The following is a 57671-nucleotide window of genomic DNA, read 5'->3' on the forward strand; positions in this document are numbered from 1 at the left end:
AACGACCACGGAGGTGACGGCATGACAAGCCAGGCAAACGGCACCGTGACCACCGACGCACGGCCGAGCGACAACACCCCGGTGCCCGCGAAAACGACCACGGAGGTGACGGCATGACAAGCCAGGCAAACGGCACCGTGACCACCGACGCACGGCCGAGCGACAACACCCCGGTGCCCGCGAAGACGACCACGGAGGTGACGGCATGACAAGCCAGGCAAACGGCACCGTGACCACCGACGCACGGCCGAGCGACAACACCCCGGTGCCCGCGAAGACGACCACGGAGGTGACGGCATGACGAACCGTGCAGACGGCACCGTGGCCACCGACGTGCGGCTCGCCTGGCAGCTGACGCGTGGTTCCGGCCGGCGGGAGTGGTGGCGGGCCGGGCTGACCGCGGCCGGGGCCGCGCTGGCGACGGGTTTCGCCTTCGCAGCCGTCGCCCTGGCCTCGCTGCGGGGGTATCACCAGGTGCGCTACGGCAGCGGTCTGCTGGACAGCCCCGGCGAGCGCTCGGGGGTGATCGTCAGCCTGCTGCTCCTGCTGGTGCCGGTGCTGGGGTTCCTCGGGCAGTGCGCCCGGATCGGCGCCGTGCACCGCGACCGGCGGCTGGCCGGACTGCGGCTGGCCGGCGCCGGACCGGCCCAGGTGCGCCGGATCGCCGCGCTGGAGACGGGGCCGGCCTGTCTGCTGGGCTCGGGCCTCGCCACCGCCGTCGCGGTGCCGGTCCTGCTGGGCCTGTGGGACAGCCCGTCGGCCGCGGCCTGGGCCGGCCTCGTGCTGGTCGCCCTCGGGGTGCCGGTGCTGGGCGCGACGGCGGGCGCCCTGGCGCTGCGCCGGGTGGTGGCCTCGCCGCTCGGGTGGGTCCGCCGGGTGCGGCCCAGCAGCGGTCGGGGGCCGGGGCTGCTGTTCGTGGGCGGGGTGCTGCTCGTCCTGCTGCTGGCGCTCGGGGCCGTGGTGAACACCTCCAGCACGGACCGGGGGCAGTTGCCGTTGATCGTGTTCGGGCTGGTCGTCGCCGTCGGAGCGGGAACGGTGTGGCTGGCCGGAGGCACGGCCGGGCTGATCGGGCGGGTGCTTGCCCGCCGCGCTCGTTCGGTGGCGACGCTGATCGCGGCGGAACGGCTGCGCGACGACCCGTGGGCCGCTGCCCGCACGCACGCGGCCGTCCTTCTGGTCACGGTCGTCGGCACGGGCTTCGTCGGCGTCCGCCAGGTGCTGCTCGCCGGGCTGCACGACATGAACCGCGAGGGCCGGCTCGGTATGCCCCTGTCCTTCTACACGACCGGCATCGACCTGACCGGCGCCGCGATCCTCGTCGCCTTCGTGATCACCCTCTGCGGCCTCGCGGTCGGCACCGCCGAGTCCCTGGCGAACCGCCGCCGCGGCCTGGCCACGCAGGTCGCCGCCGGGGTGCCACGCGCGGTGCTCGGCCGGGCGCTGCTGCTGGAGACCGCCCTGCCGCTGGCCCCCGCGGTGGTCCTGGCGGGCGCGGGCGGCATGGCGATCGGCATGGGCTACGGCTCGCTGATCCAGGGTCACGCCGCCCGGGCCGTGCCGTACGCGGGGCTGCTGGTCCCGGTGGCCGTGTACGCATGCTGTCTGCTGGCGACGGCCGGCTCGCTGCCCCTGCTGCGCCGCTCGGTGCGCCCGGCGGAGCTGCGCTACACGTGAGGGCGGGGGAAGCGCACCGCGGGTGAGCGCGGCGGAGCGGCGCCGCAATGTGGCCGGGGCGGACCTGCGCCGCGCGCGATCGGGGCGGACCTGCGCCGCACCTGACCGCCTCGGAAACGCGCCGCGCCGAGCGTGACCCCCACAGGAACATCCGGCCCCGGGGCACGGGGGACCCCGGGGCCGGATCGCGCGCGTGTCCCGGGTGCTGCCCCGGGTACGCGAAGGCCCGGATCGTCAGGCTGAGATGCCGTCGATCCGGGCCATGGCGTCGTCCGCGCCGTACGGCTGCAGGTAGGGCAGCCAGCGCGGGTCCCTATGGCCGGTCCCGATGATGCGCCAGGCCAGACCGGTGGGCGGGGCGGGTTTGTGGCGCAGCCGCCAGCCGATCTCCACGAGGTGACGGTCGGCCTTCACGTGGTTGCAGCGGCGGCACGAGGCCACCACGTTGTCCCAGACGTGCTTGCCTCCGCGGCTGCGCGGGATGACGTGGTCGACGCTGGTTGCGACGCCACCGCAGTACATGCACCGGCCCCCGTCCCGGGCGAACAACGCCCTGCGGGTGAGCGGTACGGGCCCACGATAGGGAACCCGGACGAATCGCTTGAGCCGGACCACGCTGGGTGCGGGGACTGTGACGGTTGCGCTGTGCATAAAGGCGCCGGATTCCTCGAGGGAGACTGCCTTGTTCTCCAGGACGAGGACGAGCGCGCGGCGGAGCGGTACGACGCCGAGCGGCTCGTACGACGCGTTGAGGACCAGGACATGCGGCACGGGGGCCTCCTTGGGCGTCGGCGGCGCGTGGCTCGCGCCGGGACGATCTGCAGCCAGTCTCCCCTCATGCCTGGTGGAAGCGCCACCATGTCCCGGTAACGGGCTGGGAGTGTTTTCAACCACACCGGATTCATCCCCCGGATCACGGCCTGTTCAAGCCCGGGTGAGTCCCGTCTCTCCTGTGCCTCTCCTTTGCGGATCGGCGTGGCGCACACACAATGCCCCGTTAGTGTGGTGGTTCTGTCCGCCCGGTGACCTTTTCGTGACCTTGACCGCCCCGCCGGAGCGGACCGCGCAGCACCATGGAGGTACCTGCCGTGTCCTTGCCCGACGTCCTCCTGGCCGCCGGTGCGACGCCGTCGCCGTCCCCCTCGGGGTCGACGGCACCGGCCGTGCCGACGCTCCAGGACGCCCAGGAGAGCGCGACGAACGCGGCGAGCTGGGTGGAGCAGAACTGGTCGACCTGGCTCGCGATGGGTCTGCAGATCCTGCTGATCCTGGTCGTGGCGTTCGTGCTCAGAGCCGCGGTGCGGCGGGCGATCACCAAACTGATAGACCGGATGAACCGGACCGTGGAGTCGGTGGACGGCACCGCGCTGGGCGGACTGCTGGTCAACGCCGAGCGGCGCCGGCAGCGCTCGCAGGCGATCGGCTCGGTGCTGCGTTCGGTGGCGAGCTTCCTGATCCTCGGCACGGCCGCGCTGATGGTGCTCTCCACCTTCAAGATCAACCTGGCGCCGCTGCTGGCCTCGGCCGGTGTGGCCGGTGTGGCGATCGGTTTCGGCGCGCGGAACCTGGTCACGGACTTCCTCTCGGGCGTGTTCATGATCCTGGAGGACCAGTACGGCGTCGGCGACACGATCGACGCGGGGGTCGCCTCCGGCGAGGTGATCGAGGTCGGGCTGCGGGTGACCAAGCTGCGCGGTGACAGCGGTGAGATCTGGTACGTCCGCAACGGCGAGGTCAAGCGGATCGGCAACCTCTCCCAGGGCTGGGCCACCGCCGGGGTCGACGTGACCGTGCGGGCGAGCGAGGACCTGGACCGGGTGAAGTCCACGCTGGACGAGATCGCCGAGAAGATGACCAAGGAAGAGCCCTGGAACGAACTGCTGTGGGGCCCGATCGAGGTCCTCGGCCTGGACTCCGTCCTGATCGACTCCATGGTGGTCCGCGTCTCGGCGAAGACGATGCCCGGCAAGTCGGTGACGGTCGAGCGCGAGCTGCGCTGGCGCATCAAGCGGGCGTTCGACGCGGCGAGCATCCGGATCGTGGGCGGTGCGACGGCACTGGAGGACCTGGAGGACGCCCCGGACCCGACGACCGCGGTCGCGGCGCCCTCGGTGTACTCCAACGCGGACTCGCCGCAGTCGGCGGCGACGACACCGATCGCTCCGCAGCGGCCGGCACCGAAGTAGGGCACGCGGGCGCCGAACGGTTCGGCGCGCTCGCTCAAGTGAACGGATGGGGCATCCCGGCGCCGGGCGCGCACGAGGTGCCCCATCGCTCTGCCGGGTGCCCCATCGCTCCGCCAGGGCGCCCCATCGCTCCGCCAAGGCGCGCCCCACCGCTCCGCCGGAGCGGCCCCGGTGCGGGCTCGGCCCGGCCCCGGACACGGCATCGATCGTCAGCGGCTGAAGGCCGTTCGCCGGCGACCGAAGCCCCGCTCTCCCCGCCCCCGAGGTAACGACTCCGTTGCCCCGGGGGCACTGTCTATTGACGCCCCCTTCGTCCTGGGCTTACGTTCCTCCCACCCCAATAGGAAAGTTTCCTAACAGTGATCTTCCGGCGACCGGTGATCAAGGCTGGACGTCCTGGCCAGGTCGCTGGAAAGCTGGGCAGCTGGAAAGGCAGGTGTCGACCCCCATGGCAGGAACCGCCGGTACGCCGGGCACCCCGCGCGTCCTGCGCGCCATGAACGACCGCGCCGCCCTGGACCTCCTGCTGGAGCACGGGCCGCTGTCCCGCACCCGGATCGGCAAGCTCACCGGCCTGTCCAAGCCGACCGCCTCCCAGCTGCTGGCCCGTCTGGAGGCGGCCGGACTGGTCCGGGTCACCGGCATCAGCGAGGGCCGGCCGGGCCCCAACGCCCAGCTGTACGCGGTCGATCCCACGGCCGCCCACGCCGCCGGGCTCGACGTCACCCCGACCCGCATCCGCGCCGCCGTCGCCGACATCACCGGCCGCACGGTCGGCGAGTACGAACTGCCCACCCCGGGCCGCCGCCCGGCCCGGCCGGTCGTCGAGCAGGTCACCGAGGCCCTCGACGGCGCGGTGAAGGCTGCGGGACTGGCCCGGGACGACATCCACCGGCTGGTCATCGGCACCCCCGGCGCCTTCGATCCGGGCACCGGGCGGCTGCGCTACGCCTCCCACCTGCCCGGCTGGCACTCCCCCAGCCTGCTCGACGAACTCGCCGCCGCGCTGCCGATGCCGGTCGAGTACGAGAACGACGTCAACCTCGTCGCCATCGCCGAACAGCGGCTCGGCGCGGCCCGCGGCCACGCGGACTTCGTACTGCTGTGGAACCAGGAGGGCCTGGGCGCCGCCCTGGTCCTCGGCGGCCGGCTGCACCGCGGCTGGACCGGCGGCGCCGGCGAGGTCGGCTTCCTGCCCGTGCCGGGCGCACCGCTGGTGCGGCAGGTGACCAAGGCCAACAGCGGCGGCTACCAGGAGCTGGCCGGCTCCCAGGCCGTACCGAAGCTCGCCCGGGAACTCGGCATCGAGAACGTGCCGTCGGGGCCGTACACCGAGGCCGCCGCGGAGCTCGTGGCACGTGCCGCCGACCATGCGGGCGGGCCGCAACGGCAGCTGCTGCAGACCTATGCGACCCGGCTGGCCACCGGTCTCGCCTCGCTCGTCTCCGTCCTCGACCCCGAACTCGTCGTCCTCAGCGGCTCCGCCCTGACGGCCGGCGGCGAGGTGCTGCGCGCTCTCGTCCAGGCCGAGCTGGAGGAGCTGGCGGCCGCCCGCCCCCGGCTCGTCGTCGGTGACGTCCGCGAACACCCCGTACTGCGCGGCGCATTGGAGTCCGCGCTCGCCACCACCCGCGACGAGGTCTTCGACACCTCGCGCTGAGCCCCGCAGTCCCCCTCCTCCCTCTCCTCCTCCTTCTCCTCCTCCTTCTCCTCCTTCTCACACCCACCCCGCCCCCGGGAGACCTCGCCATGCCCGAAGTCGCACCCTCTCTTGCCCGAAAAGCGGCCTTTGCCGTGACCGCGTCGCTGGCCCTGCTCGCCACCGCCTGTACCGGCCAGTCCAACTCCGGCGCCACCGACGACGCGTCCAAGGACACGACGATCAACTTCTGGCATGCCTGGAGCGCGCCGAACGAGGTGAAGGCGGTCAAGTCCCTGGTCGCCGGATTCGAGAAGGCGCACCCCAACATCCACGTGAACATCGTCGGCAACATGACCGACGACAAGATCAACCAGGCGCTGCGCTCCGGCGGCGACAAGGCACCGGACGTGATCTCCTCCTTCACCACCAACAACGTGGGCAAGTTCTGCTCCTCGGGCGCGCTGGTCGACCTCAACCCCTTCTTCAAGAAGTCGGGGATCGACCCGGAGACGACCTTCCCGAAGACGATGAACGAGTACACCCAGTTCGAGGGCAACCGCTGCACGGTGCCGCTGCTGGGCGACGCGTACGGCCTCTACTACAACAAGACGGCGTTCGAGAAGGCGGGCATCACCGCCCCGCCGAAGACTTGGTCGGAGTTCGAGGCCGACGCCAAGAAGCTGACGATCCCGCAGGGCGACGGCTTCAAGCAGCTCGGCTTCATGCCGGACTACCACGGCTGGGAGTCGACCACCGAGCACTACTTCGGGCAGTTCTCGCCGACGTACTTCGACAAGGACGGAAAGTCCGCCCTGGCCAAGGACCCGGCGTTCGAAAAGGGCTTCACGCTGCAGAAGCGGCTCGTCGACGAACTCGGCGGATTCCAGAAGCTGGAGCGGTTCCGGGCCACTCTGGGCGACGAATGGGGCCCGAAGCACCCCTTCCACACCGGCCAGGTGGCCATGCAGCTCGACGGCGAGTGGCGGCTCGGAATGGCCGAGCAGGCCAAGGTGAAGTTCGACATCGGGGTCGCCCCGCTGCCCGTCCCGGACGACCGGGCGAGCCAGTACGGCAAGGGCTACATCACCGGCACCATCGCGGGCATCGCCGCCTCCAGCCACAAGCAGAACGCGGCCTGGGAACTGGTGAAGTACATGACCACGAACACGGACGCGGTGGTCGGCTTCGCCAACGCCATCCACAACGTGCCCTCCACACTGGCCGCGCTGAAGTCACCGAAGCTGAAGTACGACCCGCGGTTCAAGACCTTCCTGGACATCGCCGCCGACCCGGACTCCACCACCACGCCCGCCTCGATCAACGGCGGTGTGTACCTGGTGACGATCCAGCAGTTCGGCTACGACTACGAAAGCGGCAAGGTCACCGATCTGCAGGCCGGCCTGAAGAAGACGGCCGCGCAGATCGACACGGACATCGCGCAGGCGAAGTAGTCATGAGCACCATCACATTGGCGTCGAAGCGCCGCCGGGCGGCGCTTCGCACGGCCGCCTTCATGTCGCCCTGGCTGATCGGCTTCGCGGTCTTCTTCGCGTACCCGCTGATCTCGACGGTCTACTTCTCGTTCATGCACTACGACGGCTTCAAGCCGCCGACGTGGAGCGGCACGAAGAACTGGACGTACGTCTTCGAGCACTACCCGCTCTTCTGGCCCGCCCTGCGCAACACCCTGTGGCTGGTCGTCGTCATGGTGACCCTCCGGGTCGTCTTCGGCCTCGGCGTGGGCCTGCTCATCACGAAGATCAAGACCGGTGCGGGCGTCTTCCGCACCCTCTTCTACCTGCCCTACCTGGCCCCGCCGGTCGCGGCGACCATGGCCTTCGCCTTCCTCCTCAACCCCGGTACGGGCCCGGTCAACTCGATCCTGGAGAAGGCGGGCATCCCGGCGCCGGGCTGGTTCAACGACCCCTCGTGGTCCAAGCCGGCCCTGACCCTGCTGGCGCTCTGGGGCATCGGCGACCTGATGGTCATCTTCATGGCCGCGCTGCTGGACGTGCCCACGGAGCAGTACGAGGCGGCGGAGCTGGACGGGGCGTCGGCCTGGCAGCGGTTCCGCTACGTCACCCTGCCGAACATCTCGCCGATCGTGATGTTCGCCGTGGTCACCGGCGTGATCCAGACGATGCAGTACTACACGCAGCCGCTGATCGCGGGGAAGGTCGCCTCCGGTGTGATCCAGGGCGCGGGCACCCAGTTCGAGCCCGGCTACCCGGACAAGTCCACGCTCACCCTCCCCCAGCTCGTCTACAACCTCGGCTTCCAGCGCTTCGACTACGGCTCCGCGTGTGTCGTCGCCCTCGTCCTCTTCGCCCTGTCGATGGTGTTCACCGCGTTCCTGATGCGGCGCCGGGGCGGTCTCATCCAGGCAGGTGACTGACCATGACCCACGTACTGGACCGGCCGGTGAAGCCGGCGCCGCAGGTGTCCGGGGCGGAGCGGACCGCCCGGCGCAGGGCACTGCTCGAATGGATAGCGGTGCACTCCCTCGGTGTCGCCGCCGCGCTCTTCTTCACGCTCCCCTTCGTGTTCGTGCTGCTGACCTCCCTGATGAGCGACAGCCAGGCCCTGAGCCGGGACCTGATCCCGCACACCTGGGAGTGGGGCAACTACCGGAAGGTCTTCGACACGCCCGGCTTTCTGACCTGGTGGAAGAACACGCTGATCTACGCCGGCCTGGGCACCGTGCTGACCGTGGCGTCGTCGATCCCCGTGGCGTACGCGCTGGCGAAGTTCCGCTTCCGGGGCCGCAATCTGTCACTCATGCTGGTGATCTCGATGATGATGCTGCCACCGCAGGTGATCATCATCCCGATGTACCTGTTCTGGGCGAAGCAGCTGGACCTCTCGGGCACGCTGTGGCCGCTGATCATCCCGATGGCGTTCGGCGACGCGTTCTCCATCTTCCTGCTGCGCCAGTTCCTGATGACCATCCCGAACGAGTACGTGGACGCGGCGAAGGTGGACGGCTGCGGCGACCTGCGGACCCTGCTGCGGGTCGTGCTGCCGATGGCGAAGCCGGGCATCGCCGCCGTGGCGCTCTTCCAGTTCTTCTACGCCTGGAACGACTACTTCGGCCCGCAGATCTACGCGTCCGAGAACCCGGGCGCCTGGACGCTGTCGTACGGCCTGGAGTCCTTCAAGGGCGCCCACCACACCGACTGGAACCTCACCATGGCCGCGACCGTGCTGGTCATGGCCCCCGTGATCCTCGTGTTCTTCTTCGCCCAGAAGGCGTTCGTCGAGGGCGTCACGCTCACCGGAGTGAAGGGGTGAACCCCGTATGCCGTGCATGCCCGGGGAACACCCCCCGGACCCCCGGCCGATGACCGCTGTCTCCGATCCCCGGAAGCGAGGGAACCTCCAGTGAAACTCACCGTGGTCGGCGGAGGCTCGACCTACACCCCCGAACTCATCGACGGCTTCGCACGCCTCAGGGACACCCTGCCCGTCGAGGAACTGGTCCTCGTGGACCCGGCCGCCGAACGCCTGGAACTGGTGGGCGGCCTGGCCCGCCGGATCTTCGCCAAGCAGGCGCATCCCGGCAGGATCGTCACGACCGCCGACCTGGACGCGGGAGTCGACGGCGCCGACGCCGTCCTGCTCCAGCTCCGCGTGGGCGGGCAGGCGGCCCGCGAGAAGGACGAGACCTGGCCGCTGGAGTGCGGCTGCATCGGCCAGGAGACGACGGGCGCGGGGGGCCTGGCCAAGGCGCTGCGCACGGTCCCCGTCGTCCTCGACATCGCCGAACGGGTCCGCCGCACGAACCCCCGTGCCTGGATCATCGACTTCACCAACCCGGTCGGCATCGTCACCCGCGCCCTGCTCCAGGCGGGCCACCGGGCGGTGGGCCTGTGCAATGTGGCGATCGGCTTCCAGCGCAAGTTCGCGGCGCTGCTGGGCACCGACCCGAAGGACGTCCACCTCGAGCATGTGGGCCTGAACCACCTCACCTGGGAGACCGGGGTGCGCCTCGGCGGCCCCGAAGGCGCGAACGTCCTGCCCGGGCTGCTGGCCGAGCACGGCGACGCCATCGCCGACGACCTGCGCCTTCCGCGCCCCCTCCTGGACCGCCTGGGCGTGGTCCCCTCCTACTACCTGCGCTACTTCTACGCCCACGACGAGGTCGTACGGGACCTGCGCACCAAGCCCTCCCGGGCGGCGGAGGTCGCGGCCATGGAACGCGAACTGCTGGCCCTGTACGGCGATCCGGCGCTGGACGAGAAGCCGTCGCTGCTCGCCAAACGCGGCGGCGCCTTCTACTCCGAGGCGGCGGTGGACCTGGCGGCCGCCCTGCTGCGCGGCTCCGGCAGCCCGTACCAGGTGGTGAACACGCTCAACAAGGGCACCCTGCCCTTCCTGCCGGACGACGCGGTGATCGAGGTGCAGGCGGCGGTGGGCCCGGCGGGACCCGTCGCGCTGCCGGTGCCCGAGCCGGACCCGCTGTACGCGGGCCTGATGGCGAACGTGACCGGCTACGAGGACCTGGCGCTGGAGGCGGCCCTGCGCGGCGGCCGGGACCGGGTCTTCCGCGCCCTCCTAGCCCATCCCCTGATCGGCCAGTACGCGTACGCCGACACCCTCACCGACCGACTGATCGCGCACAACCGGGAGCACCTCGCGTGGGCCTGACCGCACCTGACACCGCGTGTGTGCTCGCCATCGACGCGGGCAACAGCAAGACCGACGTGGCCGTGGTCACCGCCGCCGGGCAGGTCCTGGCCACGGCCCGCGGCGGCGGCTTCCGCCCGCCCGCGGTGGGCGTGGCGGCGGCCGTGGACGCCCTCGCCGCCCCGGTGGCCCGGGCCTTCGCGGAGGCGGGCGTCGGCTCCGTCTCGCATGTCTCGGCCTGTCTGGCCAACGCCGATCTGCCGGTGGAAGAGGAGCAGTTGGCGGCCGCGCTGCACGCGCGCGCGTGGGGCGCGTCGGTGGAGGTCCGCAACGACACCTTCGCGATCCTGCGCGCGGGCGTGGCCGAGCCCCGGGGCGTGGCCGTGGTCTGCGGCGCCGGCATCAACTGCGTCGGCATGCGCCCGGACGGCCGCACCGCCCGCTTTCCCGCGATCGGCCGTATCTCCGGCGACTGGGGCGGCGGCTGGGCCCTGGCCGAGGAGGCCCTGTGGCACGCGGCCCGCGCGGAGGACGGCCGCGGGGAGCCGACCGCGCTGGCCCGCACCCTGCCGGGCCACTTCGGCCTGCCGACCATGTACGCGCTGATCGAGGCGCTGCACCTGGAGCACGTGGAGAACGGCCGCCGGCACGAGCTGACCCCGGTCCTTTTCGAGACAGCCGCGCGGGGGGACGCCGTGGCGCGCTCGGTCGTGGACCGGCTGGCCGAGGAGGTGACGACCATGGCCACGGTGGCCCTGACCCGTCTGGACCTGCTCGCCGAGCAGACCCCGGTCCTGCTGGGCGGCAGCGTCCTGACCGCCGGGCACCCGCAGCTGGACGACGGCATCCGCACCCTGCTGGCGTCCCGTGCCCCGAAGGCGGACGTCCGGGTGGTGTCGGCGGGCCCGGTGCTGGGCGCGGCGCTGCTGGGCCTCGACCGGCTGGGGGCCGGTACGGGAGCGCAGGAAAGGGCGCGCGGCCACTGGGAGAAGAGACCGTGACCACGCAACTGTCTTGAAATAACACGTTTATTCGAAAGATCGACTGGAGTCCGTGGAGGTCCGGCAGCAGGGCCGTTAGCTTCACGCAGGTCTGCACCAATCGCCTCCACGGAAGGACAGCCCATGTTCCGACGCACAGCCGCTGCCGCCCTGGCCGCGGCCGCGGTCCTCACGGGCATCGCGGCCGGACCCGCGAGCGCCGCGACGAGGGCGACCGCCGACCCCTCCGGTCTGAAGGGCCTGACCATCACGTCGTTGAGCAACAACCGCAGTCTCGACGTGCAGAACGGCAACACCGGCGACGGTGTCTTCCTCGTCACCAACAGCGCCCCCGGCCACCACCAGCAGTGGAGCGCGAACCTCAGCGGCAGCGACGGGTCCTTCACCCTCGTCAACGACGCCACCGGGAAATGCGCGGACGCCGGCCTGCCGCTCAGACAGCAGTCCTGTGACGGCCGGGGCACCGAGCGGTGGTACTTCCAGCCCGTCACCGGCAGCACCGGCGCCTTCATGATCCGCAACACGCGGGACAACAAGTGCCTGGACCTCTGGTACAACGCCCAGTACGACGACGCGTGGACGGACACCTACGACTGCAACGGCACCAAGGCGCAGCAGTGGCGGCTGCCCGACACCGCACGGGACGCCGCGGTGGCCGCGGCCGTCGACTATGCCGGGGCCCGCTGCGTCAAGGACAGCTCCTCCTGCTCGTGGCGCACCCGGTCCCAGGCCCCGGCGGCACCGCTGCCGAAGAAGTGCGTCTCGCCGGTCTGGTTCAACGGGACCGCGGCGGCGGTGCCGTGGACGTTCACGATGAACAAGCAGAGCGGCTGGACCTCCACGCTCGGCTTCACGTTCGGCACCACGATCGGCGCGGGCGCCGCGTCGCCGGTGACCGCCCAGGTCAGCCAGCAGGTCACCGGCAACGTCACGCAGAACCTGGTCGAGGATCTCGGCAACAGCCTCACCATCACGGTGCCTCCGCAGCAGTACGGCTGGGTGGCCCTGTCGGAGCTGGCGACCAGGGTGACCGGGACCTGGACCTTCGACGCGAACGGCTTCGCCTGGACCGCGGACGACACCCTGACCGTGCCGCTCAGGACCGACGGCCAGGGCGGCGCCAGCATCTATCTCGCCCAGACCAGCGCCACCTTCACCAACTGTGAGACCGGCCGGTGAGACTCCGGTAGGGGCCGAGTAGTCTGCGGGGGCCGGGGCACCGTACGCGCCCCGGCCCCCGCGGTGTGCCGTTCCAGGGAACCGATCACGGTGAACCGGCGTATTCATCACCAGGGGGTGGTGCGTCACGCCGCCCGCGCCGTGGGTTGCGCTGCGATCCGATCAAGATCGAGTGAAGGCCGGTGCGGATGTCAGTCCGGGCGGCGATACTTGGCGGCGAACGGATGACCATGGGGGAGGTCAAGTGACACACCCGCCGAAGAGCAGCGCGGCACCACCGGTCGGCCCCGCCATGCCCGCGGTCCCCGCGCAGCCCGGCCGCCCGCCGGCCACCCCGCCTTCGTCACCCGCCACACCCGCCTCACCCGCGCCGCCCGCCCGCCGTACCGCCTTCGCCGAAGGGGTCGACCGGCTGCGGGCCGCGGCGACCACCGAACCGGGGCGGCTGCGGATCATCGGGGCCGTGCTCGCGCTGCTCGTCGTCACGTTCGGGGCGGTCACCTCCTGGCAGGCCTCCGAGCGGGCGGCCGCCGCCGACGACGTGCTGCACAGCAGCCAGCCGCTCAGCTCCGGCGCCGCCGACATCTACCGCTCCCTGGCGGACGCCAACACGGCCGCCTCCAGCGGCTTCCTGGCCGGCGGCCAGGAGAGCGCGGCCACCCGCGCCCGGTACGAGAAGGACATCGGGACGGCCGCCACGGGGCTCGTCACGGCCGCCGCCAACGCAGCCCCCGGCTCGCCCTCCGAGGCGACGATCGCCAAGCTGAACCGGCTGCTGCCCGAGTACAAGGGCCTCATCGAGCGCGCCCGGACCTACAACCGGCAGGGGTATCCGGTCGGCGGCGCCTATCTGCGGTACGCCAACGACAAGATGCAGAAGCAGATGCTCCCGGCCGCGGAGGATCTGTACACGAAGGAGAACCAGCGCCTGGACGCCGACTACGGGGACGCGACGCCGTACCCGTGGGTGGCGATCGCGCTCGGCGTGCTCGCCCTGGCCGCGCTCGGCTGGGCCCAGCACCGCAGCTACCGGCACACCAACCGCGTCCTCAACCACGGCCTGGTGGCAGCCACCGCCGCCACCACGGTGGTCCTGCTGTGGCTGGTCGTCGGACACGCGGTCGCACGCTCCGGCCTCAACGGCTCGTACCAGCACGGCGTCCGTTCGCTGAACTACCTGCACGACGCCCGGATCGCCTCCCTGAAGGCCCGTGGCAACGAGAACCTCAGCCTGGTGGCGCGCGGCGCCGAGACCGTCACGGTCGGCGGGAAGCAGTACGACGCGTACTACTACGCCTTCGACAAGGACATGGCCGCGCTCGGCAAGGGCCTGGCCCAGGCCGAGAAGCTCGCCGACGACCAGTCCGGCACCAAGCCCGTCAAGGCCGCCGAGGGCAGCATGGCGGTGTGGAAGCAGCGGCACGCCTCGGCCCGGGACGAGGACGAGAACGGCAACTACCAGCAGGCACTGGACAAGGTGATCGGTGCCGAGGGTGCGACCGGCGAGTGCTTCGACAGCGTCGACGACAATCTCCGCCGGGCGATCGACCACGAACAGGCCGAGTTCAGGCAGGCCGCCGGTGACGGGCGGGACGCGATGTCCGGCCTGCCCGTCGGTTCCGCCGTACTGGCGGTGATCGGCGCCGCGGTCGCGCTCGCCGGCATAGGGCGCCGGCTTTCGGAGTACCGGTGACAGGGGGCAGGACGATGTACGCAGCACGTGCACGGGCCTCCCTGCGGGGCTGGGGCGGAGTGGGCGCGATGGCGGTGCTGTGCGCCCTCGCGCTGGCGTTCGTCCTGCTGCTGCCGCGTACCCAGGCGGTCCACCGGGGCGGGAGCGCCACCGGCCAGGGAGTGGCCAACGGCAGCCAGGCGCGGGCCGACTCCTGCGACGACGCGCAGGCGCAGAACCGGACGCTGTCGCCGTCCGGCGCCGACGGCCCCACGATCGACGCGATCAAGGACCGCACGGGCGCCAAGCGCAAGCTGGTCGTCGGCGTCGACCAGAACAGCTACCACTGGGGCTACCGCAACCCGAACACCGAGGGTGCGCAGCTGGAGGGCTTCGACATCGACCTCGTCCACCGGATCGCCCAGGACATCCTCGGCGACCCGGACGCGGTGCAGTTCAAGGCCATCCCGACCAGCCAGCGCATCTCCGCGATCCAGGACGGCCGGGTGGACATGGTCGTGCGCACGATGACCATCACCTGCCAGCGGCTCGCCGATGTCGCGTTCTCCGCCCCCTACTTCAAGACCGGGCAGCAGGTGCTCGCGCCCAAGTCGTCGTCCATCACGGGCTACAACGACACCCTCGCGCACAAGAGGATCTGCACAGCCTCCGGTTCCACCGCCTACGGCAAGCTGAAGGCGGACCGCGACAAGGGCGACCTGCCCGCCTCGGCCGACATCTCCACGACCGTCCCCAACCAACTCGACTGCCTGGTAAGGCTCCAGCTCGGCGAGGTCGACGCGGTGGTCACCGACGGCGCGCTCGCCGCGAGCCAGGCCGCCCAGGACCCGACCGTCGAACTGAAGGGCAAGGCGTTCACCACCGAGTACTACGGCGTGGCGATGAAGAAGGACGCCACCGATCTGGTACGCCGGGTCAACCGCGTCCTCGTGGGCTACCGGGCGAGCGGCTGGCAGGCGTCGTACGACACTTGGCTGTCGGCCACACTGGGAAAGGACTCGGGACCGTCCAAGCCGCCCGCGCCGCAGTACCTGCGCACCAGCTGACCCCCGCCCCCGACCGAATCCGTCCCAGGCCAACCACACAGCAGCGAGAGGTGATCGATGGGCGTCACGGACCCCGCCGGGCCGGTGATGGACCGGGACGAGGTGGACCGTGCGCTGGCGCGGCTCGGCCAGGAGCACGAGGCGATCGAGACCTCGCTGCTCGCCCTCCAGGACCACGCGGGCCGCAGACTCCTCGAAGGCGCCGAGCTGACCGGCGTCACCAGGGAACGCTGGGCGTCCGCCGAGGCGTCGATCACCCTGCTGTGGGCGTACTTCGACGCCTACACGGCCGCGCTGCGCTCCGCCCGGGAGATCCGCTCCCGGCGCCGCTGGTCCAGCCGTGAGGACCTGGCGGAGCTGACCGAGCTGCTGCGCGGCGCGTCCGTCACCGTGCCCGGCGGTGCCGCCCCCGCCACCGCAGCAAAGCTCAGCGAGAGCTTCTCGCTCGGCACCCTGGTCGACCGGATGAACGAGCTGTACGCGTCCTCGCTGGACATGGTCGTCGCCGCCGATGCGGTCTGGTCGGCGCTGCCCGCACGGATCGATCTGCTCGCCGCGGAGCTCCAGCGCACCCGCGCGCTCGCGCACTCGGTGGGCGTACGCCCCGGCGAGCACCCGGCGGGCGACGACCTGGAGCGCATCACCCGCACCCTGACCAGACTGCGCGAGGACGTGGTCTCGGACCCGCTCGGCTCCTGGGTGCCGGCCCCGGGCAGTTCGGCGCCCGGCGGCGGCCGTCCGGACACCACGGTGTACGACAGGGAGGCGCGCGCCCTGGAGGACGTACGGCGGGAGATCGACGCCGTGCTGACGGTCCGCCAGGACGCCGAGGCGCGGCTGATCCGGCTGCGGGACGTGCTCTCCCGCGCCGACCGCACCCTCGCCGAGGCGCGCACCGCGCGCGGGGAGGTGCTGGCGAAGATCGCGGCGACCGAGGTGCCGGTGGTCAGCGGCCCGCCGACCGTCCTGCAGGAGCAGCTGGCGATGGCGGCCGAGTACCGGCGGCAGGCGCAGTGGCACCGGCTCTCCCCGCTCCTGGAGTCCCTGGAGCAGAAGGCCGAGGACGAACTGCTGCGCGCCCGCGAGTCGTTGACGGCGGTCACCGCGCCGCTCGCGGTCCGCGCCGAGCTGCGCGGCCGGCTCGACGCGTACAAGGCGAAGGTCGCCCGGCACGGGCTGGCCGAGGACCCGCTGCTGGTCGAGCGGTACGACGCGGCCCGGCGCATGCTGTGGAGCGCGCCCTGCGATCTCCGGGTGGCCGAACAGGCCGTGCTGCGCTACCAGCAGGCGGCGGCCGAACAGCTCGGCGCGCCGGGCGTTCCCCACCGGGGCGGACCTCAGGACCGTAGGAGTGAGTCGTCATGAGTCAGGCACAGCAGACGTGCCAGCGGCCGGGCTGCGAGGGGACGTACGAGGACGTCGGCGGCGGCGAGCTGTACTGCGACACCTGCGGCCTCGCGCCCGTCGTCTCCGCGGGCGGCATGGTCGGCTCGCCGCCCACGGGGATCACCGGTGGCGGCAAGGGTTCGGCGAGCAGCGGCAGTTCGCGCAGCTCGCGCACCTCCTCCCAGTCGTCCAGGTCGCGGCGGTCGGTCTCGGGCCGGCTGTCCCGCTCCCTGTCGGGCCGCTCCAGCGGCCGCTCGGTGTCGGTGCGCAGCTCCGGTTCGTCCTCCGGCACCTCCACCCGGGGGCGGCTGGGCGCCGGGCTGGTCTCGGTGCCCCAGGTGCCGCGGCCCGACCCGCGCGCGATGGTGCTGGAGAACCCCGAGGTGCCCGAGCGGAAGCGGTTCTGCTCGCGGTCCGACTGCGGGGCACCGGTCGGGCGGGCCCGGGGGGAGCGGCCGGGGCGCACGGAGGGGTTCTGCACCAAGTGCGGACACCCGTACTCCTTCGTGCCGAAGCTGAAGGCCGGGGACATCGTGCACGGCCAGTACGAGGTCGCGGGCTGCCTCGCGCACGGCGGCCTGGGCTGGATCTACCTCGCCATGGACCGGGCCGTGTCCGACCGGTGGGTGGTGCTCAAGGGCCTGCTGGACACCGGCGACCAGGACGCCATGGCGGCGGCGATCTCCGAGCGGCGGTTCCTCGCGGAGATCGAGCACGCCAACATCGTGCGCATCTACAACTTCGTGGAACACCTCGACCAGCGCACCGGCTCCCTCGACGGCTACATCGTCATGGAGTACGTCGGCGGCAAGTCGCTCAAGGAGATCGCCAACGCCCGGCGCACCCCGGACGGCCGCCGCGACCCGCTGCCGGTGGAGCAGGCGTGCGCCTACGGCATCGAGGCCCTGGAGGCGCTCGGCCATCTGCACAGCCGCAACCTGCTGTACTGCGACTTCAAGGTCGACAACGCGATCCAGACCGAGGACCAGCTCAAGCTGATCGACATGGGCGCGGTGCGCCGCATGGACGACGACGAGTCGGCGATCTACGGCACGGTGGGCTACCAGGCGCCGGAGGTCGCGGAGGTCGGCCCGTCGGTGGCGAGCGACCTGTACACGGTGGGCCGTACCCTCGCGGTGCTCACCTTCGACTTCCAGGGCTACACGACCGTCTTCGTGGACTCCCTGCCGGACCCGGACAACATCGAGGTCTTCCGCCGCTACGAGTCCTTCTACCGGCTCCTGGTCCGCGCCACCGACCCCGACCCGGCCCGCCGGTTCGCCTCCGCGCAGGAGATGGCCGAGCAGCTGACCGGGGTGCTCCGGGAGGTCGTCTCGCTGCAGACCGGGCAGGCGCGCCCCGCGCTGTCGACCCTGCTCGGTCCCGAAGTGCGGGTCACCGACACGGTGTTGTTCCCGAAGCTGGACGGGGACGTGTCGCGGCTGGGGGCGCGGGCGACGGCCGGCGGCACGCCCGCCACCGCCCCCGGCCCGGCGTCCCTCGTCAGGCCCGTCGACGTCCCGGCCGCCGCCCTCGCCCTGCCGCTCCCGCTGGTCGATCCGGGCGACCCCAACGCGGGTTTCCTGGCGGGGCTGATGGCGTCCGCACCGGCCGAACTGATCAGCGCGCTGGACGCGGCGCCCGTACGGACCGTGGAGACGCGACTGCGGCAGATCCGCGCCCGGCTGGAGAGCGGCGACCACCAGGCCGCGCTGATGTCCCTGGCCCAGCTCGACGAGGAACGGCCCGACGACTGGCGGGTGGTGTGGTACCGGGGCGTGGCCGCCCTGGTCACCGGCGACTTCGAGGGCGCGGCACTCTCCTTCGACGCGATCTACGACGCCTTCCCGGGCGAGGCCGCGCCCAAGCTGGCGCTCGGCCTGTGCGCGGAGGTGCTCGGCCAGCTGGACAACGCGGCCGAGTACTACGGCCTGGTCTGGGCGACCGACCCGAGCTTCGTGAGCACCGCCTTCGGGCTGGCCCGGGTGCAGCTCGCGGCCGGGGACCGGCGGGCCGCCGTCCGCACCCTGGAGTCGGTGCCGGAGTCCTCCATCCACTACACGGCGGCCCGGGTGGCCGCCGTGCGGGCCCGGCTCAGACAGCGCACGGTGACGGCCTCGGACCTGGCGTTCCCGGACGATCTGAGCGCCGCCGCCGGCCAGATCGAGGCGCTGCATGCCTACGGTCTCGACCCGGCCCGTCGGGAGCAGTTGTCGGCGGAAGTGCTCGGCTGCGCGCTGGACTGGATACTCTCCGGAGGTCAGGGCAGCGACCGGCCGTCCGCCGGCGGACGGCAGCTGCTGGGCAGCGGTCTGGACGAGCGGGGGCTCCGCTTCGGCCTGGAGCGCGCGTACCGCACGCTGGCCCGGCTGGCGCCCGGCGGCGAGGAGAGGATCGAGCTGGTGGAACGGGCCAACCGTTACCGCCCCCGGACGTGGGTGTAGTTGATGTCGCAGATGCCCCAGCAGGCCGCACTGTCGAAGTGCCCGAGCTGCGCGGAGCCGCTCGAGTCGGGCGACCTCTTCTGCGGCGCGTGCGGATACGACCTATCGGTGGTGCCCGCCCCGCCGCAGGACCATCCGACGCTGACCATGAGCGGCTCCCCGGCGCCCGGGGACGGCGTGGACTGGCCCGCCGCCGAGCCGGGCGGCCCCGGCAGTGCCCCGCCGACGGCGCACCTGCCGACGGACCTGCCGGGCACCGACTCCGGCGGCAAGCCCCTGCACCCGCAGGAGGCCGCCGCACCCGGGGTGCGCTTCGACCGCCCCGCCGAGCCCGACGACTACACGCTGCAGGCACCGGACCCGCGCGCGCCCGCTCCCGCCGCACCGGGCGAACCGGACGGCACGGACGGCACGGACGGCACGGGTGCCCCGGACGGTACGGCGGATCCTGCGAGGGTCTGCGTGGCCTGCCGGGCGGGCCGGGTGGACAGCGACGGCTACTGCGAGAACTGCGGGCACGCCCAGCCCCGCGAACGCGACCACATGGAGCGGGAGTCGGGCCCGGTCGCCGCGGTCAGCGACCGCGGCCTTCGCCACCACCGCAACGAGGACGCCTTCGCCGTCGCCCACACCGCGCTGCCCGACGGAACGCCGGCCGTCCTCGCGATCGTGTGCGACGGGGTGTCCTCGGCGACCCGCCCCGACGAGGCCTCGACGGCCGCCTCGCAGGCGGCCGGTGACACCCTGCTGGCCGCTCTGCCGCGCGGCACGCACCCGCAGACGGCGATGCACGAGGCGATCGTCGCCGCCGCGCAGGCCGTCAACGCCCTGGCCGAGGAGCCCGCATCGGCCCGCGAGCACACCCCGCACCAGAACGCCCCGGCCTGCACCATCGTCGGCGCGGTGGTCACCCCGGGGCTGCTGGTGGTCGGCTGGGTCGGCGACAGCCGCGCCTACTGGGTGCCGGTCGACCGCAGCGCGCCCCCGGCCCGGCTGACCGAGGACGACTCCTGGGCCGCGCAGATGGTCGCGGCCGGCCTGATGAGCGAGGCCGAGGCGTACGCCGACGAGCGCGCCCACGCGATCACCGGCTGGCTCGGCGCGGACGCCTACGAACTGGAGCCGCACACCGCCTCCTTCAAGCCGGACCGGCCCGGTGTCGTGGTGGTGTGCACCGACGGGCTGTGGAACTACGCCGAGACGGCCGAGGAGATGTGCGAGGCCGTCCCGGCGGACGCGGCCGTCCGTCCGCTGCACAGCGCCCGGGTCCTGGTCGGCCACGCCCTGGACGGTGGGGGCCACGACAACGTAACAGTGGCCCTCCTGCCGTTCCCGGCACCGCCCCAGGGGGCAGGATCGGCCTGAGGCCGCACCAGCACGGGGAAGTCTCGACGGGCCGGAGGGGACCGGTCCGTCATCGTCACGGCCCCGCTTCGCCGGGGCGATCCAGGGGGATGTGAACCAGCATGGCCAATTTCTCGAAGTCGAGCGTGCCGCAGTTCTCGGTGGACGTCTACCAGAACGAGTACCTGCCGGAGGGCGGTCGCGAGGTCAACGCGATCGTCACGGTCACCGCGACCGGCGGCGGCACGGTCGGCAGCGCCCTCGCGGCCCGCGTGTACACACCGGGGAACGGCCCCTCCGCCGCGGTGGCAATCATGGTCGACTGTTCGGGCTCCATGGACTACCCGCCGACCAAGATGCGCAACGCCCGCGACGCCACGGCCGCCGCGATCGACACCCTGCGCGACGGCGTGCACTTCGCGGTGATCGGCGGCACGCACGTCGCCAAGGAGGTCTACCCGGGCGGCGGGCGGCTCGCGGTCGCCGACGCCACCACCCGCGAGCAGGCCAAGCAGGCCCTGCGCCGGCTCAGCGCGGGCGGGGGCACGGCCATCGGCACCTGGCTGCGGCTCGCCGACCGGCTGCTGTCCTCGGCGGACGTCGCCATCCGGCACGGCATCCTGCTCACCGACGGCCGCAACGAGCACGAGTCGCCCCAGGACCTGCGGACCGCGCTGGACGAGTGCGCCGGGCGGTTCACCTGCGACGCGCGGGGCGTGGGCACCGACTGGGAAGTGAAAGAGGTCACAGGGATCGCCTCCGCGCTCCTCGGCACCGCCGACATCGTCGCGGACCCGGCGGGCCTGGCCGCCGACTTCACGCAGATGATGGAGAAGGCGATGGGCAAGGAGGTCGCCGACGTCGCCCTGCGGGTGTGGACACCGGTCGGCACGACCATCAAGTTCGTCAAGCAAATGGCGCCCACGGTGGAGGAGTTGACCGGCCGGCGCACGGAGGCCGGGCCACGGGCCGGGGACTATCCGACCGGGTCCTGGGGCGACGAGTCCCGCGACTACCACCTGTGCGTCGAGGTGCCGTCGGCCGGCCTCGGCCAGGAGATGCTGGCCGCCCGTGTGTCGCTGGTCGTACCGCAGCCGGACGGGACGGTGCAGAACCTCGGCGCCCAGGGCCTGGTGCGAGCCGTGTGGACCGACGACATGACGGCCTCGACCTCGATCAACCCCCAAGTCGCCCACTACACCGGGCAGGCCGAACTGGCACAGGTCATCCAGCAAGGCATCGATCTTCGCAAAGCGGGCGATTTCGATGGAGCAACGGCCAAACTGGGGCGCGCTGTTCAGCTCGCCAGCGCCTCGGGGAACGCGGATACTGCGAAACTGCTTGCGAAGGTGGTGGACGTGGTCGATGCCGCGACAGGTACTGTGCGTTTGAAGGCAAAGGTCGCGGAGGCCGACGAGATGACCCTCGAGACCCGGTCCACAAAGACTGTTCGTGTAAAGAAGTGACCTGCGGACCGCAGGACACCGCAAGACGCCGCAGGACACCCAGGAAGACATCCGGACCCTCCGGAGGACCCACAGGAGAAGGGGAAGCACCGACATGCCGACCTGCCCGAACGGACACCAGTCGGGTTCCGACGACTGGTGCGAGGTCTGCGGTCACCGCATGGCCGGTGCCGTACCTCCGCCCCCTCCGCCGCCGCCCCCGGCCGCCGGCGGCTACGGCTTCCCACCGCCGCAGGGCGCCCAGCCCGGCGGCCGCCCGCAGGCGTCCGGTGCGCCCGAGCCGGAGCTGTGCCCGCAGTGCCGCACGCCCCGCGAGGGCGGCGCGCCGTTCTGCGAGGAGTGCCGGTGGAACTTCCTGACGAACACGGCCACCTCCTACACCCCGGCCGCCCCGCGTCCGCCCCAGCCCCGCTTCGAGCCCCCGAGCGCGACGTACGGCAACGGTGACGCGTTCGACTACCACGGCTCGCGGCCCTCGCAGATGAACCGGCCCGCCGAGCCGATCCCGTCCTTCGGCAGCGAGCCGTCGGGCCCGACACCGTTCGCCGCCGAGCGCGGCCCGTCCGGCCCGCCGCCCACCTCGGGCGGTCCGGGTGGTCCGGGCGGTCCGGGTGCCTTCGGCGGCGGCCGGCACCCGGCAGGACCTCCGTCGGGCTTCGGCGGCGGCCAGGGACAGGGACAGGGTCCCGGCGGTCCTGGTGGCCCCGGTGCCCCCGGTGGCCCGTCGGGCTTCGGCGGCGGCCAGGGGCACGGTCCCGGCGGCCCGTCCGCGTTCGGCGGCGGCCAGGGGCAGGGCCCGGGAGGCCCTTCCGGCCCCGGCGGTCCGGCGCCCTTCGGCCGTGAGCCCTCCGGCCCAGGCGGACCCGGCACCTCCTCCGGTCCGGCGCCCTTCGGCCGTGAGCCCTCCGGCCCTGGCGGGCCCGGTGGTCCCGGCCCCTCCGGCTTCGGCGCCGATCCCTCCCGTCCGGTTCCGCCGCCGCCGGGACCGACCCCGTCCGCCGGTCCCGGCGGCGCCCCGCAGGCCTTCCAGCAGTCGGGCCCGCCCGCACCGCCCGCCTTCCCGCAGGAGACCGGCCGGCCCCCGGCCGGCGGCCCGTCCTTCGGCCACGGTGACGACGACTGGGTGATCTCCCCGCCGTCGTCCGCCGGTCCCGGCGGCGGCCAGGGCGGTGGCTACGGCTATCCGCAGCCCGGCGCCACCCAGGCACCGCCCGGACCCGGCTTCCGCCCGGCCCCGCAGCAGCCGGTCACCTGGACGGCGACCATCGGGCCGGACCGCGACTACTTCATGGCGATGATGCACCGCTCCGGGCCCGAGGCCGCGGGCCTCAACCTGCCCGCGTACTCGCCCGAGCAGCAGCGCACGCTCACCGGCAACCAGGTCACCATCGGCCGCCGCCGGCACTCGACCGGCGACACCCCCGACATCGACCTGTCGGTGCCGCCGGAGGACCCGGGCGTCTCGCACCAGCACGCGGTGCTGGTCCAGCAGCCGGACGGCGGCTGGGCGGTCGTCGACCAGAACTCGACGAACGGCACGACGGTCAACGGCTCGGACGAGCCGATCCAGCCGTTCGTGCCGGTGCCGCTGCAGGACGGCGACCGGGTGCACGTCGGCGCCTGGACGACGATCACGGTCCGCCGGGGCTGACCCCACACGGCCAGGGATCGGCCGGGGCTGACCCCACACGGCCAGGGATCAGCCGGGGCTGACCCCACGGCCGGGGATCAGGGGAGGGGCCAGGTGTACGGCCCCTCCGGGTCGTCCAGCCAGGCCCACACCTGCGCGCCGTCGACCGTGACGCCGTACCGCTCGCGCTCCGGCCTGCCCTCGCCGTCCCACAGCGCGTAGGCCTCCTGCGGGTCGCGGCTGCCCCGGGTCAGGGCCAGCAGGAAGCGGAACGTCTCCTGCTCGCGGGCCCCGCTGGGCAGCCCGGCCAGGGACACCGCCCCGGGCTCCGCCCGGCCCGCGCCGCGCAACGGCACGAAGTAGGCGGGCGAGGGCAGGAACCGGCCCTCGGCGTGCCCGGTGTCCCGGACGGTGAGGGCGAGCAGCCCGGTGGCCATCGGCGTCAGGACGCGGGCGCCGGGGCTGCACTGGGCCAGCCAGACGAGCGGCACCGTGGGCAGCGTGCAGGTGGCGATGATCCGGTCGAACGGGGCGCGTTCGGGCACTCCGCGCGCGCCGTCGCCGGTGACGACGGCCGGGCGGTACCCGGCCGTGGCCAGGTGCTGCCGGGCCGACTCGGTGATCTCCGGTTCCAGGTCGACGGTCGTGACGAGGTCGTCGTCGCCGAGCCGGTGGGCGAGCAGGGCCGCGTTGTAGCCGCTGCCGGCGCCCACCTCCAGGACCCGGTTCCCGTCCTCGACCCGCAGGGCGACCAGCATCCGTGCCATCAGCGAGGGCTGGCTGCTGGAGGAGAGCAGCTCACCGTCGCGCAGCCGGATCGCCAGCGGGGCGTCGCCGTAGGCGCCGCGCAGCCAGCGTCCCCGCTCCCGGGGATCCGGGCTCTCGCCCCAGCGGCGCTCGTAGCCGCCCTGGACGCCGATGTAGTAGGAGGGCACGAACAGGTGCCGGGGCACCTCCGCGAACGCCTCGCGCCACACCGGGTCCTCGTCCCAGACGCCCTCGGCGTCGATCTCGCGCACGAGCGCGGCCCGCGCCGCGGCGGCGAGCGGGTCGGTCTCCGTGTCGTAGGGACCCATACCCCCACAGTAGGGTCGGCCGCCGGTCCCGGCCCCGGAGCCCGATCCGCCCGCCAGGTCCTAAGCCTTGAGTCCTGGGTCACCCGGTCTGAGAGCATGGACGCGTGAATGAGATTCGGCGCGGCACGCTTCAGGAGCAGACCTTCTACGAGCAGGTCGGCGGGGAGGAGACCTTCCGCCGGCTCGTCCACCGTTTCTACGAGGGAGTCGCCGAGGACCCGATCCTCAAACCGATGTACCCGGAGGAGGATCTGGGCCCGGCCGAGGAGCGGCTGACCCTCTTCCTGATCCAGTACTGGGGCGGCCCCACGACCTACAGCGACAACCGCGGCCATCCCCGCCTGCGCATGCGGCACGCCCCCTTCACCGTGGACCGGGCCGCGCACGACGCCTGGCTGCGGCACATGCGGGTGGCCGTCGACGAGCTGGGCCTGTCCGAGGAGCACGAGCGGACGCTGTGGAACTACCTGACGTACGCGGCCCAGTCGATGGTGAACACCCCTGAGTGAGCACCCCTGAGTGAGCACCCTTGAGTGAACACCCCTGAGTGACCGCGCCCGCGCCCGGCCGAGGCGGGACAGCCGGACCCCAGGACAGCCCAACCACGGGCCGGCTGAGTCCCAGGGCGACGACTGAACCGCTGAACATCGGATTCCGGTCGTACGACGCCGGAATCCGGTCACGATCCGGTATAGACCGGTCGACGACCGCTTACCCCTGACCGTCCCCCTCTGCCAGCATCGCCCGGAGATCTGGCGGAGATTCTGGAAGGGGTTCCGGAGGGATTCCGGAAGTCCGGGCGACACGGGGGCCGGATGACGGGGTTGGTCGTCTCACGCGCGCGGGCACACCGGCTGCTGCTCGGCTCGGCGCTGCTCACGGTGGTGCTGACCACCGCGGTACTGGCAACGCTCACGGCGTACTCGGGCGCGATCGGCGACGTGGCGCTGCGCCGGGTGCTGAGCGACCCGCGCAACGCCGCCGCCACGGCACTCGTCGTCAAGGCCGACGTACCGGCCGGGCAGCGCGCCGCCGCCGACACCGCCGTACGGCAGGGCGCGCGGAGGACCTTCGACGGGCTGCCGGTGACCGTACGGACGCTGCACCGCTCGGGGCCGTACGCGCTGCCCCGCTCCGTGCAGCCGCCCGCCGAACGGGCGGGCGACCCGGATCTGACGTACTTCGCCGTGCTGGACCCCACCCAGGTGCGGCCGACCGCCGGCCGGCTCCCGCGCCCGGCCACGGGCGAGGTCGAGGTGGCGCTCCCCCGCTCCGCCGCCCGGCCGCTGGGGCTCGGGCCCGGCGACCGGCTCACCCTGGCCGACCGGCTCGGCGGCCACCCGGTCCGGGTGCGCGTCACCGGGCTGTACCGGCCCGTCGCCGCGGACGCGCCCTACTGGACCCTGGACGACCTGCTCGGCCGCGGGGTGAAGAAGTCCGGCTTCACGACGTACGGGCCGCTGCTCACCGATCCTTCGGTCCTCGCCGGCGGGCGGGTCAGCGCCGGTCCGACCGCCTGGCTGGCCTCGGCCGGCTTCGGTTCGGTGACGACCGGGCGGACCGGAGAGCTGCGCGGGGCGGCGCGGGCCGGGAGCGGGGCTCTGCGCGCCTCCGACGCCCTGCGCGGTGCGACCGCTTCGACGACCTCCCTGCCGGACGTCCTGGACCGGATCGACCGCTCGCTGCTCGTCTCCCGCTCCACCCTGCTGATCGTCGCGCTCCAGCTGGTGCTGCTCGCCGGGTACGCGCTGCTGCTGGTGGCCCGGCTGCTGGGCGGCGAACGGGCGGCCGAGACCCGGCTGCTGAGGGCCCGCGGGGCCTCGCGCGCCCGGATCGCGGGCCTCGCCCTGGCCGAGTCCGCGCTGCCGGCCCTGCCCGCGGGCCTCTGCGCTCCCCTCCTCGCCGGCCCCCTCACCACCCTCCTGACCGCCCACGGCCCCCTGTCCCGCCTCGACCTGCACCTGAGCCTCCCGCCCGCCGGCAGCTCCGCGGTGTGGCTGACGGCATCCGCAACGGCCCTGGGCTGCGCGCTGACGGTGGCGCTGCCGTCGCTGACGGGGGCCGAACTCCCGTACCGGGGACGGGCTTCGGCCGCGGGCCGGCCGGCTCGCGGTGGCGTGCCCAGGTCCCCCTTCCGCAAGGGGCGGCGTGCGGCAGGCCGGCCCGGCTCCCCCGTCCGGCGGCCGGGGCGCAGGTATCCCGGCGCCCTCCCCGCTCCCCTCCGCGCCGGTGCCGACCTCGGGCTTCTCGTCCTGGCCGGGGTGGCCTACTGGCAGCTGCGGCAGCAGGACTCCGGGGGTGTCGCGGCCGACCGGTCGGGAACGCTCGGGGTGGATCCGCTGCTGGTCGCCGCGCCCGCGCTGGCGCTGCTCGCCGGAACCGTGCTGACGCTGCGGCTGCTGCCGCCGGTGGCCCTGCTCGCCGAGCGCGCCGCGGCGGCCGGGCGCGGGCTGCCGACGGCGCTGGCTGGCTGGCAGTTCAGCCGCCGTACCGCACGGCAGGCGGGCCCGGTACTGCTGCTCGTGCTCGCCGTGGCCCTCGGCATGCTGGCCGTGGGCCAGGCGTCCTCCTGGGACCGCTCGCAGGACGACCAGGCCGACTTCCGCGCCGGAGTGCCGGTACGCGTGCTGTCCGCGGGAGACGGCGGGCTCGGCCGCACGGACCGGTACGCGGCCCTCGCCCATGTGCGCGAGGCCATCCCCGCCGTACGCGCCGACGAGCCCCTGTCCGGTGACCGCACGGCGACCGTGCTGGCCCTGGACACCGCGCGCGCGGCGGACGCGCTGCTGATGCGTCCGGACCTGGCGGACGTACCGGTGAAGCCGCTGCTCGCCGGGCTGGCCCCGAAGGACCCCCCGGCCGGGACCGGGGTACCGGCGCACACGGCGCGGCTGCGGCTGACGGCGAGCCTGCGCAGCTCCACCGGGCCCGGGACCACCGCCGACGTCACGGTCACGCTGGAGGACCGGTACGGGGTGCCGTACTCCGTGCCGTCCGGGCGGCTCCCCGCCGACGGCCGCCCGCACACCCTCGCCCTCGACCTGGGCTCCTCCCCCGGCCCGGTGTCGCTCACCGCACTCCAGCTGGACATGACCCAGCCCGCCGGCCGCGCCGAGCGGCACCGGCTCACCGTCCGGGATCCGGTCGCGGTCGCGGCCGACGGGACCGAGCGCCCGCTCGCCTGGCCGGCCTCCTGGACCACGGCCGTGCAGGCGGGCGGCGCCGCCGTCACGACCCCGGCCACCGGTCCCACCCGGCCCCGGGTCGTCTCCGCCCGCCCGCTGACCGTCACCTACGGCACCGGATACCTCCCGGACGCGGACCTCTGGACGGTCGCCACCCTGTCCGTCCGGCTGCAGGCGGCGCGGCCCGCACCCCCCGAGGTGACGGCCGTGGCGACCGACCGCTTCCTGGACTCGGCGGGCGCCCGCACCGGGCAGCGCGTGGACGTGGCGATCGACGGCCAGAGCCTGCCGGTGCGGATCGTCCGGGCGGTACGGGCCCTGCCCACGACCGGCGCCCCGGCGGACTCCGGTGCCCGCGACGGCGGCGCCGTGCTGCTCGATCTGCGCGCCGCCGACCGGGTGTTGCAGGCCCGGTACGGACAGGGCGTCACCCCCACCGAGTGGTGGCTGCGCACCGCTGCTCCGCAGGACGCGGCCGGGGTGGCCGCCGCCGTACGGGCGCTGCCCGACGTGGACCCCGGGCAGGTGGTGGTCCGCGACGAGATCGCCGCCGAGCTGCGTGACGATCCCTTCGGCGCGGGCCCCACCGCCGCGTTCGCCGCGGCGGCCGTGGTGGCGGCGGCCCTCGCCGCGGTCGGCTTCGCCGTGGGCGCGGCCGGGTCGCTGCGGGCGCGGGACGCGGAGTTCGCGGTGCTGCGGGCCCTGGGTGCCCCGCGCCGCCGGCTGGCCCGGACGGTCGCCGTCGAACAGGCCGTTCTGGTGGGCCTGGCGCTGGCGGTCGGCGCCGCCCTGGGCACCGTACTGGCCCGGGGAGTGCTGCCGTTGATCGTGCTGACCGGCGAGGCCGCCCGGCCCGTGCCGGATCTGCTCGTCCGGCTCCCGCCCGGCCGCGTGGCGCTGCTGCTCGCGGCCGTCGCCGCGGGCCCGCTCGTGGTCTCGGTGGCGGCCGCCCTGCGCCGGGCCGATCCGGCGCGGGCGCTGCGCGAACAGGGAGGTGAGTGAGATGGGTTCCGTACCCGCGGTCGCGCCCTGGGTGCGGACCCGGCTGCGGGCCGCGCCCGGCGCCGCCGCGGCGCTCGCGCTGCTGGTCGCGCTGACCGCATGTCTGGCGGCCGCCTTTCCCCGCGCGGTCGACCGCTACGAGGACGCGGGCCTGCTGCACACCCTCCGGCAGGCCCGCCCGGAGCGCACCACCCTGCAGGTCGCGGCGCCGCTGCCGGTGCCCGGCACGGCCTCGGACGACCCGGCCGCGACGCTGCGCCCCGAGGTGCTGAAGCGGCAGTACGAGAAACTGCTGACCTCGGCCGGCGGTCCGCTCCGCGCCGACCGCGCCCAGTCCTCGTACGGCGTCGCCACGGACAAGGACCTGGCCGTGCCCGACCCGTGGATCCCGCGCCCGACCGGTCTGCCCGCGCATGTCTCGCTGGCCGCGCAGAGCGGCCTGGCCGCGCACGCGAGCATCCGCGAGGGCCGGCTGCCGCGCACCTCGGGCCCGGTGGACGCGGGTTCGCCCGGGGTGGAGGCCGCCGTCACCGCCGCCACCGCCGAGTCCCTGCACATCGAGGTCGGTTCGGTGATCCATGTGCCGGGCATCGCCCGCGCCCCGCTCGCCGTCCGGATCACCGGCGTCCTCACCCCGCGCGACCCCTCCGGTGCCTACTGGTCGACCGTCCCGCTGCTGCGCACGCCCACGCTCGTCCGGCTGCCCGTACCCGGCCCGGTGCAGGACTACTGGCTCGGCGCGCTCCTGCTCCCCCAGAAGGCGGCCCCCGCGCTGCTGGGCACCGGCGGGGAGCCCACCCGCCGCTGGTACCTGGCGCCCGGCCTCGGCCGTCTGCACGCCCACGACCTGGGCCGTCTGAAGTCCGCCGTCGCCTCCCTGGAGTCCGGCCCCGGGCTGCGGCGCGCCCGCGCCGTCACCGACCCGGACGCCGACGTCGGCACCGGCCTGGACGACGTCATCGCCTCCTTCTCCCGCCTGCGCTCCGGTATCTCCCCGCTGGTCGCGGTGGCCGCGACCGGCACCGCGACGGTCGCCGTCGTCGTCCTGCTCATGGCGGGCGGCCTGGCCGCCGACCGGCGCCGCCCCGAACTCGCCCTGCTGCGCGCCCGGGGCGCCTCCCTGCCCGGTCTGGCCGGCCGGCTGCTGGCCGAGAACGCGGTGGCCGCCGTCCCCGCAGGGGCGCTCGGTCTGACGGCCGCGCTCCTCCTCTTCCCGGACAGCCGCACCGGCCCTGCCGTCGCCGCCTCCCTCGCCGTCACCGTCACCGCCTGCGCCGCCCTCCCGCTGCGTGCCGCGCTCGCCCACCGCGCGGTCCGGGTGACGGGCCCGCGCGAGGACGTGACGGCGGTACGGCCCTCCCGGCGCCGTACGGTCGCCGAACTGACCCTGCTGGCGCTGGCGGCCGGGGCGGTCGCGACCCTGCGCAGAAGCGGCACATCGGCCGGCCGACTGGTCGCCGCCGCCCCCGTGCTGACCGGCATGATCGCGGCCCTGCTGCTGCTCCGCCTCCATCCCCCGCTGCTGCGCCGGCTGGCCCGCCCGGCCGGGCGGCTGCGCGGGGCCGTGGCCCCTCTGTCCCTGGCCCGCGCGGGACGCACCCGGGTCTCCGCGGTACTGCCGCTGCTGGCCCTGCTGACCGCGCTGACCACGGCGGCGTTCGGCGGCTCGGTGCTCACGGGCGTGGCCGCCGCCCGGGACCGTGCGGCCCTGCTCGCCGTCGGGGCCGATGCCCGCGTGGACGCCGGTGTTCCGCTGCCGGCGGACCTGGCCGGGCGGGTGCGGGCGCTGCCCGGGGTGCGCGGGGTGGCGGCGGTGAGCATCGCGTACGAGGCGAAGCCGGAGGACGGACAGGAAACGGTACCGCTGGTGGGTGTGGACCCGGTGGCGTACGGCGAGCTGGCGGCCGGCACCGGCCTGGGAGCCTTCCCCGCGCGGCAGTTGGCGGCCGCGGGTCCCCTTCCTGCCCTGGCCTCGCCGTCCGTCGCCCGGGCGTACGGCACCCGGCGCCCCTTCCCGGTACGGCTGGAGGACGGCAGCTCGGTCACCGTCCGGATCTCCGCCGTCCGCGACCGCACCCCGGCGGTGCCCGGCGCCGACTTCCTGGTCGTCGACCGCTCCGGGCTCCCCGCGGCGGCCGGCCGCCCCACGACGCTGCTGCTGACCGGCGGCCACCTGGACGCGGGCGCGCTGCACCGTGTGGCACCCACCGCCTCGGCCTCGGTCCGGGTGCGGGCCGAGGAACGGTCCCGATACGCCGACTCCCCCCTCCAGACCGGCGCGGAGCACGTCTATACGGCGGCGGTGGCGGCGGGCGCGGGCTTCGCCGTCCTCGCCCTGCTGCTCGCCCTGCTGCGGGCGGCTCCCGAACGCACCGCACTCCTCGCCCGCCTGCGCACGATGGGCCTCACCCGCGCCCAGGGCCGCCGCCTCCTCGTCCTGGAGTCCCTCCCCCAGGCCCTCCTCGCAGCGGCCGGCGGCACCCTGACCGGCTGGGCGGCCGTCCGCCTGCTCTCCCCCGGCATCGACCTGACCACCATCGCCCTGCCCGCGGCCCAGGCCGCACCCGGCGGAGCCGAACTGCACCCGGACCCGTGGTCCCTGACCCTGCCCGCGGTCGCGGTCCTGGCGGTGACGACGGGGGTGGCGGGACTGCAGGCGTGGTGGACGGGGAGACGGGGGTCGGTGAGGGAGCTGAGGGCGGGGGACGGCCGATGAAGACGGCGCACGTACAGGGCACGCACCGGGCACCGACGCAGGAGATCCCATGACCACCGACCCCACCCTCACCGACCTGGCGGGCCGGGTCACCGAGACCCGCAACAGCCCAGCCTACGGCCATGACGCCCTCATCACCTGCGACCGCCTGGTCCGCATCTTCTCCGCGGACGGCATCGAGGTGCAGGCCCTTCAGGGCCTCGACCTGCTCGTCCGCGAAGGCGAGTTGATGGCTCTGGTGGGCGCCTCGGGCAGCGGCAAGTCCACCCTGATGAACATCCTCGCGGGCCTGGACGCCCCCACCGCCGGAGCGGCCCGGGTGGCCGGCCGCGATCTGCTCACCATGACCGCCCGCGACCGCCTGGCCTACCGCCGCGAGATCGTCGGCTTCGTCTGGCAGCAGACCTCCCGCAATCTCCTGCCCTACCTCACCGCGGCCCAGAACGTCGCCCTCCCCCTCCAGCTGTCCGGCACCCGCCCCCGCCGCCGCGTCCGCGCCGAACGCGCCCTGGAACTGCTGGAGTTGCTCCAGGTGGCCGACTGCCGCGACCGCCGTCCGCGGGAGATGTCCGGCGGCCAGCAGCAGCGCGTCGCCATCGCGGTGGCCCTCGCGAACGCTCCCGCGGTCCTCCTCGCCGACGAACCCACCGGCGAGCTCGACTCCCACACCGCCGCACAGATCTTCGACGCGTTCCGCACGGCGAACGAGACCCTCGGCACCACGATCGTCATCGTCACCCACGACCAGGCGGTGGCCGGCGAGGTCCGCCGCACGGTCGCCATCCGCGACGGCCGCACCTCCACCGAGGTACTGCGCCGCAGCGAGGTGGACGCCACGACCGGCCACGAGACGGTGGTCGCCCGCGAGTACGCCATGCTCGACCGCGCCGGCCGCCTCCAACTCCCCGCCGAGTACACCAGGGCCCTGAACATGCGCGACCGCGTCGCCCTGGAACTGGAGCCGGACCACATCGGGGTATGGCCGGACGACAGCGAGCAGGGGCAGGAGACGCGAGAGGCGCCTGAGGTGCGGGAGACGGGACGTACGGAAGGAACAGGCGACGCCGGAGGGGCGGGAGGAACAGACGCCGCCGGAGGTACGGGAGAACTCTGAGGGGCAGGAGAGGCGGGACAGACAGCTCAGAGGCGCAGGTGAGGCGGGAGGGGTGGGAGAAGCAGGAGTGGTGGGGGAGGTGGGGTGCCCGGTCGGGGTCGGGTCAGCGCACGCTGACGCCGAGGGTGCCGAGACCCGCCCTCCGCACGGCGACGGACCCGTACGGCGTCCGCAGCCTCAGCCATGCCCCGGACGAGAACAGCGCGGTGTCGGCCGCGCCGGTCCCCGGCCGCAGGAAGCCCAGGGACTGCGCCGCGTGGGCGGCCCGCACCGGAAGCCGGGTCTCGCCGATCTCCCGGGACCAGATCTCCCGCCCTATCCCGTCCAGCTCCGCACGGGTACGCCGGTCCGGCGCCAGTCCCTCCGTACGGGAACGGAATTCGGCGACCGCCCGGGCCACCGTCGTACGCAGTGCGTTCGGCGCGGGCAGCCCCGGCACGGGCCGCCAGCCGCCGCGCGGCGGCAGGACACCGGCCCACGGCGGTCCGGTGACCGCGGCCGGTACGGCGGCCGTGGCCGCCCGTTCGTCCACGGACTCCAGGAACTCGCCGGCGGAGACGGTCACGTCGAGCGTGACGTCGAGCCCGTTCTCGTACGGCTTGGCGAGCCGCACCGCGCGGACCGCCAGCACCTCGAAGGACGGCGGACGCCCGAACACGGCGAGCGCCGTCCCGGCGGCCTGCAGGCGCACCGCTGCTCCACGGTCGTAGTGGAGCAGCCGGGAGAGGAAGGCGGCGAGATCGGCCGCCTCCGTCTCGTCGGCGAGGTGGAGCACCGTCATGCGGCGACGGCCTCCTCGTCGTCACCCGCGTCGCCCGCCTCGGCCCCGTCCATGTACTCCTGGAGGAACGCGCGCTCCTCGGCGGTGATCCGCCGCGGCCGCCCGGTCTCGAAGTCGAACGGCACGACCACCGTCGAGGCCCGTACATAGACCAGGTCGTCGTCCTTCACCTCGTAGGCGACGGTGAAGGACGCGGCCCGGATCTCCGCGACCCACAGCTCGATGTCCACCGGGTGGTGCCGGTGCACGAGCTGGCGCTTGTAGTCGATCTCATGGCGCGCCACCACGGACCCCTGCTTGAACTCCTTTTCCGGACGGAACAGGAAGTCGATCCGGGCTTCCTCCAGGTAGCGGATGAAGACCGCGTTGTTGACATGGCCGTAGGCGTCCATGTCAGACCAGCGCAGCGGGCAGCGGTAGATGTGCCGCAAGATCGATCAGCCCCGGGTCAGCTTCTTGTAGGTGGCGCGGTGCGGACGGGCGGCGTCCGCACCGAGCCGCTCGACCTTGTTCTTCTCGTACGACTCGAAGTTGCCCTCGAACCAGAACCACTTGGACTCACCCTCGTAGGCGAGGATGTGCGTGGCGACCCGGTCGAGGAACCACCGGTCGTGGGAGACGACCACGGCGCAGCCCGGGAACTCCAGCAGCGCGTTCTCCAGGCTGGACAGGGTCTCGACGTCCAGGTCGTTGGTGGGCTCGTCGAGGAGCAGCAGGTTGCCGCCCTGCTTGAGGGTCAGCGCCAGGTTGAGCCGGTTGCGCTCACCGCCGGAGAGCACACCCGCGGGCTTCTGCTGGTCCGGACCCTTGAACCCGAAGGCGGAGACGTACGCCCGCGAGGGCATCTCGACCTGTCCGACGTTGATGTAGTCGAGCTCGTCGCTGACGACGGCCCACAGGGTCTTCTTCGGGTCGATGTTCTCGCGGCTCTGGTCGACGTACGAGATCTTGACGGTCTCGCCGACCTTGATGGAGCCGGAGTCGGGCTGCTCGAAGCCCTGGATCATCTTGAAGAGGGTCGTCTTGCCGGCGCCGTTCGGGCCGATGACACCGACGATGCCGTTACGCGGCAGCGTGAAGCTGAGGTCGTCGATGAGGACCTTGTCGCCGAAGGCCTTGTTGAGGTTGTTGACCTCGACGACGACGTTGCCCAGCCGGGGACCCGGCGGAATCTGGATCTCCTCGAAGTCCAGCTTCCGCATCTTGTCGGCCTCGGCGGCCATCTCCTCGTAACGCGCCAGACGCGCCTTGGACTTGGCCTGACGCCCCTTGGCGTTCGACCGCACCCACTCCAGCTCTTCCTTGAGGCGCTTCTGCCGCTTGGCGTCCTTCTGGCCCTCGACCTTGAGGCGGGTCGCCTTGGTCTCCAGGTACGTGGAGTAGTTGCCCTCGTACGGGTAGGCGCGGCCGCGGTCGAGCTCGAGGATCCACTCGGCGACGTTGTCGAGGAAGTACCGGTCGTGGGTGATGGCGACCACGGTGCCCGCGTACTTGGCGAGGTGCTGCTCCAGCCAGTTCACCGACTCGGCGTCGAGGTGGTTGGTGGGCTCGTCGAGCAGCAGCAGGTCGGGGGCCTCCAGCAGCAGCTTGCAGAGCGCGACGCGGCGCTTCTCACCACCGGAGAGGTTGGTGACGGGCCAGTCGCCGGGCGGGCAGCCCAGCGCGTCCATGGCCTGCTCCAGCTGGGCGTCGAGGTCCCAGGCGTTGGCGTGGTCCAGCTCCTCCTGCAGCTTGCCCATCTCGTCGAGCAGCGCGTCGGAGTAGTCCGTGGCCATCAGCTCGGCGATCTCGTTGAACCGGTCGAGCTTGCCCTTGATCTCGGCGACACCCTCCTGGACGTTCTCCAGGACGGTCTTCTCCTCGGTGAGCGTGGGCTCCTGCATCAGGATGCCGACGCTGTAACCGGGCGAGATGAAGGCGTCACCGTTGGACGGCTGCTCCAGCCCCGCCATGATCTTCAGCACGGTCGACTTACCGGCACCGTTCGGGCCGACGACGCCGATCTTGGCACCCGGCAGGAAGTTCAGGGTGACGTCGTCGAGGATCACCTTGTCGCCGTGCGCTTTGCGCGCCTTGCGCATGGTGTAAATGAACTCAGCCAAGAGAAACCGTCCGGCAGCTTGAAATCTGGCAGTGGGCAGATACACCCCATCTTGCCTGACGGCCACCCCTGGACGGAAACCCGTTAGATCCGGTGCCTCTGACCTGGGGTTTCCCTCCCGACGCCGTTGCCCCATCCGTCACCGCCGGTCGCCAACGATCGCCCTCGGGCACCCTCGCACGCCCCAGGGACGGCCCGGCGTGAGGCACGGAGCAAGCACTGGCAAGCACTGGAGGAGCAGACCTGGGACCGGACTCATGGGGCATCGGGCGGCAGGCTCGCCGGCGACTGTCGGCCAACGGTCGGTCGGGATCTCGTACACGATCTCGCAGTGAGCGGCAGGCACGACGCTGTCCGCCGGCGCCACGGGTCGCCCCCGGCCGCTGCAGTGCGTGCAGGTGACGCCGAGCCGGGCCGCAATGTCCGCCGGCGCCGGGGCTCGGCGACGTAGGTGCCGGATCCGGCACGGCCCTCCGGCACACCGAGCATCAGGCTCCGGCGATGGTCCGGCCCGGCATCGGCTCCGCGAGCGCGGCCCTCCACGCCGGCGCGCCGAAGGGGTCGGCGAAGTACTGCGTCTCGTGCACCACGTGCTGGTCGGCGAATTCCATGATGCTCAACGAGTACGAAGGCACACCGTCGTAGGTGATGACGCATTCGCTCACCCACAGATTCGCATGGCCGGTGATCCGCTGGACGGTGAAGTGCCGCTCGGCCGGGTGCCCGCCGCGTTGCGCGGAAATCGTCGCGCGGCCCCGGAACCGCTCACCGGACTGCGGGTAGTCCAGAATCGCGTCCGTGGCGTAGATCGCGTGCTCGGCTTCGGTGTTCCCGCGTTCCGAGGCCCGCCAGTGGTCCTCGATCGCGGCCCTGGTCCGGGAGTCAGCGTCCATGGCACCGTCCTTCCGTAGCGGTACCAGCCTAGGCACTGCAGGCCGCAGCCATCCTGGGGCCGGGCGGACATGGGCTGCCGAGTCCTCCCTTCGGCCGGATCGCCGCCCGTCATGCCTGCCGGTCTCGGCCTCTGCAGCGTCGCGGGCAAGCCACCCGCAATCCGCCCCTGAAGCGCCCCTCCCCGGAGTCGAGGTCACTCCCCCGCCTGTGTCTCCTTGCGGCGCAGAATCACCAGTACCGCTCCCCCTATCACCACGAGCCCGATGGCCACCCCCGCGATCATCGGGGTGATCACCGAGCCGCCCGTCGCGGCGAGGTCGGTGTCCGTCGTGGTGGTGTTTCCGCCCACCGTGGCGGGGCCGGGCCCGGCGAGGGTCTGGGTGGACTTCGTGGTCAGCGCGCCCTGGGTCCTGCAGTCGAGGACGCCCGTGAAGCGCCGGCCGAAGCCGTTCGGGCCGGTGATCGTGAAGTCGTAGGCCTGATCTTCCTGGAGCGGGACGCTCACCGTGCGGGAGGCCCCGGCGGGGATGGTGTGCTCGGTTCCCATCAGTTCGAAGGTGAAGGGCTGGTCGCCCTTGTTGGCCGCGGTGACGTCCACGCTCCCCTTGGCGCAGTTCTTCCGGGCCGACACGGACGGTATGGCGCCCTTGGCCGCCCAGGTGGCTCCCGCGGTCGCGGACACCGTCGACTCGCTGGAGCCGGCCAGGATCTGGGTCTGGCTACGGCTCTCGGAGGCGAAGGCCCGGCCCACCGGCACGGTGGTGGAAGCCTGCACGGTCAGCTGGGCCGAACCTGCCGCCGCGTCCTTCGGGACGTCGAAGTACAGCCTGCTGCCGTTCTTCGCCGACGTGATCACCTTGCCGGTCTTGTCGATGATCCGGACCCCGCTGGTGGCCGCGTCCGCGGGCGGGACCACGGTGACTTGGCCCGCGTTGGTGTGCACGGTCACCGGCCCGAGCAGATCACCCGGGCGTCCGGAGACCTCGGGCGGGTCCAGGGTCAGCGAGGCCTGCGGTTCGGTGCCGTTGCGGGCGCTCTTCTCCAGGTAGTCGGCGAGCTTCTCGGCCTGCGGGTCCACCGCGTCGACCTTCGCACCGTCCGAGTAGCGCCAGATGGCCACCTGGGTTCCGGCCGCCGCGTCCTGCTCGGTCAGGCCTCTCGCTCCTGCCCGCCGGGCGAGCGCCGCGAGGTCGTTGACCTGGGGGTAGGAGTTCTGCAGGATCCAGCGGATCCGGCCGGCGTCCTTGTTGGCGCCCAGCGAGGTGCCGCTCCAGTCGGTCTCCTGGTAGCGGGCGTCGCGCTGGGTGGGATTGTGGATGTCGATGCAGTACGTCTGCAGGGTGCCGCCGCCGTCCACGGACATCTCGAACAGGCCCGCGGCCACCTGCTGGTCGCCGCCGATCTCGTGGATCACGGCCTCGCCGTAGGTCTTCAGGCCGTTGATCGTGGCCGTCGCGCCGCCCTGGGCCTGCGGTCTCCCGTCGGCCGCGGCCGTGCCGGCGCCGGACAGCACACCAGCTGTCATCAGGCCGGAGACCAGCGTCACGGCGCCGAGGCGGGTCGCTGTGACGGACCGAGGAAACCCAGACAACGCAGCAAGCACAGAATTCCCCTTCGAGCAGGACCCGTTGGACGTGGGGGACGGTCCCACCAGCAGAATCGGCAGCCCCGAGGGGCACGCCCGGCATCCTATGGATCACACGACCTCCACCCGGCCGGTCAGATCGTCTGATGGACGATCCGATCCGGAATCGTTATCGCCGGGACCGGATCCGAGCTGCGCTTATCGACAAATCCACCGACTCGGGCGGGGTGTTGGAGACGTTCCGGCGGTGTGGGTCGACAGGGCACCAACCGCAGACCACAGACCACCGGCCACGGGCCACGGGCCACGGGCCACGGGCCACCGATCACAGGACGTCGACCGCAGGACATCGACCGCAGGCGGGAGTTCGCGGCCCGGGGCGCCGATCGGAGGTCGTAGCCCGGGGGTCGCCGATCGGAGCTTGGAGATCCGAGGCCGCAGATCGACCAGGGCCCAGTGGAGTCGCCAGAGCTGGTGGAGGCGGTGGGAGTGGTGGATGCGGGTGACGTCACGTTGCCGGCGCCACATCGCTGGCGTCATATCGCCGGCGCCACATCGCTGGCGCCACATCGCTGGCGCCACATCGCCGGCGCCGCTTCGTCTCCGCCATCCACCTCGCTGACGTCATGTCACTACCGCTGGCTCCGGGTGCTGTTGGGCCTGGGTGTCGTCGGTGGCGCCGGCAGGTGGGGGTGTTTCCCAGTTCGGCTCCGGCCTCGATGGTGTCGGCGTCTCCTGTTTGGCCGCGCGCCGGAAGGCCGCGGTGCCCCGAGCGAGGTCGTGGCCGATGGCCACCGCGTCGATGTCGGCCGACGCCCGGCTCTGCTGCCCGTCGCGCTGCTCCGTACGCACCTTCAGCCGGCCCTGCACGACCACCGGCTGCCCCAGCTCCACCGACGCCACCACATTGACAGCCAGCTGGCGGTTGGCCCACACCGTGAAGAAGTTGGTGTGGCCGTCGGTCCAGGCGCTCTTCTCCCGGTCCCAGTAGCGCGAGGTCACCGCCATCCGGAACCGCGCCGACGGGCCTGCCGCCAGCTCCCGGTACACCGGTGGCGTCGCCACGTTCCCCACGACACAGACCACGGTCTCGTTCATCGCCGACCCCTCCCTCGCCCGGCCGCCCCTTGCGGCCGGGCGGACATGCGTACGGGCCCCTCCCGTACGGCTGCATCCGCCGTGCCCGGCGTACGCATTGCGCGTACGCCGTCGCACATCACGCCGATCGCAAGCGCCGCTGCCCTGCCTCTCGCCGGGCGTGCGGTGCGATCGCCGTGGGTTCAGACTGCCTCCGTCGGGCCGGGCCCGCTGAGCGCTGTGGACGGCCATCCACCTGTGGAAAACCCCGCCACCCCAATGAGTGACGGGTGTTCCCCGGTCCCCTCACCCACTCCCGCCGGCCTCACCCACACCGGCCGGCCTCACCCGCCTCCGCGTCCTCACCCCACCCCGGCCCGCGCCACCCGCCCGTACTGCTCCCGTACCTCCCGGTACCGCAGCAGCTCCGCCGCCAGTGGATCGAGCACCCGGGCCCGGCCGCAGCCCGCGGCCGCCTCCCGCAGCCGTCGTTCGGCATCGAGGCCATAGCGCCGTGCCGGGCCCCGGGCCGCCATCCGGCAGCCCCATTCCACCAGCGGCCCGCCGACGATCCCGCACACCATCAGCAGCACCGGCACTCCCAGGTTGGGCGCCATGACACCGGCGATCTGGCCCGCCAGCCATGCACCGCCCACGATCTGCAGCAGGGTCATGGCCGCCTGGACCAGCACGGCCACCGGCCACCACCCCGGCCGGGGCGGTCGCCCGGGCGGCAGCCCGGCCCGCGCCGCCAAGTCGTCCAGCGCCTCGGACAGCCCCTGGGAGCCGCGCACGGCCGCCTCGCGCACCGCCTGTGCCCAGGGCGCGGGCAGCCCGGCCGAGGCCCGGTCGGTCACCGTACGGACCGCCTGCTCGACACGCTGGCGGGCCGTGGCCTCCTCGTCGGTCTGAGGGCGCACCGGGATCCGGCCGGTCGCGTGTTCGCCGCGGCCCTGGTACCAGCGCCACAGGCGCAGCCAAGGGGTGCCGCAGGCACGGTTGGCGTTGCGCAGCCAGGCGCGCTCGGCGGCCTCGCCGGCCGCCGTGGCACCCACGGCGTCCGCGAGCCGGGCGGCGAACTCCTCCCGCGCCTCCTCGCTGAGACCGACGCGCCGGCCGGTGGCGTAGGCGGGCCGCAGCCGGTCCGCCGCGGCGTCCAGGTCGGCCGCGACCCGACGGGCCGCGGCGCCGCGCTCCGCCACGAAGTCACCGAGTGACTCGCGCAGTTCTCCGACGCCGTCGCCGGTGAGCGCGGACAGCGCGAGCACGGTGGCGCCCGGTTCGCCGTACTCGCCGAGCGCCACGCCGTCCTCGTCGAGCAGCCGGCGCAGATCGTCCAGGACCTGGTCGGCGGCCTCCCCGGGCAGTCGGTCGATCTGGTTGAGGACGACGAACATGACCTCCGCGTGGCCGGCCATGGGTCGCAGGTAGCGCTCGTGGAGCATGGCGTCGGCGTACTTCTCCGGATCGACCACCCAGATGACCGCGTCGACCAGGTTCAGGATCCGGTCGACCTGTTCACGGTGCTGTACGGCCGCCGAGTCGTGGTCGGGCAGGTCGATCAGGACCAGCCCGTCCAGCTGCCCCTCGGCCTCCGGGCCCTGCACGGGACGGCGACGCAGCCGGCCGGGGATGCCCAGCCGGTCGATCAGGCCCGCCGCGCCGTCGCTCCAGCTGCACGCGATGGGTGCCGCGGTGGTCGGGCGCCGTACGCCGGTCTCCGAAATGGCCACTCCGGCGAGCGAGTTGAACAACTGGGACTTTCCGCTGCCGGTGGCGCCCGCAATGGCGACGACGGTGTGCTGCCCGGAGAGCTTGCGCCGGGCGGCCGCCTCGTCCAGAACGCGGCCCGCCTCGGCGAGTGTGGTGCTGTCCAGGCGGTTGCGGGAGAGGCCGACGAGTTCCCGCAGGGCGTCCAGGCGGGAGCGGAGAGGGCCGTCGTAGGCCAGCCGCGCGGGGGTGTGGCTGCCCGGGCTGCGGGCGGGCTTGTCGAGGCCGGAGCCGCGTTCGGCGGCCGCGGTGGTCTCGTTCACGCGACGGGCGATGAGACCGTCGTCCCAGACCTCGGTCGGGTCGGCATCCGGGTCCGGCCCGAGACCGTCCGCCGCGCCGTCCCCGGCCTTCCCTGCGTCCCCGGCCTTCCCCGCGTCCTTTCGCCTCTTCCCGTCCCCGGCACTCCTCCCGTCCTCGGCCCTCCGCCTGTCCTCGGCCCTCCGCGCGGCTTCCTGCTTCCGCGCGGCTTCCTGCTTCCGCGCGGCATCGCGCTTCTCCGCGGCTTCACGCTTCCGCGCGGCATCGCGCTTCTCCGCGTCCTCGCGCCTCCGCGCGGCATCACGCTTCTCCGCATCCTCGCGCCTCCGCGCGGCATCACGCTTCTCCGCGGCTTCACGCTTCCGCGCGGCATCACGCTTCTCCGCATCCTCGCGCTTCTCCGCGTCCCCGGCTCTCCCCGTGTCCCCGCCCTTCCCCACGGTCCTGGCCGTTCCGCCGTCCCCGGCCGTTCCGCCGTCCCCGGCCGTTCCGCCGTCCTTCGGACGGACGGGCGAGCCGCTGGTTCCCGCGTCGGCCTCGCCGGCCGCCACGCGCACGTGCCGCTCCTGCCGATCCGCGCTGCCGGTGCGCTCCCCGGGCACACCCCCATGCCGCTCCCGGTCCGGACCGCCCGGGCTGTCCGTGCGTTCCCCGGGTACGCGCGCGTGCCGTCCGCCCTCCGTCCGCGTGTCGCGCTGCTCCGACTCGGAGTCGGTGCCGGTCTCGGCAGCGCGGTCCGGGGACGGACCGCCTCCGGGACGCCCCTCGCCGGAGCCGCCGTCCGCCGGCCGTTGGGATCCGCTGTCCACGGGGCGTCGGGCCTCGCCGTCCACCGGGCGTCGGGGCCCGCCGTCGACCGGCCGTTGCGAGTGGGCGCCTGCGCCCTCGGGCCGTCCGTTCACGCCGTCGGCAGACCCGGGCCCGGCTGCCGTGGAGCCATCACCCTGCTCGCTGTGTCCCATGAGGTTCAGTTGATTCAGGTGGTTCAGATGATCCAGGTGATCCATGTGATCGGTGTGGTCCGTGTGGTCCGTGTGGTCCGTGTGGTCGTGGTCGGCGACGGCGGTCACGGTCACCTCTCCTTCTGCAGTACGGACAGCGCGGCGATGAGTTCGGTCTGGGGATCGGCGTGGACACCCAGGGCGTCGAGGGGGGCGAGGCGTCGTTCGCGCTCGCGGTGCATGACGCGGTCGACGTGCTCGGTCAGCAGGCGTCCGGCGCGGTCACGGATCCGCAGCGCGCCGTGGGGGCCGATCCGCTGGGCGAGCCCCTCACCCGCGGTGCGCGCCCGGCGCCCGCCCAGCAGCACGGTGGCGACCAGCGCGGCGACCGCCTCGGAGTCGGGGGCGCCGTTGCGCTCGAGTTCCCGCACTTCGTCCTCGGCGTACTCCTCCAGTTCGCGCCGCCAGCGCCGTGCGGCGAGCCCGATGCGGTGCTCGGCGCTCTCCGAGGAGAGATCCCGGCCGGCCAGCTGGGGGGCGTCCGCGGCGGGCTCGCCCCGCCAGGCCTCCTCGACGCATTCGTCGGCCGCGGTGACGGAGCACACCAGCAGCGCGGCGAGACTCTCCACGAGCGCGTCCAGCAGTTCGCCCGCGGTGCAGTCGAGCGGGAAGGCCCGCCACCGCTTGAGGGCGTCCCCGGCGAGCACGGCCCCGGACTGCAGCCGGCTGCGCACGCGCGCGTCCTCGGTGTCGTACGCGCTGTCGATGGCGGCGGTGAGCCGCAGCGCCGCGGAGTACTGGGCGGCGGCGGCACCGGCCAGCTCGGGCAGGCGCGACTTCAGCGAGTCGAGGAGCCCGTACGCCGTGCGGGCCATGACCTGCTGGCGGGCCGCCGAGTCCTGGGCCTGATGGACGAGCCAGGTCCGCAGGGCCGCCACGGCGCTGGCGGGCAGCAGGCCCCCGCCCCAGGCCGACTCGGGCAGCTCGGGCACGGTGAAGCGGGGTACGTCGCCGAGCCCGGCCTTGGTGAGCAGGGCCCCGTACTGCCGGGAGACCTCCGAGACGACCTGGTGGGGTACGCGGTCCAGCACGGTCACCAGGGTGGCGTTGTACTCCTTGGCGGTGCGCAGCAGATGCCAGGGGATGGCATCGGCGTAGCGGGCTGCCGTGGTGACCATGACCCAGACGTCGGCGGCGCAGATCAGTTCGGCGGCCAGGACGCGGTTGTCGGCGACCAGGGAGTCGATGTCGGGCGCGTCGAGCAGGGCGATCCCGCGCGGCAGGGAGTCGGCGGTCTCGACGCGCAGCACGCGTGTCGAGACCTCGCCGGAGACCAGGAGATCGTCACCCGCCTCTTGGTGGGGCACCCACATGCGGCTGAGGTCGGGGAGCACGCGCTTGCGGCTGAACCAGTGATGGTCATCCGGATGACAGACCAGAACCGGGGTGCGGGTGGTCGGCCGCAGCACGCCCGCCTCGCTGATCCGCCGGCCCACGAGGGAGTTCACAAGGGTCGACTTACCTGCCCCGGTGGACCCGCCGACGACGGCAAGCAGCGGCGCGTCGGGGTCCCGCAGCCGGGGCACCAGGTAGTCGTTGAGCTGGGCGAGCAGTTCGTCGCGGTTGGCACGCGCGCGTGGGGCCCCGGCCAGGGGCAGCGGAAAGCGTGCGGCAGCGACACGGTCGCGCAGAGCGGAAAGTGTCTCGAGCAGCTGAGGCCGTACGTCCAAGGTCACCACATGCGAAGAATGCCCAATTTTAGGGGATTTCTGAAGCATATGGACATCTCAGCGCGCCGATGGAACACAACGGGCGTAAGGGATGACTGGGACGCGGGCACAGTCCAGGCATAACGAGTGCACAACACCCTGTGCGCCGGGAGCCAAAAGCGGTGCACGATTCGTACCTGCCTGCGATTATCAGGACCGCTTCACCGAACCTCCACATCGAGCCACGGAGGCGAAGCAACCGGGTCAAGGAACGGGGAGCCTTATCCTTGTCCCGCACCAGGCCCCCGTAGCTCAGTGGATAGAGCAGGCGCCTTCTAAGCGCTTGGCCGCAGGTTCGAGTCCTGCCGGGGGCGCCACTGAATCTGCGATGCGGACCCACGACGCAGACCGGCCGCGCACGGGGAGGACCCCGACGGCGCCCAGAGCGCGATCAAGGCCGGCACTCCGCAGACCGGACACGGACGACGGCCGCACCCGGCGCGTCGCCGTCCGGCACGGCGGCGGGTGAAACGTCGAGAGAGCGGCCCCGGGGCACTCGCGCCCCGCGGAAACCCAGCAGCTCCGCAATGCGGCAGCACAGCAACTCGGCGAATCGGCGAATCAGCAGTACGGCGACTCGACCACTCGGCGACTCGGCAGCAGGGCAAGTCGGCGATTCGGCAGCACGGCGACTCCGCGATTCGCAAGCCGGGCGACGCGGCGCTGGACACCTCGTCCAGCCTGTCCGGCGCCTGTCCGGACCGTTCACCCGGACCGCTCGGCGCCTGTCCGATCCGTTCACCCGGACCGCTCGGCACCCGTCCGGACCGTTCGGCCTATTCATGACCGGGGACACGGTGCACGCGCCCGGGCCGGTCGTCCCCGGCCCCTACGGCAACAGCCCCCTGGATTCATACAATCGCCGGGCCTCGCCCCGGGCATGCAACAACGCGTCAGCGGGGGCACCTGCCCCCGCTGACGCGACCGCGACGTACGTTTTCGTGGAACCGGTCAGAACGCCCGGCTGTTGCAGCCCATGTCCGAACCGAGGTGGGTGTCCTGCGCGCCCGGGTTGCCCTCGCCGTTGAGGGCGTTGCCCAGCAGGCCGTTGATGGCGCCGACGTCACCGAGGACGCTGATGTTCATGTCGTGCGAGCGGCACTCGATGCCCTGCGTGACATCGAAGCCGTCATGGCCCCGGTCCCCGTGCGCGAGGGCGGTGCCGACACCGAAGGAGCCGACGGTGCCGAGGACGGCGGCGCCCACGACGGCGAACTTGTGAAGCTTGCGCATTTCTTCTCCGTTGGTCGAGCGGATGCGATCTTCAGCAGATCGAGTTGGGGCACCGGACTGGTGCGGCGAGGTCGTCAGCCGAGTCGGGGCAGGCCCAACTGGCCGACGGGAGGCGCCGCGACCTCTCCGAGGCCGAGCGGGGCCACCCCCGAGGGGCCGGGCGGCGCGATCAGCGGGTTGACGAGCGGGTTCACCTGCGGATTCACCTGCGGGTTCACCTGCGGGGCGACATGCGGCGCGGGTTCCGGGTTGAAGGCCTGGGGCACGGCGACCTGCGGGGCGACCTGCGGCATGACCTGGGGCGCCGTCTGGGGGGTGACCTGCGGCATGACCTGCGCCGGCTGCTGGGGAGCGGCCTGCGGCGCGGCGTACGGCGAGGAGTTGGAGGCCTGCGCGGAGCCCCCCGAGGTGGCCGAGGCGGAGGCGTAACCGCTCTGCTGCGGGGGCGGCGGCGGGGGAGCCGCCTGCGGCATCGGCGGGGCGTAGGACGGCGGACCGGCGACCTGCGCATTGCCCGTCGAACCGGACATGGCGGCGGCCTGCGGACCGCTCTGGGGCGGCGCGTACTGGGGCGGCGCGTACTGGGGTGCGGGGTACTGGGGAGCCTGGTACTGCGGCGCCGCGTACTGAGGAGGAGCCTGGTACTGGGGCGGCGCGTACTGAGGAGCCTGGTACTGGGGAGCCTGGTACTGGGGAGCCGGGTACTCGGGAGCGGGCGCCGGAGCGGCGCCGGGGTACCCGACGGAAGAGTCGGCATGGCTGACGCCGACGCCGATGGCGGACAGACCGCCGGCTGCTGCTACGACGAGCGCGGCCTTGTGAAGCTTGCGCATGGAACCCTCGGCCCTTCAATACCTGTACAGGGAAATCCGTTGTATTCAGTGCAGTCTTGCGAGCGCTCAGTCTGATGTTCGTACTGTGCCATTGCAGGGGAATCCTGGGCTGCCACGGACTTCACGCCGGAGCCGACAGCGAATCCCCTTGCCCCTCTCCGAGTCCATGGTCGCTGCCCTCTCCCAGCTGGCAACGACATTTCCCCCGGCCCAGTCACGGGATCGAAAAATCCGTCACCCATTTGCCATCGACCGTATTATCTGTTCTCTCGCCCGGCCCGAACCGTCAACGCCGGTCCGGTGCCGCCGAGTTCTGCGAGCAGCGCATGTCCGGCGGCGCGTGCACTGCGGTCCGACGTGCACAACTCCTCGGCGTGAGAACGTGATAGGCGAGTTCGCCGTTCACCCCGCCACGGCCCGTTGTCGCCGATCCGACGCGGCGAGCATGCACCACATCCGGGTAAATCAGCCAATGCCACGCGGCATTGAGGCAAATGAGTGACCACACCCCGGCTCCCGTGTCCGGACGCGCACCCATCTCGTTCAGCAGTGGGCCAGAACGAGGGTCCACCGCAGCCGTATCAGGGCAGCAAGAACGGCACACAGCCGCACTGGCTCATCAGCATTTCCATACGTCCCATGCACAGGTCAATGAAGGGCCGAGGGTTCCATGCGCAAACTTCAACAGGTCGCGCTCGTCGTCGCAGCAGCCGGCGGTCTGTCCGCCATTGGCACCGGCTCCAGCCTCGCCGCCGCTCCCGTTGCGTACAACGGTGCTGTTCCGCCCCCCATTGCACAGCAGGACGCCCAGGCCGGCTCGTACAGCGCTTCCCAGGCCACCGCGCGCACATACGGCTCACCGGCTCCGCAAGCGGCCCCGCAGCGGCCCACTGAAGTCGCCCCGCAGGTCAACCCGCAGCTGAACCCGCAGATCAACCCGCAGATCTCGCCGCAGGCGACTCCGCAGGCGGCCCCGGGACAGGGCGCTCCCTCGAGCCAGACCAACCTCTTCCGCCCCTACCAGGAGTGCAGCCCGCAGAACCTGCTCAACGCGAATCTCCCGGTCGCCCTGCTCGGCGCCTCCGAGACCCGGGGCATCAGCTGCACCCAGGCCAACAGCCAGGCGAACGCGGCCGCCAGCGCCCACTAGAACCGCCGGACCACCGGCCGTCGACGCCCCCACGGGCCCTTCGAGGAACACTCCCGAAGGGCCCGCGCGCATGTGATGCGGCGTCAGGGCGCGGGCCGCGAATACGAGATCATGAATCCGGCGCGTCGCTGTCCCTTTTAGGATATTTCCTACTAATCTCCCGTAACTGTAAGAAGTCGATCTGCCACAGATCGCACCCACTTCACTCCACCGGAGATGACATGCACAAGCTTCGCAAGGCTGCCGTCCTGGTCGCCGCGCTCAGCACCGTCGGACTCGTGAGCGCCGGCACCGCCACCGCCGGAGAGGGCGGCTGGGGCAAGGGCGGCGGCGGCGAAAAGGGCGACCGCTTCAGCGTCCTGCAGAGCTCCAACTGCAAGTCGCACGACCTGAACCTCGACGTCCTCGGCGAGGTCGGCCTGCTCAACGGCCTGCTGGGCAACGCGCTCAACGGCGAGGGCAACCCGGGCGCGCAGGACACCCACATCGGTTCGACCATGGGCTGCAACAACAGCGCCTTCTAGTCGTACGAAGGCCGCGCAGGCGGCCGACAGCGGGAAAATGGTCCCGGCATCGAGTTCCAGACTCGGCGCCGGGACCCCTTTTTTTGCCGAATTATTGCGCCGCGCCGACCGGCCGATCGCCTTCACAATCACCTTCGCAATCGCCATCGCGATCTTGACCGTCAACCACGGTCAGGGCCATGGATTATATGCTGAAATAGCAATTCACTCACGGGGCGGTATTCCCGACCGTCAACCAGGTGATGCCAATTCCTCGAATTCGGCGCGTCGCCGATTGCCCCGAGTTATTTCTTATTAGCCTCCATAACTGTTCGAAGTCGATCTGCCACAGATCGCATCCACTTCACTCCATCGGAGATGAACATGCACAAGCTCCGCAAGGCCGCTGTCCTGGTCGCCGCCCTCGGCAGCGTCGGACTCCTGGGTGCCGGCGCTGCCCACGCCGACGGGGGCCACGGCGGCTGGGGCCACGACGGCGGTCGCTTCACCATCGGACAGAGCACCACCTGCAGGTCTCACGACGGCAACGCCGACGTCCTCGGCGAGGTCGGCGTCCTCAACGGCCTGGGCGGCAACCTGCTGAACGGCGAGGGCAACTCGGGCGCCCAGGAGAGCTCCCTGGGTTCGAGCATGGGCTGCAACAACAGCGTCGGCGGCAAGTAGGTCCGCCCCCTTCCCCGGTGCCCCGGCCCGCAGGCCGGGGCACCGGCGTTTTCCGCTGCGCCCGGAGAGCCGAAAATGCCGGACCGGGATCATTCCCGGTCCGGCATTCGCCCCTCGTGCATCAGAACTTGGGGTGAGGCACCTTGACGCCCTTGGGCAGGTGCGCCGTGTTGGAGCAGTCCACGACCGGCCCGACCTTCATGGACCCGCCGTTCAGCATGTAGTCCTCGGGAAACACCACGCGCGGCCGGTCGATCGTGGAGCAGTCCTGTGCCTGCTTGAGGATGTACTTGCCGTTCTTGTCGGTGTGAAGGGACTCGGTCTTGCGAACGCAGGTGGCCTCCCAGGGCGCGGAGCTCCTGCAGTCGCTGGGGTATGCGACGGCGTCGGCGTGGGCTGCGCCGACGTAGATCGCGGCGAGACTTCCGACGAGCCCCGAGACGGTGGCAATCCTCTGCCGACTGAACATGTGCTGCGCTCCTTTGCACATCGAGGCCCGGACGTCAGTGCCGTCGACCGGCGCGCGTCCGAGCCTGGGAAAATTGTCGAGACAGGAATCCCGACGCCTGAACGCGCTTTCGGGTGCGTCCGGCTGCGGTGTTGCTGCAGCCCGGGCGCGCACCCTGGTGGGTCTGTTGCGCGTCCGGGCTGCCTTCGCCGTTATGGGGTGTCACTCGGCACACCGTCGAACAGCCCGAGGTGATCCAGGACACGGACGTTCCGATCATGCGATGTGCACAGGAGATTCTGAAGGATGTCGATGCGTCTGTCGCGGCGCTCCGAGGCCACGTGCGACGCGAAGGTCCGCGAGGCGGCCGGCTGAGGGGCCGACCAGGGCGCGGACTACGGCGCGATCACCTGAGCAACGGCCTGCGGTGCACACGTGGCCGCGGCGTCGGCCTGCGAGAAAGCCACCACGGCGGCCTGCGGCGTGCGCATCGGGCCCTCGGTGTTCGTCTACTTGGAGCTGTCCGGACCGTAACCCTCTTCAGGCGCCTGCTCCTTGGCAGCCTCAGGAGCGTCGTCGTCGTGCGGCTGGGCGTAGTAACCGCCCCACGTGGCCACCGCGTTGGCCTGCGAGTTGGCCACCGCGTTGAGCTGCTGAGGAACCCCGTCATCGTAACCGCCGGCGAAGCTGACGCCGACGCCGAGGACGGACAGCCCCGCGACCGTTGCGGCCACTACCGCAGCACGCTGAAACTTACGCATGGTTAGACCCTTTCGTACCCTGGGCGTTAAGCCCTGGTTGACTACTTAGTGTGAGCATATACACACAATTCGTAGCAATTTGGGATCTTTGCCTGCTCGGTCGTGTCGGCTCATTGACGAGGTGCCTTTTCGTTCCGCGGGTGGGAAGTGAATGGCCGGGCCGGATATCCCGGTCCGGCCATCCGCCGCTCGGCAGGCGGGAAAGGCGCCGGAAGGTTCCGTCCCGGACCTCAGTCCAGCAGTCCGGGCAGATCCACTCCCTTGTCGGCGCCCCGGTCGGCCGCCGGCATCGCGCCGGAGCAGGTCACCTCGGGCCCGATCCGCATCTTCCCGCCGCCCAGGGCCGCGGGGATCGTCAGGGGCTCGACCGGCATGCAGTTCTGCCGGCTCGGGATCATCCCGTCCTCGGGCAGCTCGCCTTCGATCCGCTGGATACAGCTGATGTTGCCCTGGATGTCGCGCGTGCAGATGCCGCCCGCGGCGTGCACCTGGGCGACACCGGCACAGGTCACGGCGAGGCCGCCAAGAAGCCCCGAGACGGCCGCGATCTTCTTCCTACTGAACATGTGATGCGTTTCCTTAGTGAGGGGCGCACTGTTGCTGCGGCCAGGACGCGATCGGTGACGGGCCGCTCCTGACGGCTCCTGCAGGCCAATCCGCGAATTCCGGCAAACGCTCTTCCATGCGCCGGAATTCAGAGCCGGCGCGACGGCACACGGGCCGGGGGAGCGGCCTCGCGCTCCGGGCGGCCTGTTGCGTACGGGGCCCTTCGGGGGGGCACCCCGAAGGGCGCGTGGAGAGCGTCGCGCACGATGACGCCGCCGGCCTCAGCGGGCGGTGAAGGCGTTGTTGAACTGACCGCAGGCGGTGTCCAGGGTCTGAGCGAGACCGAGCACGCCGATCGGGATGTCGTTCTCGGCCACCGTCTGCGGGCTGCACTCCTGGTAGGGGCGGTAGAGGTCGTTCACCTTCGGCACGCTGTCGTGGGCATAGGCGGTACCGGCACCGGCACCGACGGCGGACAGTCCGCCGGCCGCCACTGCCGCGATCACGACTTTCTGAAGCTTACGCATGGAACCCTCGGTTCTTCATTGCCTGCACATCGAGGCTGATTGCCTACCGTGACTGAATGAACACTAGCAGTAGCGATCCACGGTATTCCAACTGCTGGATATCCGTGTCCGAGCGGTGCCACGGCCCAACCCGACCTGGAAAAGGCCTACTTGCCACCGGCTCACGGAAAGACGCCAACACCGGTGAAAATAGGGAAAGTTGCTTTGCTGCGGAATGCCGCGATCCGTCATACTGCGCGGCACTGCGCGGTATTACGAAAATGTCGGCTCCGTGTCCCGGACGCGGCCGTGTGCGGCCACGGAAACGACCAGGTCCCGCAACCCCTCGACGTAGAGCCGCATGTTCTTGTACGCGAGGTCGGTGTCCGGGTACCGGCAGGCGAACCACAGGCCCTCGTGCAGCCGGTTGACCCAGGCGCACACCTGGTCGCCGTAGGACACCCGGATCAGGCCGTACGCCTTCCGCTCGGTCCAGCTGGCCGAGCCGGGGACGACGCGGGCGTCGACGTACGAGACGATCGAGTACAGGTCGGGCGAGGTCGGGCGGAAGTCCGCGCCGAGCAGGCGCAGCACCCGGGCCAACGGGATGCGGGCCAGGGACCGGTTGGCCTGCAGCTGGGCGCGCACCGCGGCGAGCGCCTCGTCGAAGTCCCGTGCCGCCGGCACCTCGATCGGCGCGCCGCCGACGTACCAGCCCACCGAGTCCGCCCATGCGGACTTCAGCCGGGTGTGGAACGGCACGACCGCGCGGTAGACGGGGTGCCCGCCCAATTCGTGGACGATCAGGCTGGTCGCGGCCAGGACGCCCACCAGGCTGCCGCCGTAGGGCCTGCAGTACGCCTCGAACGCGGCGGCGGCGTCGGCGTCCACGAGTGGCTCGCGCATCAACTTCTGGGTGGGCAGCGGGCCGCCGGGCCGCAGACCGAGGTCGACGGGGAAGTCCGGGAGCTTCCCGTCGCACCGGCGGATGAACTCCCGCCAGCGGGAGACGATCGCGTGCGTGTCGTCGATCCCGTCCGCGTTCGCCCGCTCCTGCTCGCAGAAGTCGACATAGCTGCTGACCGGCGCCTGGGCCACGGTGCGGCCCGTGAGCTGCGCCGTGTACAGGTCGTGGATCTCGTCCGGGATGCGCTGCAGGGAGTAGGCGTCGACATTGGTGTGGTCGAAGGCCATGTACACACTGGTGGAGTCGTCGCGGACGACCGCCGTGTAGATCAGGTTCGGCCAGCCGAGCGCGTCCGCGGCCACGTCGAATCGGTCCTGCAAGTGCCGTACCAGGGCACCCTCGTCGGTGAAGTCGCCGACCACCTTGCGGCGCAGCGACACGTCCTTCTCGGCGAGGGTGAACCGGTGCATCTCGTCGCCGGCCCACCGGAAGCCGCTGCGCAGCGTCTCGTGCCGCAGCGTCCAGCCGCGCAGCGCCTCCTCCAGCTCGTCGAGGCCCACCCGGCCCGGCAGATCGAACGCGGCGCCGAGCCAGGTCGGCACGAACAGGCCGTCCTCGCGCACCGAACGCGCCGTTCTGATGTGCCCTTCCTGGATGTACGCCGGCGGCCGCGAGTCCGTCGGCAGCGCTGTCGCCGCCGCGACGGTCGCCGGGCTGAACGTCCACTCGACGAGCAGTCCGGGCCGGACCTCGCAGCGCTGGATGTCAGAAATTCGCACGGGCGTCTCCGTTCGCAGAGGCACAGAATCGATCAAGGGAGTGCCGTGCGCGCGAGCGGTGGCCGCCGTGTCGCCGGCTTTTCAGCGGAATGCGTGACGTCTCGAACGGCGAAGCGATCAGTGGACGGTGATCGGGTCGTCGGTGACGACGATGGTCAAGACGGGAAGTGGATCGGTGAGTTGGTTCGGTGAGTCGGTCCTTTCCCGGGGCGTGGTGCCGAGTGGTTCGCGGCAGCAGCGAGGCGAAGCGGCCCGGAGACGCCGGGCGAAGCCGCTCGGAGACACCGGGTGAAGCCGCCGGAGACACCTGGGGGAAGTCGCCGGAGCCGGTGAGGTGAAGCCGCCGAAGGCGCCTGGGCGAAGCCGCCCGGAGACGCCGAGGCAGGCCCCGCCCGGGGCGGTCTCACACGTACTGGTAGATCTCGCTCAGGTCCTCCAGCTGGTCCGGCGTCACGTTCCACGGCGGCAGCGCCTCGTACCGGGACACGATCCGGCCGTGCTGGGCGTCGTGCACGCCGGGCGGCTCGGCCGGGAGGTAACGGCCGTTGCCGTGCCGCTGTCGCCAGCGGGTCCACTGCAGGTCGACGAAGGCGTGGTGCAGCCAGAAGACGGGGTCGTTGGCGGAGGCGCCGCCGAGCATCACCCCGCCGACCCAGCGGTGCACCCGGTTGTGGTTGCGCCAGGAGACGCTGCCCCGGCCCGGCGCCCACCCCTCCAGCTTGTTGCGGAAGCCCTTGGTGACCGTCGAGTCCCAGGGCGCCGTGTCGTAGACCGGGTCGGCCAGCGCCCGCTGCACGTCGCCGCCGGTCGGCAGCTCGATCGGGGAGCGGGCGCGGCCGAGGTCACGGGTGAGGAACTCCGCGCTGGTCACGCCCTCGGTGATCCGCCAGTGGCCCGCCCGGTGGGCGAACGGGCCCGTCATCACCTGCCGGTCCGAGCGCCGCCCGTTGCCGCCGAGCAGATCGTCGACCCACGGCACGGAGGTGGCCGAGCGGTCGCGGGTCCAGTCCCAGTAGGGCACCGTCACCGACGCGTCCACCCGGCGCAGCGCCCGCTCCAGCTCCAGCACGAACTTGCGGTGCCAGGGCAGGAAGGAAGGCGCCATGTGGGCGGTGCGCAGCCCGTGCTGGCCGTCGGACGTGTTGTACGCGATATGGATCCGTACGAACTCGTCGTACTCGCCGCGCCGTTTGACCTCCAGCAGTGCGCCCACGAGCCGCCGCCGCTCGTCGCGGGTCAGACTGCTGACGTTCTTACGCGTGTACGCCATGCTCGCCACCCATGTGCATCGGGCCGCCGCCCATCGGGCCCGGCGCCAGATCGCGCAGCTGCTCCCCGGGGCCCAGCTCGTCGACCGCCGCGCGGGCCGCGGCGAGCGGGGTCGGGTACGAGCGGTAGTGGTCGATCATGCTCAGCCAGCTGCCGTCGGCGCGGCGCATCAGGTGCAGGGAGCGGCCGTCGATCGTGACCTCCCACTGGGCGTCGCCGCCCCGCCGCGCCGTGCGGTCCTCGACGCCGCGGATGCGGCGGCCGCGGTAGGTCTCGTCGAAGGCGGTGGCCTGCCGGCCGTCGTCCGGGGTGTGCGCGGGGCGCCCGCAGGCGGCGGCCACCGGGGCGAGTGCCACGGCGAAGGCCGAGGAGAACAGCCTCCGCGTCACCTCCCGCCGTGTTCTGCCCAGGGACCGTGCTCCGCCCGTTCCGGGCGTGCCGCGCTGCCCGCCCACCGGCGTTCCGCCGACGCCTTGGACCATCGTTCACTCCTCGTCCGGTTCGGTTGTCCGCAGCGGTAACCGCCCGACGGCCTTCCCGGTCACCGCAGTGCGGCCGGACCGGTGACTGAGGGGGCGGGACGCGGCGTGCGGAGCCGGGCGTCAGGATGGCGCAACGGCGCGGAATGCGGCACCGGTTCGGGGCGTGCCGGGGTCCATGGGCGTCAGCCGGTCCAGAAGTCCCACCAACGGGTCAGAATCAGCATGCCGACGACCGCGGTGTGCAGCAGCGGCAGCAGCCAGGTGAACTCGGCGAGGAACGTCCGCAGCGCGGCCGGTGCGGGCAGGAACCGCTGCCGTACGGCGTACGACGTGACGTACCAGAACACGAAGATCGTGGCGACCCACGCCAGACAGCACCACAGGCACAGCGCGTTGATCCGGTACAGCGACTGGAACTGCAACCACGACACGAAACCGATCCCGAACAGGCACCCGGCGCCGAAGGCCAGCCAGTACCAGCGGGGGAAGGCGGCGCCGGCCAGCAGGCTCACGCCGACGCAGATCACGATGCCGTAGGCCACCAGGCCCAGCATCGGGTTGGGGAAACCGAAGGCCGAGGCCTGCGCGCTCTTCATGACGCTGCCGCAGGACACCACCGGGTTCAGGCTGCACCCGGGAGTGAAGTCCGGGTTCTGGAGCAGCTTGAACTTGTCGAGGGTGATGACCCAGGAGGCCAGCAGCCCGGCCGTGCCCGTGAGCACCAGGAGCAGTGCGAGGGCGCGGCCGGCGCCGGCCGCCCGGGGCGCCGGTGCCGCCATCAGGCGCTCGGGCCGCGGGCCGGTGGGCCGGGCGCGCCGACGCCGCGGCACGACGGCGGAAGGGTCGGCGTGACCACCGCCGTGACCGCGCGGCACGACGGCGGCAGGGACGGCGTGACCACCGCCGTGGCGCCGCCCCACGACGCCGGCAGGGACGGCGTGACCACCGCCGGCTAGGACGTCGTGGTGGGCAGGCCCGGCAGCGTCGGCAGGCCCGGCAGGGTCGGCAGCCCGGGCAGGTTGGGTACGGGCAGGCCGCCGGAGAGCAGCAGGGCGGCGAGGTAGTTGACGAGGCCCGTGAGCACGCCGGTGACCGCCGGGACGACCTGGGTGGCGTCGCCGGAGGTGACGGCCTTCAGGAGAGCGTCCAGTGCCTTGGTGAGCGCGGCGAGCGCGTCGCTCGCGAGGTCGGCCCGCGCCTTGGCGGTGCCGGCGTTCTCGGCGGTCCGGGACGGCGAGCCGGAGGCCGTCGGCGCCGCCGCGGTCACCTTGGCGATGGCGTCCTTGGCGGCCTGGACGAGCTGGGTGGCCTGGTCGGTGGGGAGCTGGCCGTTGTCGGCCTTGAGCACCGCGTTGAGCAGGTCGGTGACCGGGGTGAGCACGATCCCGAGGTTGGCGAGGAGCTGGATCTGCACGAGGAGCGCGTCCGCGCCGGGGACGGGCGCGTGGGACGCCGCATGGACAGGCTCCCGGGCGGAGTCGACCGCGACGGCGGCCGGGCCGGTGACGCCGGCCAGGAGGCCGGCGCAGAGTGCGGTGGACGCGATACGCCGTACGGACAGACCACGCATGGGGGTTCCTTTCGATGGTGCGTCGGATCTTGTGCCCACCGTGAAATCACCCACCACCATCTGCAACCGATCATCTGCGCCGGGTGCCCGGCCGTCCTTCAAGAACCTTGGATCGTCCCTGTTCAGACGACACGTCACGGCCATCCCGGGGACCGGGTGAAGCGCCCGCCCATTCGGTCCAACGCGGTCCGGTGCCACTGCACGCGCGCGTGCCGGACCCATTGACGATCTCCTACGTGTGAGTGAGTTGACTTCCCAGTACTTCGCCACCGGCGACCTCGGCTCCCTCGACGGCGACGGCTACCTGACCATCACCGGCCGCAAGAAGGACATGCTCGTCACCTCCGGCGGCAAGAACGTCTCCCCGGCCGTCCTGGAGGACCGGCTGCGCAGCCGTCCGCCCGTCGGCCAGTGCCTCGTCGTCGGCGACCGGCACCCCTTCGTCGCCGCCCTCGTCACCCTCGACCCCGAGGCGGTCGCCCACTGGCTGTCGGTGCGCGGGCTCCCCCGGGACACGCCGCTGTCGGAGGTCGTCCGGGACCCGAGGATGCGCGCCGACGTGCAGAAGGCCGTGGACCACGCCGACGAGGCCGTCTCACGGGCCGAGTCGATCCGTGCCTTCGCCCTGGTCGAGGGCGAGTTCAGCGAGGAGAACGGGCTGCTCACCCCGTCCCTGAAGGTGAAGCGGCAAGCGGTGACGGCCGCGTACGCGGAGCAGATCGATGCGTTGTACGGCGCGTGATCCCGTCGGGCACAGACGGGCAATCGGGTGAATTCCGTGGCATTTCGCGTGTCCGGGTTTCTTCGGGCATCCACATCTCGTTCACAGTCTGCAGGTCGTGGCGCGTGTGAGCGTGCAGCATCACGGTCGCCGCGACGACCCTGCGGAACCACGGTGATCGACAAGATCGCATGAACGACTGACGGCGGAGCGGCACGGACCTGGGAGCCGTGCCACACCGACTCCGGAGCAGCCCCCCTTCACCTGGCTCCGGGGCCGGGTTTCCGTTCCCCCCTGAGAGAAAGACAACGAGAGTGCGACAGACCCTGAGCAAGGGATTGGTCGTGGCCGCAGCCGCGACAACCGCCCTGTCCCTGTCCGGCACATGGGCGTCCGCGGACTCCGGTTCGCTTACGACAGCGGACTCACCCGCCACGGTGGCGAGCGACCTGGGCAGCTGGGACGTCCTGGACGGGCCGGACGCCCTGCAGCCCGCGCTCGGCGGCATGGCGTCCGCGCACAGCGTCGCCTCGGCCTCCAGCTCTTCGCTCGCACAAGGTGCCGCGAAGCAGGCGCACCGGGCGGCCCCGGGCACCGCGGCCGCGGCCACCCCCAGCGCTTCGCAGACGCCGAGTGCGGTGCCTTCCTGCGGGTGCCATGGCGACGACACGCCGCCCAGCTACGGCGACAACACGCCGCCCGGGTACGGCGAGGACGAGCCGCCCAGCTACGGCGACGACTCGCCCACCCCCACGCCGACCAAGACACCGCCTCCGCCGAAGAGCACCCCGCCGGCCACTCCGCCGGCCGTCACGCCGCCCGCGAAGCCGACCCCGGTGGTGTCCACGCCTCCGCAGATGGCCCAGACCGGCGCCGAGAGCGTGCTCGGCGGGCTGGCCGCCAGCGGGGCGCTGCTGGCCGCCGGAACCGTCCTGTTCCGGCGCGGCCGGGCCGGATCCCACCGGTAGGACACCGGGTGCCGGACGCCTCGCGCCCGGCACCCATCGGCCCCCTTCCGGTCACCCTTGCGGGCGATCGGCGTCGAGCCATCCGACTCATTTGGTGCAATTAGCGTATATATGGCTGTGCCTCAGTCATGGGGCGCAGCCGCACCGAAGGAGTCGGAATGACGTCTGGGCGTCGCCGGTCCACCCTCAGACGACTGGCGTACCTCACCGCCGGGGTGCTGGCGTCGGCGGCTGTCGTCCCGGGCCCGGCCGTCGAGGCGGGCGCCACGGGGAACCCGGCCGCCCATCCCTGCGTGCCGGTCGCGCAGTCCGCGACGCCCGCCGCGTCCTCGGCGGCGCGGCCCGCCGCCCCCAGCCCCGCGGCGTGCTCCGCGATCGGGGCGGGCGCCCCCTCGGGACCGGCGGCACAGCCGCCCGCGATCGGCGCCTTCCTCCACTACGGGCCCGCCGGAGTGGCGCGCATACAGGGGCTCAGCAACTGGCTCGACGGCTCCGAGGTGCGCGTGGGACGCACGTATCTTCCGGGGGACCTGTGGAGCAACATCGAGGGCGCGCCCGGCTTCCTCGACAGCTGGGTCGACTGGCGGCGGGCCAAGGACGACCGGCTCTTCGTGCTCAACGTCCCGATGATGGAACGCAACGAGGCGCACCTTTCCGACCCGGAGGTCAGGGCGCTGCTGCAGCGCGCCGCGGCCGGCGAGTTCGACCAGCACTTCCGG

At 72.4% G+C, this 57671-nt stretch carries 46 protein-coding genes, 1 tRNA gene and 2 pseudogenes (1 of these 49 running past the window's edge); 27 read left to right on the forward strand and 22 right to left on the reverse strand.

Annotated elements, in window-relative coordinates:
• The first annotated feature begins 297 nt into the window (after positions 1-297).
• Positions 298-1677 (forward strand): ABC transporter permease, encoded by a 1380-nt coding sequence (locus ACZ7P3_RS09320; protein WP_472080101.1) that lies wholly within the window; start codon positions 298-300, stop codon positions 1675-1677.
• A gap of 234 nt (positions 1678-1911) precedes the next feature.
• On the opposite strand, the gene ACZ7P3_RS09325 is transcribed toward ACZ7P3_RS09320, so the two are convergent.
• Entirely contained in the window at positions 1912-2448 is a 537-nt protein-coding gene (locus ACZ7P3_RS09325; RefSeq protein WP_055522363.1) for an HNH endonuclease, read from the reverse strand.
• A gap of 317 nt (positions 2449-2765) precedes the next feature.
• Between ACZ7P3_RS09325 and ACZ7P3_RS09330 the strand changes: the two genes are divergently transcribed.
• The 15 genes from ACZ7P3_RS09330 to ACZ7P3_RS09400 all read left to right on the forward strand — a co-directional run bounded on the left by ACZ7P3_RS09330 (position 2766) and on the right by ACZ7P3_RS09400 (position 23341).
• On the forward strand, positions 2766-3863 hold the full coding sequence (locus ACZ7P3_RS09330) for a mechanosensitive ion channel family protein (protein ID WP_472080103.1): 1098 nt from the start codon (positions 2766-2768) through the stop codon (positions 3861-3863).
• A gap of 448 nt (positions 3864-4311) precedes the next feature.
• Positions 4312-5523, forward strand: a complete 1212-nt coding sequence (locus ACZ7P3_RS09335; RefSeq protein WP_472080105.1) for an ROK family transcriptional regulator — start codon at positions 4312-4314, stop codon at positions 5521-5523.
• Between the two features lie 89 nt (positions 5524-5612).
• Complete coding sequence (locus ACZ7P3_RS09340) at positions 5613-6956, forward strand: ABC transporter substrate-binding protein (RefSeq protein WP_472080107.1); 1344 nt, start codon at positions 5613-5615, stop codon at positions 6954-6956.
• Positions 6957-6958: 2 nt separating this feature from the next.
• Positions 6959-7900 carry a carbohydrate ABC transporter permease gene (locus ACZ7P3_RS09345; RefSeq protein ID WP_472080109.1) on the forward strand — a complete coding sequence of 314 codons (942 nt, stop codon included), beginning with the start codon at positions 6959-6961 and terminating at the stop codon, positions 7898-7900.
• A gap of 2 nt (positions 7901-7902) precedes the next feature.
• Complete coding sequence (locus tag ACZ7P3_RS09350; protein ID WP_472080111.1) at positions 7903-8796, forward strand: carbohydrate ABC transporter permease; 894 nt, start codon at positions 7903-7905, stop codon at positions 8794-8796.
• Positions 8797-8886: 90 nt separating this feature from the next.
• The gene (locus tag ACZ7P3_RS09355; protein ID WP_472080113.1) at positions 8887-10152 is read left to right on the forward strand and encodes a 6-phospho-beta-glucosidase; all 1266 of its coding nucleotides are present in this window, start codon (positions 8887-8889) and stop codon (positions 10150-10152) included.
• Entirely contained in the window at positions 10143-11132 is a 990-nt protein-coding gene (locus ACZ7P3_RS09360; protein ID WP_472080115.1) for an N-acetylglucosamine kinase, read from the forward strand. Before ACZ7P3_RS09355 ends, ACZ7P3_RS09360 begins: the two co-directional genes overlap by 10 nt.
• Positions 11133-11255: 123 nt before the next feature.
• Positions 11256-12311 carry an RICIN domain-containing protein gene (locus tag ACZ7P3_RS09365; protein ID WP_472080117.1) on the forward strand — a complete coding sequence of 352 codons (1056 nt, stop codon included), beginning with the start codon at positions 11256-11258 and terminating at the stop codon, positions 12309-12311.
• 292 nt (positions 12312-12603) lie between these two features.
• Complete coding sequence (locus tag ACZ7P3_RS09370; protein ID WP_472080330.1) at positions 12604-14004, forward strand: hypothetical protein; 1401 nt, start codon at positions 12604-12606, stop codon at positions 14002-14004.
• Positions 14005-14018: 14 nt separating this feature from the next.
• Entirely contained in the window at positions 14019-15050 is a 1032-nt protein-coding gene (locus tag ACZ7P3_RS09375; RefSeq protein ID WP_472080119.1) for a glutamate ABC transporter substrate-binding protein, read from the forward strand.
• A 57-nt stretch (positions 15051-15107) separates the two neighbouring features.
• Positions 15108-16415 (forward strand): hypothetical protein, encoded by a 1308-nt coding sequence (locus tag ACZ7P3_RS09380; RefSeq protein WP_472080121.1) that lies wholly within the window; start codon positions 15108-15110, stop codon positions 16413-16415.
• Positions 16412-18880 carry a serine/threonine-protein kinase gene (locus ACZ7P3_RS09385; protein ID WP_472080123.1) on the forward strand — a complete coding sequence of 823 codons (2469 nt, stop codon included), beginning with the start codon at positions 16412-16414 and terminating at the stop codon, positions 18878-18880. The genes ACZ7P3_RS09380 and ACZ7P3_RS09385 overlap by 4 nt, the downstream gene beginning before the upstream one ends.
• 3 nt (positions 18881-18883) lie before the next feature.
• Entirely contained in the window at positions 18884-20245 is a 1362-nt protein-coding gene (locus ACZ7P3_RS09390) for a PP2C family serine/threonine-protein phosphatase (protein WP_472080125.1), read from the forward strand.
• A gap of 101 nt (positions 20246-20346) precedes the next feature.
• A complete protein-coding gene (locus ACZ7P3_RS09395; RefSeq protein WP_472080127.1) occupies positions 20347-21690 on the forward strand; it encodes a vWA domain-containing protein in 1344 nt (447 codons plus the stop codon).
• Positions 21691-21784: 94 nt separating this feature from the next.
• Complete coding sequence (locus ACZ7P3_RS09400) at positions 21785-23341, forward strand: FHA domain-containing protein (protein WP_472080129.1); 1557 nt, start codon at positions 21785-21787, stop codon at positions 23339-23341.
• Between the two features lie 77 nt (positions 23342-23418).
• On the opposite strand, the gene ACZ7P3_RS09405 is transcribed toward ACZ7P3_RS09400, so the two are convergent.
• Complete coding sequence (locus tag ACZ7P3_RS09405; RefSeq protein ID WP_472080131.1) at positions 23419-24396, reverse strand: methyltransferase domain-containing protein; 978 nt, start codon at positions 24394-24396, stop codon at positions 23419-23421.
• 104 nt (positions 24397-24500) lie between these two features.
• Between ACZ7P3_RS09405 and ACZ7P3_RS09410 the strand changes: the two genes are divergently transcribed.
• From ACZ7P3_RS09410 to ACZ7P3_RS09425, 4 genes are all read left to right on the forward strand, one after another.
• Positions 24501-24905, forward strand: coding sequence for a globin (locus ACZ7P3_RS09410; protein ID WP_472080133.1), 405 nt, complete (start codon positions 24501-24503; stop codon positions 24903-24905).
• Between the two features lie 306 nt (positions 24906-25211).
• Positions 25212-28583 carry an FtsX-like permease family protein gene (locus ACZ7P3_RS09415; protein ID WP_472080135.1) on the forward strand — a complete coding sequence of 1124 codons (3372 nt, stop codon included), beginning with the start codon at positions 25212-25214 and terminating at the stop codon, positions 28581-28583.
• A gap of 1 nt (position 28584) precedes the next feature.
• Positions 28585-31299, forward strand: a complete 2715-nt coding sequence (locus ACZ7P3_RS09420) for an FtsX-like permease family protein (protein ID WP_472080137.1) — start codon at positions 28585-28587, stop codon at positions 31297-31299.
• A 49-nt stretch (positions 31300-31348) separates the two neighbouring features.
• A complete protein-coding gene (locus ACZ7P3_RS09425; protein WP_472080139.1) occupies positions 31349-32413 on the forward strand; it encodes an ABC transporter ATP-binding protein in 1065 nt (354 codons plus the stop codon).
• Between the two features lie 103 nt (positions 32414-32516).
• On the opposite strand, the gene ACZ7P3_RS09430 is transcribed toward ACZ7P3_RS09425, so the two are convergent.
• The 9 genes and pseudogenes from ACZ7P3_RS09430 to ACZ7P3_RS09470 all read right to left on the reverse strand — a co-directional run bounded on the left by ACZ7P3_RS09430 (position 32517) and on the right by ACZ7P3_RS09470 (position 43562).
• Positions 32517-33194: a DUF8185 domain-containing protein gene (locus tag ACZ7P3_RS09430; RefSeq protein ID WP_472080141.1), complete on the reverse strand. Its 678-nt coding sequence runs from the start codon at positions 33192-33194 to the stop codon at positions 32517-32519.
• The gene (locus tag ACZ7P3_RS09435) at positions 33191-33625 is read right to left on the reverse strand and encodes an acyl-CoA thioesterase (protein WP_472080143.1); all 435 of its coding nucleotides are present in this window, start codon (positions 33623-33625) and stop codon (positions 33191-33193) included. Before ACZ7P3_RS09435 ends, ACZ7P3_RS09430 begins: the two co-directional genes overlap by 4 nt.
• Positions 33626-33631: 6 nt before the next feature.
• Positions 33632-35296 (reverse strand): energy-dependent translational throttle protein EttA, encoded by a 1665-nt coding sequence (gene ettA, locus ACZ7P3_RS09440; protein ID WP_472080145.1) that lies wholly within the window; start codon positions 35294-35296, stop codon positions 33632-33634.
• A 297-nt stretch (positions 35297-35593) separates the two neighbouring features.
• Positions 35594-35689 (reverse strand): annotated as a pseudogene (locus ACZ7P3_RS09445) (GntR family transcriptional regulator); the annotation flags it as partial.
• Positions 35690-35783: 94 nt separating this feature from the next.
• Positions 35784-36188 carry a nuclear transport factor 2-like protein gene (locus ACZ7P3_RS09450; protein ID WP_472080147.1) on the reverse strand — a complete coding sequence of 135 codons (405 nt, stop codon included), beginning with the start codon at positions 36186-36188 and terminating at the stop codon, positions 35784-35786.
• A gap of 194 nt (positions 36189-36382) precedes the next feature.
• Entirely contained in the window at positions 36383-37714 is a 1332-nt protein-coding gene (locus ACZ7P3_RS09455) for a Cys-Gln thioester bond-forming surface protein (protein WP_472080332.1), read from the reverse strand.
• A 684-nt stretch (positions 37715-38398) separates the two neighbouring features.
• Entirely contained in the window at positions 38399-38872 is a 474-nt protein-coding gene (locus ACZ7P3_RS09460; RefSeq protein ID WP_472080149.1) for a single-stranded DNA-binding protein, read from the reverse strand.
• Between the two features lie 341 nt (positions 38873-39213).
• Positions 39214-41322 (reverse strand): YfjP family GTPase, encoded by a 2109-nt coding sequence (locus tag ACZ7P3_RS09465; protein WP_472080334.1) that lies wholly within the window; start codon positions 41320-41322, stop codon positions 39214-39216.
• A 632-nt stretch (positions 41323-41954) separates the two neighbouring features.
• On the reverse strand, positions 41955-43562 hold the full coding sequence (locus tag ACZ7P3_RS09470; RefSeq protein ID WP_472080151.1) for a dynamin family protein: 1608 nt from the start codon (positions 43560-43562) through the stop codon (positions 41955-41957).
• A gap of 271 nt (positions 43563-43833) precedes the next feature.
• On the opposite strand from ACZ7P3_RS09470, the gene ACZ7P3_RS09475 reads away from it, so the two are divergent.
• Positions 43834-43909: transfer RNA gene (locus tag ACZ7P3_RS09475), tRNA-Arg, on the forward strand.
• Between the two features lie 634 nt (positions 43910-44543).
• On the opposite strand, the gene ACZ7P3_RS09480 is transcribed toward ACZ7P3_RS09475, so the two are convergent.
• Both ACZ7P3_RS09480 and ACZ7P3_RS09485 read right to left on the reverse strand, forming a co-directional pair.
• On the reverse strand, positions 44544-44825 hold the full coding sequence (locus ACZ7P3_RS09480; RefSeq protein ID WP_472080153.1) for a hypothetical protein: 282 nt from the start codon (positions 44823-44825) through the stop codon (positions 44544-44546).
• A gap of 74 nt (positions 44826-44899) precedes the next feature.
• Positions 44900-45658 carry a hypothetical protein gene (locus tag ACZ7P3_RS09485; protein ID WP_472080155.1) on the reverse strand — a complete coding sequence of 253 codons (759 nt, stop codon included), beginning with the start codon at positions 45656-45658 and terminating at the stop codon, positions 44900-44902.
• Between the two features lie 670 nt (positions 45659-46328).
• Between ACZ7P3_RS09485 and ACZ7P3_RS09490 the strand changes: the two genes are divergently transcribed.
• From ACZ7P3_RS09490 to ACZ7P3_RS09500, 3 genes are all read left to right on the forward strand, one after another.
• Positions 46329-46808 carry a hypothetical protein gene (locus ACZ7P3_RS09490; protein WP_472080157.1) on the forward strand — a complete coding sequence of 160 codons (480 nt, stop codon included), beginning with the start codon at positions 46329-46331 and terminating at the stop codon, positions 46806-46808.
• A gap of 221 nt (positions 46809-47029) precedes the next feature.
• Complete coding sequence (locus ACZ7P3_RS09495; protein WP_472080159.1) at positions 47030-47332, forward strand: hypothetical protein; 303 nt, start codon at positions 47030-47032, stop codon at positions 47330-47332.
• A gap of 363 nt (positions 47333-47695) precedes the next feature.
• Entirely contained in the window at positions 47696-47995 is a 300-nt protein-coding gene (locus ACZ7P3_RS09500; protein ID WP_472080161.1) for a hypothetical protein, read from the forward strand.
• A 121-nt stretch (positions 47996-48116) separates the two neighbouring features.
• On the opposite strand, the gene ACZ7P3_RS09505 is transcribed toward ACZ7P3_RS09500, so the two are convergent.
• The 9 genes from ACZ7P3_RS09505 to ACZ7P3_RS09545 all read right to left on the reverse strand — a co-directional run bounded on the left by ACZ7P3_RS09505 (position 48117) and on the right by ACZ7P3_RS09545 (position 55263).
• A complete protein-coding gene (locus ACZ7P3_RS09505) occupies positions 48117-48464 on the reverse strand; it encodes a hypothetical protein (protein ID WP_472080163.1) in 348 nt (115 codons plus the stop codon).
• Between the two features lie 488 nt (positions 48465-48952).
• Positions 48953-49204 (reverse strand): hypothetical protein, encoded by a 252-nt coding sequence (locus tag ACZ7P3_RS09510; protein ID WP_472080165.1) that lies wholly within the window; start codon positions 49202-49204, stop codon positions 48953-48955.
• 230 nt (positions 49205-49434) lie between these two features.
• The gene (locus ACZ7P3_RS09515; RefSeq protein ID WP_472080167.1) at positions 49435-49770 is read right to left on the reverse strand and encodes a hypothetical protein; all 336 of its coding nucleotides are present in this window, start codon (positions 49768-49770) and stop codon (positions 49435-49437) included.
• Positions 49771-50031: 261 nt separating this feature from the next.
• Positions 50032-50277 (reverse strand): hypothetical protein, encoded by a 246-nt coding sequence (locus tag ACZ7P3_RS09520; RefSeq protein ID WP_472080169.1) that lies wholly within the window; start codon positions 50275-50277, stop codon positions 50032-50034.
• 252 nt (positions 50278-50529) lie between these two features.
• Complete coding sequence (locus ACZ7P3_RS09525) at positions 50530-51942, reverse strand: condensation domain-containing protein (protein ID WP_472080171.1); 1413 nt, start codon at positions 51940-51942, stop codon at positions 50530-50532.
• Positions 51943-52345: 403 nt separating this feature from the next.
• The gene (locus tag ACZ7P3_RS09530; RefSeq protein ID WP_472080173.1) at positions 52346-53212 is read right to left on the reverse strand and encodes a tyrosinase family protein; all 867 of its coding nucleotides are present in this window, start codon (positions 53210-53212) and stop codon (positions 52346-52348) included.
• Positions 53196-53693 (reverse strand): tyrosinase cofactor, encoded by a 498-nt coding sequence (locus ACZ7P3_RS09535; protein WP_472080175.1) that lies wholly within the window; start codon positions 53691-53693, stop codon positions 53196-53198. The genes ACZ7P3_RS09530 and ACZ7P3_RS09535 overlap by 17 nt, the downstream gene beginning before the upstream one ends.
• Before the next feature lie 182 nt (positions 53694-53875).
• On the reverse strand, positions 53876-54472 hold the full coding sequence (locus tag ACZ7P3_RS09540) for a vitamin K epoxide reductase family protein (protein ID WP_472080336.1): 597 nt from the start codon (positions 54470-54472) through the stop codon (positions 53876-53878).
• Positions 54473-54645: 173 nt separating this feature from the next.
• Positions 54646-55263, reverse strand: a complete 618-nt coding sequence (locus tag ACZ7P3_RS09545) for a hypothetical protein (RefSeq protein WP_472080177.1) — start codon at positions 55261-55263, stop codon at positions 54646-54648.
• Between the two features lie 247 nt (positions 55264-55510).
• On the opposite strand from ACZ7P3_RS09545, the pseudogene ACZ7P3_RS09550 reads away from it, so the two are divergent.
• The 3 genes and pseudogenes from ACZ7P3_RS09550 to ACZ7P3_RS09560 all read left to right on the forward strand — a co-directional run.
• Positions 55511-56005: pseudogene (locus ACZ7P3_RS09550) on the forward strand (long-chain fatty acid--CoA ligase); the annotation flags it as partial.
• Positions 56006-56328: 323 nt separating this feature from the next.
• Positions 56329-56952 carry a hypothetical protein gene (locus tag ACZ7P3_RS09555; RefSeq protein WP_472080179.1) on the forward strand — a complete coding sequence of 208 codons (624 nt, stop codon included), beginning with the start codon at positions 56329-56331 and terminating at the stop codon, positions 56950-56952.
• Positions 56953-57110: 158 nt separating this feature from the next.
• Positions 57111-57671, forward strand: partial view of a glycoside hydrolase family 26 protein gene (locus ACZ7P3_RS09560; protein ID WP_472080181.1) — the start only. The gene runs 774 nt beyond the window's last position; 561 of the gene's 1335 nt are visible here — the first part of the coding sequence; the start codon lies at positions 57111-57113; its stop codon lies beyond the right edge, outside the window.

The organism is Streptomyces sp. NPDC107581 (genome assembly GCF_055657175.1).

Coding starts and splice junctions, on each gene's coding strand:
- ACZ7P3_RS09320 (WP_472080101.1), top strand. CDS start 298: ATGACGAACCGTGCAGACGGCACCGTGGCCACCGACGTGCGGCTCGCC.
- ACZ7P3_RS09335 (WP_472080105.1), top strand. CDS start 4,312: ATGGCAGGAACCGCCGGTACGCCGGGCACCCCGCGCGTCCTGCGCGCC.
- ACZ7P3_RS09340 (WP_472080107.1), top strand. CDS start 5,613: ATGCCCGAAGTCGCACCCTCTCTTGCCCGAAAAGCGGCCTTTGCCGTG.
- ACZ7P3_RS09345 (WP_472080109.1), top strand. CDS start 6,959: ATGAGCACCATCACATTGGCGTCGAAGCGCCGCCGGGCGGCGCTTCGC.
- ACZ7P3_RS09350 (WP_472080111.1), top strand. CDS start 7,903: ATGACCCACGTACTGGACCGGCCGGTGAAGCCGGCGCCGCAGGTGTCC.
- ACZ7P3_RS09365 (WP_472080117.1), top strand. CDS start 11,256: ATGTTCCGACGCACAGCCGCTGCCGCCCTGGCCGCGGCCGCGGTCCTC.
- ACZ7P3_RS09370 (WP_472080330.1), top strand. CDS start 12,604: ATGCCCGCGGTCCCCGCGCAGCCCGGCCGCCCGCCGGCCACCCCGCCT.
- ACZ7P3_RS09375 (WP_472080119.1), top strand. CDS start 14,019: ATGTACGCAGCACGTGCACGGGCCTCCCTGCGGGGCTGGGGCGGAGTG.
- ACZ7P3_RS09380 (WP_472080121.1), top strand. CDS start 15,108: ATGGGCGTCACGGACCCCGCCGGGCCGGTGATGGACCGGGACGAGGTG.
- ACZ7P3_RS09385 (WP_472080123.1), top strand. CDS start 16,412: ATGAGTCAGGCACAGCAGACGTGCCAGCGGCCGGGCTGCGAGGGGACG.
- ACZ7P3_RS09390 (WP_472080125.1), top strand. CDS start 18,884: ATGTCGCAGATGCCCCAGCAGGCCGCACTGTCGAAGTGCCCGAGCTGC.
- ACZ7P3_RS09395 (WP_472080127.1), top strand. CDS start 20,347: ATGGCCAATTTCTCGAAGTCGAGCGTGCCGCAGTTCTCGGTGGACGTC.
- ACZ7P3_RS09400 (WP_472080129.1), top strand. CDS start 21,785: ATGCCGACCTGCCCGAACGGACACCAGTCGGGTTCCGACGACTGGTGC.
- ACZ7P3_RS09405 (WP_472080131.1), bottom strand. CDS start 24,396: ATGGGTCCCTACGACACGGAGACCGACCCGCTCGCCGCCGCGGCGCGG.
- ACZ7P3_RS09415 (WP_472080135.1), top strand. CDS start 25,212: ATGACGGGGTTGGTCGTCTCACGCGCGCGGGCACACCGGCTGCTGCTC.
- ACZ7P3_RS09420 (WP_472080137.1), top strand. CDS start 28,585: ATGGGTTCCGTACCCGCGGTCGCGCCCTGGGTGCGGACCCGGCTGCGG.
- ACZ7P3_RS09425 (WP_472080139.1), top strand. CDS start 31,349: ATGACCACCGACCCCACCCTCACCGACCTGGCGGGCCGGGTCACCGAG.
- ACZ7P3_RS09430 (WP_472080141.1), bottom strand. CDS start 33,194: ATGACGGTGCTCCACCTCGCCGACGAGACGGAGGCGGCCGATCTCGCC.
- ACZ7P3_RS09450 (WP_472080147.1), bottom strand. CDS start 36,188: ATGGACGCTGACTCCCGGACCAGGGCCGCGATCGAGGACCACTGGCGG.
- ACZ7P3_RS09455 (WP_472080332.1), bottom strand. CDS start 37,714: ATGACAGCTGGTGTGCTGTCCGGCGCCGGCACGGCCGCGGCCGACGGG.
- ACZ7P3_RS09460 (WP_472080149.1), bottom strand. CDS start 38,872: ATGAACGAGACCGTGGTCTGTGTCGTGGGGAACGTGGCGACGCCACCG.
- ACZ7P3_RS09480 (WP_472080153.1), bottom strand. CDS start 44,825: ATGCGCAAGCTTCACAAGTTCGCCGTCGTGGGCGCCGCCGTCCTCGGC.
- ACZ7P3_RS09485 (WP_472080155.1), bottom strand. CDS start 45,658: ATGCGCAAGCTTCACAAGGCCGCGCTCGTCGTAGCAGCAGCCGGCGGT.
- ACZ7P3_RS09490 (WP_472080157.1), top strand. CDS start 46,329: ATGCGCAAACTTCAACAGGTCGCGCTCGTCGTCGCAGCAGCCGGCGGT.
- ACZ7P3_RS09495 (WP_472080159.1), top strand. CDS start 47,030: ATGCACAAGCTTCGCAAGGCTGCCGTCCTGGTCGCCGCGCTCAGCACC.
- ACZ7P3_RS09500 (WP_472080161.1), top strand. CDS start 47,696: ATGCACAAGCTCCGCAAGGCCGCTGTCCTGGTCGCCGCCCTCGGCAGC.
- ACZ7P3_RS09505 (WP_472080163.1), bottom strand. CDS start 48,464: ATGTTCAGTCGGCAGAGGATTGCCACCGTCTCGGGGCTCGTCGGAAGT.
- ACZ7P3_RS09510 (WP_472080165.1), bottom strand. CDS start 49,204: ATGCGTAAGTTTCAGCGTGCTGCGGTAGTGGCCGCAACGGTCGCGGGG.
- ACZ7P3_RS09515 (WP_472080167.1), bottom strand. CDS start 49,770: ATGTTCAGTAGGAAGAAGATCGCGGCCGTCTCGGGGCTTCTTGGCGGC.
- ACZ7P3_RS09520 (WP_472080169.1), bottom strand. CDS start 50,277: ATGCGTAAGCTTCAGAAAGTCGTGATCGCGGCAGTGGCGGCCGGCGGA.
- ACZ7P3_RS09530 (WP_472080173.1), bottom strand. CDS start 53,212: ATGGCGTACACGCGTAAGAACGTCAGCAGTCTGACCCGCGACGAGCGG.
- ACZ7P3_RS09535 (WP_472080175.1), bottom strand. CDS start 53,693: ATGGTCCAAGGCGTCGGCGGAACGCCGGTGGGCGGGCAGCGCGGCACG.
- ACZ7P3_RS09540 (WP_472080336.1), bottom strand. CDS start 54,472: ATGGCGGCACCGGCGCCCCGGGCGGCCGGCGCCGGCCGCGCCCTCGCA.
- ACZ7P3_RS09545 (WP_472080177.1), bottom strand. CDS start 55,263: ATGCGTGGTCTGTCCGTACGGCGTATCGCGTCCACCGCACTCTGCGCC.